The sequence below is a fragment of the Roseibium sp. M-1 genome (assembly GCF_054515675.1).
The window spans coordinates 2,928,991-2,986,661 of record NZ_CM137257.1; the positions used below are offsets into that span (position 1 = coordinate 2,928,991).

Below are 57,671 nucleotides of genomic sequence, written 5' to 3' on the forward strand. Positions count from 1 at the left end.
AGCGAGGGAACCTTGCGCGTTCACGGTAAAGGACGTCGCGAGGTCCGGCTTCCGCTGCCTCAGGATGCTGGCGACGCGATTATCGATTATCTGCGAGACACCCGTCCGCCTGCAGCCTGTGAGCAGATCTTCCTGCGGACTGTTGCACCGTTTCGGCCGTTGGTGAGCGCGAGTGTCTCGAGCATCGTCAGCCTTGCGCTCGCGAGGGCCGGCATCGACCACGCTCCCTCCCGAGGCGCCCATCTTCTGCGGCACTCGGCAGCTACAAGCATGCTGCGGGCCGGCGCCATGCTGGACATGATTGGAACCGTGCTGCGCCATCGGTCGGTCGACACCACCGCCCATTACGCGAAGGTTGACGTCGACATGTTGCTTCGGGTTACCCAGCCCTAGCCGGGGAGTGCGTCATGCTGAGCCAGGATCTCGCACGCTATGTGGAACTGCAGCATAGGCTGGGCTACAGGTTCCGCGTCCAGAACACGCTGTTGAAGAGCTTTGTTGCCTTCGCCGAGCGACACGACGACCGACATGTCCAAGCTGCCCGCGTGCTCGAATGGGCGAGCCTTGCGCCTTCGCCGGCGCAATGGTCGCGGCGGCATGTGCAATCCTGGTCCAGCTCTGGTTTCGCGCACAAGCCAAGCGCACCACCTTCCGGCGCCGGCAGGTCGCTTCGAAGGCCTCGACGCTGGCGGAGGCTGCGTCGTCCATAGCTTGCGCGGCAGGCACAGCCCTAGTCGTGGCGGGAAGCCCGTTGGCGCTCCTCACCGCTGTCCTGCTCTCGTGTGTGCTTGGAACCTCCTGGAGCATCCGTCCAAAACACGGTGCAAACGCCTGATGGATCAAAGATCCGCCCATGCCGTTGCCACCTGCCTGGTCGCTGCCTGCGATACCGGCAGGTGTGAAGGCTGTTGACCGGCGGTCGCATCGTCACCATCTGAGCCTCGTGCGGGACGACCCGTGCTTTCCATTCAAATCCCGGGACGGCCCGGGACGAAATTGGAAAGTCATACCGTGGCCTGGATCTATCTCGTTCTTGCCGGTGTCCTGGAAATCATTTGGGCGTTCTTCATGAAGAAGTCCGCAGGGTTCACGCTCATCGTGCCCAGCACGATCACCGTCGTTACAATGATCGCGAGTTTCGCCCTTCTCTCGATCTCAATGCGATCACTCCCACTTGGCACTGCCTATACGGTTTGGACCGGAATTGGTGCCATAGGCGCTTTTTCGATTGGCGTCCTGGTGCTGGGCGAAGCGTTAACGCCAATACGGCTGATTGCGGCGCTGCTGATCATGGCAGGCATCCTGCTCATGAAGTTGTCCGGTTCAGCTGCCCAGATGTTCAGTCCCGGCACCTGATGGCGTGCCGATGTGCCTTCACAGGCTGAAGGGATCGTTGGCCGACGGCTTCAGGCATACCCCATCGAAGACCGGGATCACCCCCCTGCGCCCGGCTTGCGGCCTGAAGCCGCCCGGGCGTTTTAATTGAAAATCGCCGATTTAGCCGGTGATCCGCAACTTGTCAGCTTATGGCTGCTGCCGCGGCAGCAGGAGGTGCCACCGGTTCAGACTGGCGGGTTTCCTTCGCTTCCCTGACAATCGGCTCATCGTGCTGACGGCCTTTTCGCTTCGGACCGCCATTTTGGCCGAGATCGTCCACTTGCGCGGGGCGCCCCAGTAGGAAACCCTGTCCTTCGTCGCACCCTTCCTGCTGCAGCGCCGACATCTGCTCGGGTGTTTCGATCCCTTCAGCAAGAACAGGTATATCGAGGCTTTTCCCCAGAGCCAGCACCGCCCGGACGATGGCCTTCGACTGGCGATCCTGTTCCATGCCCCCAACGAATGCACGGTCGAGCTTGATCTTGTCGAACGGGAAAGTCCGCAGCGTTTCGAGCGAGGAGTAACCGGTGCCGAAATCATCCAGCGCCAGGCCGACACCCAGGTCCTTTATCTGGCGCATGATGTGCAGGGAACGGACCTTGTCTTTGACAAGGGCGGTTTCGGTCAGTTCAAGCTCCAGCCGCCGCGGCGAAAGCCCGGTTTTTACCAGTGCTTCGTGAACGAGGCGGGGCAGGTTCGAATCCATGAACTGGACAGCGGATACGTTGACCGCAACCTTGTATTCCGGGTCCCATTTGGCTGCGTCCTCGCAAGCCTGATGAAGCACCCAGGCCCCAAGCGGTGCAATGAGGCCGTTTTCCTCGGCGACGGGGATGAACTCGGCAGGCGAGATTGGCCCGATCACGGGATGCGTCCAGCGCACCAATGCTTCATACCCCAGGATGTTTCGCTTGGGATCAAGCGACATCTGCACCTGGTAGTGGACTTCAAGCTCGCCCCGTTCAAGGGCCTGCCGCAGATCTTCCGCGAGTTGCCGCCGATTGCGCACCGATGCGCCGATCTTGGCATCGTAGAAGCAGATCGTCTCAAGAAAGGCGTGCTTCGCATGATACATGGCGAGATCGGCGTTGTTGACGAGTTCGTCCGCGCTCCTTGCATCGTCTGGCCAGACCGCCGCCCCAAGGCTCGCCCCGACGACATTCTCCATCGCTCCGACCTTCAGAGGGCGGCTGAAGATGCCTTCGATCCGCCCGGCGAAGTCAAAGATTTCACTTCTGTTCGCGAACGGCTTGATGGCTGCGAATTCATCTCCGCCCAGGCGGGCGATGAATTCATCGTCCCTCAGGCACTGCTCCATCCGCCGGGCAAGAATGCGCAGGACTTCGTCGCCGGCCGCATGTCCGAAGGTATCGTTGATTTCCTTGAACCGGTTGAGATCGATGCCGATCACGGCCAGCTTCCTGTCCGCGGCAAGCCCATCGGCAAGGAGCTGGGTCAGATGCGCCTGAAAACTGGAACGATTCGGCAGGCCGGTCAGGGCGTCGTGCGAGGCGACATGATGAAGTTGCCTTCTGGAAATCGCCCGCGCATTCGTGTCAATCAGGAAGCTCGTCAGTCCGGTTCCCACGACGATGAGCGCGACAACGGCGATGGCCAGCGCGAGCGCTATGATGGCTTGCGTATCCACCTGCGGAAAATTCTGCGACATCGGCGTAATCCGAAACGCCGTCATACCGGTGAAATGCAAACTCACGATACCTGTCACCATCAAGGCTACGGACACCCAGTAAAGCCTCGTCCCGAGGTAAGTGCGCCAGATGAGGGAAACGGCAACAGCGGTGAAAATCACCGCAATAATGACGGAAGCCAGAATGTATCCGAACTGCCATTCCACGAGGCCGACAACTCGATAGGCCAGCATTCCGCTATAATGCATGGCCGCAAACGAAAGGCCCGCAAACGCACCGCCCATTCCGGCAAAAACCTTGTTGCGGCCAATCCCGCTCAGCAGGAAACTGACAAAGAGCCCGCCCATTGCGATCACCAGCGACAGCAGGGTCAATACCGGATCGAAGGAGACGGCTGCATTGGGTTCGAACGCCAGCATTGCAACGAAATGGGTGGCCCAGACACCCCCACCGCCGGCAACCGCTGCCAGAAACTGCCAGCCGAGACGCTGCGTTCCACGCGCACGCACGCCTCGCCTCAACAATCGCAACGTGACGGCCGAACCGCACAAACAGACAATCGCGGCAAGAACCACAAGCGCAATATTATGCTGAAAAAGAATGCAACCAAGAACGGTGGTCATGTTCGGAGATATCCGTAAAAACCCTTACAACTTCCTTGCAGATAACATGTAGAAGTTACGAATAAATTGACCGCGTGAATGTTGTATAATGGAGGCAGCACAACCCCACCCGGGCGGCCACCCTCCTGCACCTCCAGAGCGCAGCTTTCCGAAGGAAGCAGTGTTCCCCGCGAACCGACCATCGGGCATTTGGTACCCTAAGGAGTGCCACAGAAACAAAAAAAGCTCCGGAAATCCGGAGCTTTTTTTGGTGTCTCGGATCGAACTGGATGATCCAAGATTATGTTTTGGTGCCCAGGAGAGGACTCGAACCTCCACGCCCTTTCGGGCACTAGCACCTGAAGCTAGCGCGTCTACCAGTTCCGCCACCTGGGCTGTGAGGGGGGCTTGTAAGGGTGGTTCCGGGGCTTGTCAATCGCTCTGTGACACTTTTTTTATCCGATTTTTGTTCCTGTGCACCGAGGCTTTCACAGGGGGCCCAAGAGGGGCCTTCACAGGCCCGCCGCAAAGGGCTAAGAAACAGCCAAGACCGGCCTCACAGAATTGCAGGGCCACACCCTTTTGGACCGACAGAAGGCCTTTTCGGATGTCCACAGAACTTAACGGCAAACTCGTCACGGTTTTCGGCGGCTCCGGTTTCCTCGGCCGCCATATCGTCCAGGCCCTCGCCCGGCGCGGCTACCGCGTGCGCGCGGCAGTGCGCCGGCCGGATCTTGCCTGGCACCTGCAGCCGCTCGGCGCCGTCGGCCAGATCATGCCGGTTCAGGCGAACCTGCGCTACCGCTGGTCGGTCGACCGGGCCGTGATCGGCGCGGACGCCGTCGTCAATGCGGTCGGCATCCTCGCTCCCTCCGGCAAGCAGAGCTTCGACGCCGTGCAGGCCTTCGGTCCGCGTGCCATTGCCGAAGCGGCGCGTGCAGCCGGCATCGACCGGATCACGCATATTTCCGCCATCGGCGCCAACGCGGAAAGCACGTCCGCCTATGCCCGCTCAAAGGCTGTCGGCGAAGCGGCCGTCCTGGAAACGCTGCCGGGCAGCGTCATCCTGCGCCCCTCCATCGTGTTCGGCCCGGAAGACGGCTTCTTCAACAAGTTCGCCGACATGGCCCGCTTCTCGCCGGTGCTGCCGCTGCTCGGCGGCGGCGACACCAAGTTCCAGCCGGTCTATGTCTGCGACGTCGCCGAGGCGGTTGCCCGTGCCGTAGACGGCCAGCTGAATGCGGGCGCAACCTATGAGCTCGGCGGACCGGAAGTCAAAAGCTTCAAGGAATGCCTGGACGAGACGCTTGCCGTCACCCGCCGCCAGCGCGTGCTGCTGCCGCTTCCCTTCCCGGTCGCCTCGGCCATGGGCAAGGTCCTGCAGCTCTTCCCCTATGCGCCTTTCACCGCCGACCAGGTCGAGCTTCTGAAGACCGACAACGTCGTCTCGGAGACTGCAAAGAAGGACGGCCGTACCCTGGAAGGCCTCGGCGTGAAGCCGGCGACCCTCGCCGCCGTGCTGCCGACCTATCTCGACCGCTATCGCGAACACGGACAGTACGACGCCCACCGGACGGCGTAAGCCGCATTTGCGAGACGGAATTCGGACGGGCCCTGCGGGGCCCGTTTTGTTTTGTCCTACCGGAATCAGCGGTGTTCTTAGGCCTGCGCCGTTACCCCCACCCCTAGCCCCTCCCCACAAGGGGGAGGGGAATCCGACTGCGGTTTTGGCAACTCTGAGCTCGCTAAATCCGGTCTGCAGCGTTCAGGGCAGAGGGCACTACCTCACAACAGGCAAGGCATAGTCCCCCTCCCCCTTGTGGGGAGGGGCTAGGGGCGGGGGTGAACGGCGCAAGCCGTAATGACGCGCGATCCCCCCACCACGCTGAGCAGACCGGGGAGATGGTGGACGGGTGTGAGGAGACATGGTGGACACTTGCCGGCAGCCTCGCCTCCCGACCAAGTGCCTTCCCCGCCACAGCTTTTCGTTGCTGCTATCGGATGCTTCGCCTAGGCTCGAACCGGGATGGGAGGCGCCGATGTCATTTCTTGCCAAGGTAACGCTGCTTTTCGTGGTCTTTGTCGATCTGCTCGGCCAGGGGCTGGTCTTTCCGATCATCAATTCCCTGGTGATGGAGCCGAGCGCCTCGATGCTGCCGGAGACGACCTCCGAGGCCATGCGCCATTTCGACTATGGCCTCATCATCGGTGTCTTCTTCCTCTGCTGGTTCTTCGGCGCGCCCTATATTTCCAAGCTGTCGGACGTGATCGGGCGCAAGAACGCCATTCTGATCTGCCTGTTCGGCGCCCTCGGCGGTTATGCGCTGACCATTGCAGCGCTCTATCTCAACAGCTTTGTCCTCTTGATCCTGGGCCGCGCGATCACCGGGCTGACGGCCGGAAACCAGCCGATTGCCCAGGCGGCGATGATCGACGGTTCGACCGACGACGAGGACCGCAACCGCAACATGGGCTATATCATCACCGGCGTCAGCTTCGGCCTCGTCGGCGGGCCGCTGCTCGGCGGGCTTCTCTCCGACCCGGTGATCCTCGGGAGCCTTGCCAGCATCAAGCTGCCCTTCTATGCCTGCTTCGTGCTGGTGGCGATTGCCATCGTGCTGGTGGTGTTCGCGTTCGAAGACCGCAAGGACGCCATCGCGGAACGGCAGCAATTCGTGTTCCGTCCCTCCGAGATCTTCGAGCTTTTGTGGCGGATCCGGAAATACCCGAAGGTGATGCGGCTGACGGCCGTTTTCTTCTTCTTCCACATCGCCAATTTGAGTTTCTACATCTTCGTCGACAATTACCTCACCAGCCGCTTCGGCTATGGCACGCTCGGCGGCTCCATGGTGATGCTGACCATCGGCGTCGCGCTCGCCTTTTCCAGCACCTTCCTGGTGGTGCCGGCGCAAAAGCGGTTCACGAAGGAAGCCATCCTGGGGATCACCTTCACGGTCTGGGCCCTGTCGGCGGCAGCCTTCATTGCCGCGCCCAACGCGCTTTTGACCTATATCCCGGTGTTCTGCTTCTATTTCGTCTTCGGCATCGCCTATCCGACCTTCCTCGGCCTTTATGCCGGGGCGGTCAGCGACAAGGAACAGGGCTGGGTGATGGGGGTGACGATCGCCGTCTTCACGCTGGTGGCCGGGGTGATCTCGCTCCTGGGCGGTGAGCTGATCGGCCTAAATCTGGACCTGCCGTTCTACGGCGTGATCCTGGCGTCGCTTGTGGCTCTGCTGGTCATGTTCCTGGCGTGGAACAAGCCGGAGATCAAGGCGCTGACGCGCCGGTCCGGCGGCTGACAGAGGGGAGGACTGCCAGCCGCCGAAGGGGGTCACGCATTGCGCGGCCCCAGCTTGATGCGGTCTTCGTGCATTTCGCGATAGCCGATTTCGGTGCGCTGCAGGCCGATATCCTTCAGCTCGCTCTCGCTCAGGCGAGAAAGAGCGCGATTGGTCTCCCTGCGGCGAAGATACTGCCGGAACTCACCGGCAAATACGCGAAGGGCAGTAAGCAGAAGGCCGCGGCTGTGTGCACGGCTGCGAAAAACGGTGTCGATCTCAAGGCTCATCTCTCTTCTCCGTGGGTTGGCAACCCGTTTGTCCCGGGCATGAGAAGAGAATGGCAATTCAATCCTGACAGCTGTGAGTCATGTTTGATCCCGTTCTGTTCACGGGGTATGATTTTTTTTCGACAGCCACCCGTCCCGGACCGATTCCCATGAACCCGATTGAACGTGCGCTCGGTATTCTCCTCCTGTTGACCGGCGGCAAGCTGGTGCCCGCGACCGTCCTGGCCGAACGCTTCCAGGTGTCGCTCAGGACCATCTACCGCGACATCGACCGGCTGATCGCGCTTGGCGTGCCGGTCGATGCGGAACGCGGCGCGGAAGGCGGCTATCGCCTCGCCAGCGGCTATATCCAGCCGCCGGTGGCGCTGACCCGCAACGAGACCGCCGCTCTGCTGGCGGCGATGGCGCTGGTGCGTTCCAGCCGCACCGTACCGCTGGCGGCAGATCTGAATTCGGCGGAAAAGAAGCTGCTCGCATCCCTGCCGAAAACCGTGCACGGGCTGTTGATGGAAGCCGACCGCATCGTCGGCATCGAACCGATCCCGCCGGACATCTTCCATGCCGGTACCAAGGCGGAGGCGACGGGCGACTGGCAGAAGGCGCTGGACGGTTTCATGGCCGGCATCCTCGACAGCAAGCGCGTGCGCTTCGACCACGTCAATCCGGTGCGCGACACCATTAAAGCACATGATGTCGAACCCTATGGCGTCATGTTCGACCGGGACCTGTGGTATCTCGCTGGGCGCTGCGTCGATACCGACACGCTGAAGGTCTACCGGGCGGATCGGGTGCGCGGGCTCGAGATCAGCGGGCTGTTCTTCCGCCCGGACAGGGAGTTTTCGATCAAGAGCCTTCTGGGAGGCGCCTGGCTCTCCAACGCCATGCGCCGCTGGGAGCAGGAAGAGGCGATTGCCGAAATCCTGATCACCCCGGCCCAGGCCAAGCGCCTCAGCGCCGACTGGTACTATCGTCACGCGATCTTTACGCCCGCGGGCGACGGCAAGGTGATGGTCAGCATTCCCTCCACGGACCGGGCCCGCATCCTGCCGCTGGTCCGCTGGCTTGGCCCCGGTGCGGAACTGGTGGGACCTGAGAACCTGCGCCGGGAACTGGCGACAGAGCTGGAGGCACTTGCCGGGCTTTATGGCGAACAGGCAAGACTGGACCGGTCGGCGTAAGGTGGAGGTCGGGGATGGCTCCTCCTCCCCTCTGGCATTCCGGCTTGCCAACAGCCCTCCTCCGCACCGTCATTCCGGACAAGCGCAGCAACGCTGCGCGCCGATCCGGAACCCAGCATTTCAGCGTGAGCGGAGCGAACACTACTTAAAGGGAATTGGACGCGCTTCCGCGCGAAATATATCTGGATCCCGGATCAGCGTTCGACTTGCGTCTCACTTGTCCGGGATGACGGAGATGGAGGTGAACGTGGTGTCGCCTACTCTAGCTCAGGCCCCTCACCCCAGGAAATAAAGCCCCGCGAATCCAGCGATGCCGACGCCGATGCGCCACCAGGCGAAGGGGGCGAAGCCGTGGCGGGAGACGAAGTCGAGCAGGCCACGAACCACGAAGACACCGGCAATGAAGGAGGCGACGAAACCGATGCCGATCAGCATGGCGTCATCGGCCGAAAGCACGTTGCGGTTCTTGTAGAGATCGTAGGCGAAGGCGCCGGCCATGGTGGGCATGGCGAGGAAGAAGGAAAACTCCGCCGCGGAGCGCTTGTCCGTGCCCATCAGCAAGGCACCGGCAATGGTGGCGCCGGAGCGCGACACGCCGGGCACCATGGCCAGGCACTGGCAGACGCCGATTTTCAGGCACAATGACAGCGGATAATCCATCACGTTGGTGTAGCGCGGCTTCAGCGGCAGGCGGTCGATCCACAAAAGAATGATGCCGCCGACGAGAAGCGTGGTGCAGATCAACGCCGGGGTCTCGAACAGCACTTCCTTGATGAAGCCGTGCAGCAGCACGCCGATAACGGCGGCGGGCAGGAAGGCGATGAGGATGCCTGCGACAAATCGCCGACTCGAGGAATCGCTCGGCAGGGAGATCGCGAGGGTCCAAAGACGGGAGAAATAGACCGACAGGATCGCCAGAATGGCACCGAGCTGGATCAGCACCTCGAAAGTCTTGCCGGTGCTGTCGAAGCCGAGAAAGTGGCCGAGCAACAGGATATGGCCGGTGGAAGAGACGGGAATGAATTCGGTCAGCCCTTCGACGATCCCCAAAATTAGAGCGTTTACAATCGTTTGGCCGTCCATTGTGTATCCCGTCTGCATTTGGCTTGAAGAATTCCAGCCAGACCAAGTATGTGTCGCGACTTGAAGGGCGACTCAGGGGCCACCCCGGACCGCCGCCTATTTGACGAAGCGGTGGGGTGGCGTCAAACCCTTGATAACCATATTCGGGGCAAACTCACCGCAATCGAGATCCGACACTCCGACGTTCCAACTTTCGTCATTGACCTAGTCTTGCCACAGTTCAGGCTCTTATCCGCTAAATGCTGACGCTTTATCACCATCCGTTCTCGCCATCGTCCAGGTTCATCCGTCTCATCCTGAGCGAATACGGTGCTGCCTTCGAGGAGCACATCGTGAACCCCTGGGAGCGGCCGCAGGCGCTCCTGATGCTGAACGCCGCCGGCACGGTGCCGGTGATGGTGGAAAACGAAGGTCCGGCCATCTGCGGTCCGGGTCCGATCATGGAGTATCTGGACGAGACCCGCGGCTATGCCGTCGCAGACCGGAGGTTGATGCCGGACCATCCGGACGCCCGCGCGGAAACGCGCCGCCTTGTCGAATGGAGCCTCGGCAAGTTCGACCAGGAGGTCATCGGCCATCTGGTGCGCGAGCGTATCTACAAGCAGATCATGCCGAAATCGACTGGAGGCGGGGAACCGGACTCGGCCGCGCTGCGCGTTGCCCGCGCCAATATCCACCATCATCTGAAATACTTCGGCTATCTGGTCGTCTCCCGCCGCTGGGTCGCCGGCGACCGTCTGACCTTCGCCGATTTTGCCCTTGCCGCCGCCCTCTCCTGCGCCGATTATCTGGGCGAAGTGCCGTGGAGCGCGGAAGAAGACATCCGGGGCTGGTATGCGCGCGTCAAATCGCGCCCGTCCATGCGTCCGCTCCTCGGTGAAAAGGTGCTGGGCATGCCGCCCGCACAGACCTATGCGGATCTGGATTTTTAACGGTACCTCTTGGAGCCCAAGACACAAAAGCTGCTGACTGCCTTTGAGGAAAAGGCGCGTGCGCTCGGTTTCGACGGTATCAAGATTGCCGCCGCCGGCAGCATTCCGTCCGCCGGCGGACGCTTGCAGGTCTTTCTGGACAAGGGTTACCACGGCACCATGGACTGGATGGCCGAGACGGTGGAAAGGCGTTCGTCGCCCGAAGGCCTGTGGCCCGAAGTCCGCTCGGTCATCATGCTGGCCATGAATTACGGGCCAGATGACGCGCCGGAGCATCATCCACTCGCCCATCTGAAGGACGGAACCCTTGGCGGCATCTCCGTCTATGCGCGTCACCGGGATTATCACGACATCATCAAGGGCCGGCTGAAGGAGCTGGCGAGTTTCCTGATCAAACGCGCGGGCGGCGATGTGAAGGTGTTCGTCGACACGGCCCCGGTGATGGAAAAACCGCTGGGAGAGGCCGCCGGTCTCGGCTGGCAGGGCAAGCACACCAATCTGGTCTCGCGCGAACTCGGGTCCTGGTTTTTCCTGGGGTCGATCTTCACGACACTGGAGTTGCCGCCAAGCGGCGCGGAACACGACCATTGCGGCTCCTGCCGCGCTTGTCTCGACGCCTGCCCGACCGATGCCTTTCCGGCGCCCTATCAACTGGATGCAAGGCGCTGCATTTCCTACCTGACGATCGAGCATCCCGGCCTCGTTCCGTCGGAGTTCCGCCAGGCGATCGGCAACCGCATCTATGGCTGCGACGATTGCCTGGCCGCCTGCCCCTGGAACAAGTTCGCGCAAGCCGCCAGCGAGGCAAAGCTTGTTGCGCGCAAAGACCTGATCAACCCGCCGCTTGCCGACCTCCTCACCCTGGACGATGCCGCCTTCCGGAAACTCTTTGCCGGGTCTCCCGTCAAGCGCATCGGACGGGGACGGTTCCTGCGCAACGTCCTGATCGCCGCCGGAAATTCCGGCGCGCCGGAGCTGCTGGACCGGGTAAAGACGTTGCTTTCCGATCCGGAGCCCGTCGTCCGCGGCACGGCCGTGTGGGCGTTTCGCCAGCTGTCCGGGCTGGAAGAGTTCCACTCCCGCAGGTCGCTTGCATTGGCGCAGGAGACCGACGGCAGCGTCCTGCAGGAGTGGCAGGCCTGACACGGCTCAGGATCTCATTTCCCGATTCGACGTTGTCATGAGTTTGGTTCATAGTCATGGACTGGCCACAGATGTCCACCTATATCGGGACCGACCCTATTTCAGCAGGTCGATACCGATGATCCGATTTGGAGCCAAGACATTGTTTTCGCAGCCTCACTCCCCGTCTTTCCCTACTCCAGCCAGGACACGTGCCAGGCTGTTTTTCCTCAGCACCGCCCTGGCGCTCGTTTCCGGCAGCGCCTTTGCACAGGACACCGGCGAAACCGCCTTTGAGGCCTATGTCGACGGACTGGAGGCTCTGGGGTTCCAGATCGAAACCGGCTCGGTCGATTATAACGAGGGCAATGACACGCTGACCGTCTCCGACATCGAGATGACCTTCAGCGGCACCATCGAGGATTTTCCCGCAGACGATCCGGGAGAAAGCGCTGCAAATGACGGATCGGGTGACGGATCCAGCGACGGGGCAACGCAGGCCGAGCCACCGAAACTGACGGATCTCGACTATGCGTTCACCTTCTCCAGCGGCACCATGACCGTCACCGGCCTTTCACATGAGGACGGGGATTTCGAAGCCGCCAGCTGGACCTATTCGGACGACGCGCAGATCGTGGTCACCGGCTCGGCTGAAGGCAAGGGCCGGATGAAAATCGACGGCCGCCTCAAGGGCATCCTTGCCGCGAATTACAGCTTCACCATGCCGGAAATCCCGGAGGAAGACCCGGCGCACCAGGTGAGCCGCTGGCTGCCCTTCGCCAGGGCGTTGGTCCTTACCTCCTATGACGAGGTCAAGGTCGACAATTTTGGCCTGACCTTCGAAGCCTATGCAGAGACGGACGGCAAGGAAGCGCTGGTTGTCTCCGGTACCTCGCAAATCGACGGTTACCGCATGGCGGATGTCGAAGACGGTCATGTGGGCGAATACACGATCGACAGCATGACGCAGAACATCAATTCCATCGATCCCGCATCGGGCCGGATGGTTGCGCAACGGACCAGCCAGGGCAAAACCGTCTATTCGGACATGGATATGGGGGCGATGCTCGATCTTTTCGATCCGGAGGTGCCGGAATCGAATGAGGCCATCGTGGCGCTCGGCTCGGCCTCCGCGATCGACTATTCGTCCACGCAGGACCTGGGCGACGGGGCCATGCTTGAGGTCACCGTCAACAAGGTCTCCATGGACGAGATGACGGTCCTCAAGCGAGACTTCGACTTTCTCGCACTGTTCGACGATGTTCTCGCCAAAAAGGAACCCACCCCCGAGGAGCTGATCACAGGCGTGTTCCAGCTCTACCGGTCCCTGGGTGTCGCCGATGCCCGGGTCAGCGGCATCAAGGTCGGCGTTCCCGCCATCGGTCCGCAGGAGCCGGTCGAAATCACCATAGATGAAATGGCGATGACCGGTATCAGCTCCGACGGCATCGGCGAGATGATGATTGTCGGCCTGGAAGCGCCGGACCTGCCGGAGGGTGCCTCCCTCAAACTCGACTGGGGCGCGATCGGCGATATCGAGTTCGCCGACTATACGCCCATGCGTGCCATGATCTCGACGCTGATGGCCGACCCCAGTTTTGGCGAGGACAATCCGCTCGACGTCGCCCGTGCCTTCATGCCGCTTTCCTTCGGCTATGAGATCGAAGGTCTCGACGTGACCATTCCGGAAAAGGGCCGCACCCAGATCGGCAAGGCGGAGATGACGGTTTCCACCACCGTCTCGCCCGTGCCGACCAGCTTCCACATGAAGAGCGAAGGCCTGCGGATGCCGGTGAGTGCCATCGAGGATCCGGAGATCGAAGCCCTGCTGGCGGCAATCGGCCTGGAAGAAATCGTGGTGTCGGACGAGACCCGGCTCTATTGGGACGAAGCCACTTTGGACCTGCGCCTGGAACGCATGATGGTGGATATCGAAGGCCTCGGCCGGGCGGAACTCACCGCACATCTGGCCAATGTTCCGAAGGGCCTCTTTGAGGACCCGGAGAACCAGGGCCAGATGGCGCTGGTTGTCGCCCAGTTCGTCGATGCCTCCCTGACCTTCAAGGACGCAGGCCTTGCCGCCAAGGGCCTCGCCCATGTCGCCGAAGCCCAGGGCATTCCGGAAAACGTCTTCCGGGAAGCACTGGTGGCGCAGGCCGTGCAGATGACCGCACCGATCCAGAACGAAGCCTTCACCAGCATGGTGAACGAGGCGGCTTCCAAGTTCCTGCAAAATCCGGGTGAACTGAAGATCACCCTGACCCCGCAAAAGCCGGTGCCGCTGGCGCAGATCCTCGGCTCGATGGCCGCCCCGCAGACCCTGCCGGACCTGCTGGCAGTGAAGGTTGTTGCGAACTGAGGCTCAGGGCTTCGAAGAAAAAAGGGGCGGTCAGTGGTTCAGCCCTAAATGTAAATGTGGGTGCATAGTTTAACTTCAACCCGAACCCCTTGGTCTCACAGGACTTTCGGGGTTCGGGCATCCTTTATTACAAACTGTAGCATGCAAAAAATGCTACTTCCCCTTTATCACCGTTTAGGATCGGAACCGTCCGTCGACAGATTTTTCTTCGGATCCTCATCGATCGCTTCACTCCCAGTCGATCCTCCTGACGCATAAAACCAAGACCAGTATTTGTTACCCTTTCGCCGGGAAGAACCCCGCACCTAAGCATGCAGAAACGCCTTCGCCCCATCCTCGCGACGCCGCGTTTCAATCTTCGCATTGATCATGGAAACAGCCGCATCATGCCCTTATGTCTTTTCGACACAGTAACTTTGTCGCCTTCGTCTGAATGCAACGATTAGCTAATGAACGCATCGTTCGCCGACTAAGGAACGTTCATGACAACTCCTCCCTTGTCGAGTACGGCCGCCGTATTGGGTTCATAGATCAAATAATCCATTAACCTGAGCGGGTCTGTCGAGGCGCCACCCAAGTCAGGCATCTTCACGAGATGTCCTTGGTGGTCTTGCGACCCGACGTTCGGTGTTAAATTTCCACGTCGTAGCTTTTCACGTTCATCATCCCGTTCGGGCTTATTTTGCCTTTCCTGATACCACTCTTCCTAAAATCGTCCCGTTCGGTACCTTTCTCTGCAACAGATATAGAAGTGTGATAAAATCATCCCGAAAGGGATGATTATGAGTATCGTCAAAGATCAAAATCAGCTCGGACAACTCATCCGCACCGAGCGAAAGCGCCAGAGGCTCACGCAAGAACAGCTTGCGGGACTATCCGGTGTTGGTGTGCGTTTTGTCCGGGAATTGGAGCACGGCAAGGAAGGCTGTCACATCGGGCTTGCTTTTACCGTGATGCAAACGCTTGGCTTGTCGGTCCGCGTGACAGGCCGAGGGAGTGATGCATGAGCCGAGCCCTGGATGTCTATTTGCGGGAAGAGAAAATCGGCCTCCTTGAACAGGACGAGAGCGGCCAACTTTCCTTTGCCTATGCCCCTGATTATCTCGCCGAAGGCAAGGTCGCCATTTCCGTTTCCATGCCGCTCCGCGAGGAAGCGTTTGCTGACGCAGTAGCGCGCCCATTCTTTTCAGGACTGCTGCCCGATGAGCGCGCACGCCAGCGCCTTACTTCCGCACTTGGTGTCTCCCGTGAAAATGCCTTCGGGCTTCTGGAGATCATCGGTGGGGAATGTGCGGGAGCACTCTCCCTTCTACCGCAAGGCCGGAGTTTGCCTGTATTCAATCCTTGCGAGATAGTACAGCTTGATGAAAAACAACTCGTCAAAGTTCTTGACCTCTTGCGGCTACGTCCGCTTCTGGGCGGTGAAGAAGGCGTGCGCATGTCCCTTGCAGGAGCGCAGGACAAGCTGGCTGTGTGTGTGCAGGAAGGTCAAATCTCGCTACAGAAAGACGGCGGGCCGACAACTCATATCCTAAAGCCCTTTATCGAGGGGTTGGACGGAACAGTCGAAAACGAGCTGTTCTGCATGATGCTGGCTGGGCGGATGGGATTGGATGCGCCATCCGTTTCGAAATCCTCGGCAGGGAAAACCGATTTTATCCTTGTGGAGCGCTATGACCGCCACGTTGAAAAGGACGGCTCGATCAGGAAGCTCCATCAGGAAGATTTCTGTCAGGCGCTCGGCGTGCCGCCTGAACTCAAATATGAAGAGGAAGGCGGACCGGGCGTTTCCCACTCTCAGGCGCTGATACAGGAATGCACGCAGCGTCCGGCAGCGGATCGGCTGACCTTCCAGAGAATGCTGATCTTCCATTACCTCGTCGGCAATGCCGATGCACATGCCAAAAACTACGCGCTTCTTTACCGGAATGGTACGCCCGATCTTGCGCCGGTCTATGATGTCGTCTGCACTGCCGCTTATCCGCGTCTTGCAAAGAAGATGGCCATGCAGATCGGCGGGCGTTCGCTGCCAGATACGATCCTTCTAGAACACTGGCTCACCCTTGTACCGACCACGAAAGCCGCACAACAACTACTGGTCAGAGAGCTTGCCCATATGGCCGGAGAAATCGGGAAAAAGGCAGATACCTTGCTGGAGGAACTGGAAGAAAGCGGCGTCTATCACCCTATCCTGAATACAGTGCGCCGGATAATCGGAACGCGCGCGAAGCTGGTTTTAAGTGCCGTGGAGATGGCATCATATTGAATAATACCTTCTGCGCAGCAGTAAATCAGCCGCTGCCCGGCGATTTCTGCCTCGGTGCAATCAAGCGACAGATCGCGTCATAATCGATGTAGAGTTGCAGGCGTTCTCGGATATCGCCGAATAAGCTCTCTTCGTAGGATCGTACATATAACCGCTTCGAATGCCGTCCCTCGCCTCATATGATTGAGCCGAGGGACATTGTATTTTCACCCACAACGAGGTTAGGGCTGTGGTCAGAGATCGCCCCAGTCATTTTCCGCTGCTCTACTCCGCCGCGTGCCGCTGTTCCGCGGAGCCGATCCTCGCCGCGCAGAACTTGAATTCGGGGATCTTGCCGAACGGGTCCAGTTGCGGGTTGGTGAGAAAATTGGCCGGGGCTTCCGAGAAGCAGAACGGGATGAAGAGCATGCCCTGCGAGACGTCGCGATCGGCCCGGAGCGTCAGTGTGATTGCTCCCCGCCGGGTTTCCACGCGCACCTGCTGGCCGACATCGAAGCCCGAGCGCTCGATGTCACGCGGGTTCATGGAGACGACCGCTTCCGGCTCGATGGCATCGAGCACCGCCGCCCGCCGCGTCATGGCGCCGGTGTGCCAGTGCTCCAGCATGCGGCCGGTCGTCAGCACCAGCGGGAAATCGTCGTCGGGCAATTCGTCCGGCGGCACGAGGTCCGTCGGCACGATGCGGCCGCGGCCATCGCTTGTCGGGAAGGACTGGCCGAACAGGATCTCGTTGCCCGGCTTGTCGGGAGCGTCTGCCGGATAGGTGACAGTGCCCTCACGCTCCAGCCGCTCCCAGGAGATGTTCTTGAGGGAGTTCATGTGCGAGCACATTTCCTCATAGATCGCCGGCACCCCGTCATAGGTCCAGTTCAGGCCCAGACGGTTAGCGAACTGGATGAGGATCTGCCAGTCGGCACGCGCTTCACCCGGCATCGGCACGCAAGGACGGCCGATCTGAACCTGGCGGTTGGTGTTGGTGTAGGTGCCGAGCTTTTCCGCATGGGCGGAAGCAGGCAGGATCACGTCCGCATGCCAGGCGGTTTCGGTCAGGAAGATGTCCTGAACGACAAGGTGCTTGAGGCTCGCCAGCGCCTTGCGGGCATGGTTCTGGTCCGGGTCGGACATGGCAGGGTTTTCGCCCTGGACGAACATCGCCTCGATGCCGCCGTCCAGAATATCGTCCATGATCTCGACGACCGTCAGGCCGCGCACCGGATCGAGCGTCCGGCCCCAGGCATCCTCGTATTCGGCGCGAATGTCCGGGTTCTCGACCGAGCGGTAGTCCGGAAACACCATCGGGATGAGACCGGCGTCGGACGCGCCCTGCACGTTGTTCTGCCCGCGAAGCGGATGCAGGCCCGTTCCCGGCCGGCCGATCTGACCGGTGGTGAGCGCCATGGCGATGAGGCAGCGGACATTGTCGGTACCGTGCACATGCTGCGACACGCCCATACCCCAGAAGATGATCGACTTCTGACTGGTGGCATAGAGCCTTGCCACTTCACGCAGGGTTTGCGCATCGATGCCGCAGACCGGCTCCATCGCTTCCGGCGTGAAGTCGACGATCTTTTGCTTCAGCGCCTCAAAGCCGTCGACATGGGCCGCAATATACTGGCTGTCGTAGAGCTCCTCGGTGATGATCACGTTGAGGATGGCGTTCAGCATGGCGACGTCGGTGCCCGGCTTGAACTTGAGGCCGTATTCGGCGTAGCGCATCAGGTCCTGGCCGCGCGGATCCATGACGATCAGCTTGGTGCCTTTCTTGGCCGCCTGCTTGATATAGGTCGCCGCGACCGGATGGTTCTGCGCCGGCCGGGCGCCGATGACGATCATGCAGTCGGCATCTTCCGCCGCATTGAAGGGCGCCGTCACCGCGCCGGAGCCGATGCCTTCCATGAGCGCCGCAACGGACGAAGCGTGGCAGAGCCGGGTGCAATGGTCGACATTGTTGGTCTGGAAGCCCTGGCGGATCAGCTTCTGGAAAAGATAGGCCTCTTCGTTGGAGCCCTTGGCGGAGCCGAAGCCGGCAATGCCGCGGCCGCCCTTGGCGTCATAGACGGCCTTCAGGCCGCCCGCCGCACGGTCGAGCGCTTCTTCCCAGGTGGCTTCGCGGAAATAGTCGAGATGGTTGCCAAGCGTCATGGCGATATCGCCGCGCTTGGGTGCATCGTCGCGGCGGATCAGCGGCTTTGTCAGGCGCTCAGGGCTGGAGACATAGTCGAAGCCGAAGCGCCCCTTGACGCAGAGCCGGTTCTCGTTGGCGGGTCCGTCGCGTCCCTCGACGGAAACGATCTTGCCGTCCTTCACCGAAACGGAGGTCAGGCAGCCGACGCCGCAGAAGGGGCAGACGCTGTCGACGGTTTCCTCGGCAAAGACCTCGCGCTTGCTGGCACTGGCATCCAGGAGGCTCTTTTCCATCAGCGCCCCGGTCGGGCAAGCGGAGACGCATTCACCGCAGGCAACGCAGGTGGAAAGGCCCATCGGGTCGGCAAGGTCGAAGACCGGCACCGTGTGAGAGCCGCGGTCGGCCATGCCGATGACGTCGTTCACCTGCACTTCGCGGCAGGCGCGTTCGCACAGGTTACAGGCGATGCAGGCGTCGAGGTTGACCGCAATCGCCGGATGGGAAATGTCCTGTGCAGGCTTGGCGCAGGGTGCAAAGCGGCTCGAGGAGACGCCGATCCGGTCAGACCATTTCCAGAAATCGCTCTCAGGGTCCGGATGGTGGTCGCGGGAAGGCTGGTCGGAGGCAAGCAGCTCGAACACCATCTCGCGGGCCTTGGAAGCGCGCTCCGTGGCGGTTTTCACCACCATGCCTTCGGACGGGGTACGGATACAGGAAGCGGCAAGCACGCGCTCACCTTCGATATCGACCATGCAGGCGCGGCAGTTGCCGTCGGAGCGGTAGCCCGGCGCATCCTTGTGGCAGAGATGCGGAATGGCGACGCCTTCGCGCTTGGCCACCTGCCAGATGGTTTCGTCCTTGCCGGCCGTGACCGTCTTGCCGTCGAGGGAAAAGGTGACCTGGCTCATTTGGAGAACTCCTCCGGGAAGAATTTCAGCACAGAGGCAACCGGGTTGCTGGCAGCCTGGCCGAGACCGCAGATGGAAGCGGAGCGCATCACCGCATCGAGATCGCCGATCTTGGTCGCGTCCCAGTCGCCTTCGGCGAGCAGATGCGCCATCTTTTCCGTGCCGGAGCGGCAGGGTGTGCACTGGCCGCAGCTCTCGTGTTCAAAAAAGCGCATCAGGTTCAGCGCCGCGTCGCGCATGTCATCCTGGTCCGAGAAAACGACGATGGCGTGGCTGCCGATGAAGCAGCCGTGTTTGTCGAGCGTGCCGAAGTCGAGCGGCTCGTCGGCAAGCGACGCCGGCAGAATGCCGCCAGAAGCCCCGCCCGGCAGATAGCCCTTGAAGACATGCCCGTCTTCCATGCCACCGCAGAATTCTTCAAGAAGCTCGTTCATGGTGATGCCGGCAGGTGCCAGTTTGACCCCCGGCTCCTTCACCCGGCCGGAGACCGAGAAGGAGCGGAAGCCCTTCTTGTCGCGCCGGCCCTGGGACGCGAACCATTCCGGGCCCTTCTCGACGATGTCGCGGATCCAGAACAGCGTCTCGACATTGTGGTTCAGCGTCGGACGGCCGAAGAGGCCGACCTGGGCAATGAAGGGCGGCCGGTGGCGCGGCAAGCCGCGCTTGCCCTCGATCGATTCGATCATCGCGCTCTCTTCGCCGCAGATGTAGGCGCCTGCGCCGCGGCGCAGCTCGATGTCGATTGTCGTGATGATGCCGGTGTTCCGCAGCGCGGCGATTTCCTTGCGCAGGATCTCAAGCACCGCCGGATATTCGTCGCGCATGTAAAGATAGATGCGGTCGGCGGAAATGGCATGGGCGGCGATCAGCGCGCCTTCCAGCAGCCGGTGCGGATCGCGCTCCAGGTGATAGCGGTCCTTGAAAGTGCCGGGTTCGCCCTCATCGCCGTTGATGGTGAGGTATTTCGGGCCCGGCAGGTCGTTGACGATCTTCCACTTGGTTCCGGTCGGAAACCCGGCGCCGCCAAGACCGCGCAGGCCTGCTTCAAGCGCCTTGTCGGCAATGGCCGCCGCGTCCAGTTCGCCGGCGCGCACGCGGTCCAGAAGCTTGTAACCGCCTTCAGCGCGGTAAGCCTCCAGTGCCGTATAGGCTGGCATGTCGGGGTCGGTTTTGCCTTCAAAGAGGGCCGCACGGACAGAGACTTCGCTGGCATTGTCGATGGCGCGCTTGCCGACCTGGACGGCCGGAGCCCCGGCACAGCGGCCGATACAGGGCACCTTCTGGATCCTGACCTTTGCCGGATCGACGCCGGTTTCGAGCACCGCCGCCAGCGCGTCGGCGCCTTTCAAGGAGCAGGCGATGCTGTCGCAGACGCGGACGGTCAATGCAGCAGGCCGTGCCTCGCTTTCGCGCACGATGTCGAAATGGTGATAGAAGCTGGCGACCTCATAGACTTCCGCCTGCGACAGCCGCATTTCATCCGCAAGCGCGCGCAAGTGCCGCGCCTCGAGGCAGCCATAGGCATCCTGGATCTTGTGCAGATGCTCGATGAGCAGGTCCCGGCGCCGTGGCTCCTCCCCCAGGAGGTCGCGAACTTCGCCCAGAGCCGTGTCTTCCACCTGGCGCCCTTTTGGCTGGGAAGGCTTGCGTGACAGCCCCTTGCCGAAAGACATTGGTTTTCCTCCCAATCTTTTGAGAGCGCTATGGATTTCGCGTCCGCGCTCTCTCGTCCTTTTGCATCTTTCCTTGCAGTCCAGCTTCGGCGAAGCAGTGCCGGAGATGCAGTCTGGGCCGGATGGTAGCCGCGCGTCTGCATCCTGTCTGTTTGAAAAACGACAAACGGAACGTCAATGGGGACGCTTTGAGGACGGTGGCACCGTCTCCGGTCAGGCGGTCAGATGCGAGAAGGCGGCGACGACACGCTCATAGACCGGGCGCTTGAAAGGCACGATCAGCTCCGGCAAGCGGGCGGCATCCTCCCAGCGCCAGGAGCTGAATTCGGCCGTGTGGCCGTCCGGCGGCGTCAGAATGTCGATCTCGTCTTCCGGACCGTCAAACCGGTAGGCGACCCAGCGCTGTGCCTGGCCGCGATACTTGCCCTTGCGCGACGCACGCACGATTTCTTCCGGATAGTCGTAGGCGAACCATTCCGGAGCTTCCTCCAGAAGCGTGACGGACCTGATGGAGGTTTCCTCGTAAAGCTCCCGCCGGGCGGCGCTTTCCGGCGTCTCGCCCTTGTCGATCCCGCCTTGCGGCATCTGCCACGAATACTCGTATTGGGAAGACTGAATGCCGTCGTCGCGGCTGCCGATCCAGACCTGGCCATCCTTGTTGATCAGCATGATACCGACGCACGGGCGATAGGGTAGTCCTGCCGAGGGCACCGGGAAACCCGGCCCGAGTTCAAGCTTCGTCACGACAACACCTTAACTCAATACTTGAAAATTACCGGTCGATCGTGGCGCTGATGGGCACCAGCTGCAGACCGCGCTCTTCCAGATCCTGTACCCATTTTTCAAGCTGGCGTACAGTCACCGGCAAGGCAGATCCTGCGGCCACGGCCACACCGCGGGCGCGGGCGACACTTTCCAGCTGCAGCAGCTTGGCATTGATATCGTCCTCACGCGGGATTTCGTCCAGCACCACATCGACGCCGCTGAAGGGAATGCGCTTGTCCGCTGCGACTTCGTGTGCGATCGAGCGCGAGGAAGTGCCGTTGTCGGCGAACATCAGGCCACGGGATTTCAGCTTCTCCAGCAAGAATTCCATGGAGGGCTTCGTGGAGGTGAACCTTGCCCCCATTTCCGGGATCACGCCGACATAGTTGGTGGCGCGCGTCAGGAGATAACCGATGCGGTCGACCATCTCGGCCGGCCTCAGGCTGACGAGGAGCGTGTGCGGGCCCGGATCGTTGTCGGGAAAGTCGAACGGCTCCAGCGGCATCTGCAGGAGCAGCTCATGCCCCTTCGTGCGCGCCTGCTGCATCCACAGATCCAGGCCTTCGCCATAGGGCGCCAGCGCAAACGTGACTTCCGGCGGCAGACTGCTGATCGCGTTCTGGGTTCCGGTCTCGCTGAGACCGAGACCGTTTACGATCACGGCGATCTTCGGGATCGAGGTGAACTGGCTGACGATCGGCCGGGAATAGGCGTCGAGCGGCCGCACCCCTGCATCGCTGATCTTGGGCAGGAAGCCGTAATCCGAGCGTTCGCTGACACGGCTGTCCGGATTGATGGAAAGGCTGGTAACGGGAGCTTCGGGACCCAGGCCGTCGGGACGCATCACCGTCTCGTAACGTGGCCCGAGCAGATCGCGGCTGCTTTCCGGGCGCAGGTTCGGTCCGAGATCGCCATTGATGCCGGGACGGATCTCCACGACTTCGATGTCCTGCGAGGTCACGCCTTCGACGATGGCGTCGAGCGGCAACACGGCGACAGGCTCCCCGCCGAGCGGATCGTCCACCACCATGATCCAGACCAGTGCGGTCGTTAGGATGACGCAGAGAATGCCGACCCCGATAAGACCGAACGGCAGCTTGATCAGCCGCCGTTTTCCCATACCTAGAGGGGCTGTGAGATCTTCGCTCGACATACCGTCCTGAGCCTTTGAACCGGCAGCTGCCGGTGGGAGTGTTTTTAATATACGCAGAACGAATACGGAGAGAAGCGCGCCGGGTTCCGGCGCGCTTCGAATGCTTAGTTCTTGACCGCCGCGCTGTCGGAGACCGGCGGGAAGGCGCTGTTGACCTGGGTGCCGCGCAGAAGGTCGAGCGCCAGGTTCAGCTGGGTGTCTTCCTTCGGATCAGCCGGCACATAGGCCTGGCTGCCGCTTTCCTCTTCGCCTTCACCGTTTTCCAGGTGGCCGCGCAGACCGGCTTCGCCCTTGGTATCGACCCGGCCAACCAGCTCTTCCGGCAGGTTCTGCAGGGATTCGATATCCGGCACGATGCCCTTGGCCTGGATGGAGGTGCCGGACGGCGTGTAGTAGCGGGCCGTCGTCAGACGGATCGCGCCGTTGGCTCCAAGCGGAATGATGGTCTGGACCGACCCCTTGCCGAAGGACCGCGTGCCGAGAATGGTCGCGCGGCGATGATCCTGCAGCGCGCCGGCCACGATTTCGGATGCGGAGGCAGAGCCGCCGTTGACCAGCACGATGACCGGCTTGCCGTTGGTCAGGTCGCCGGCACGGGCGTTGTAACGCTGGGTTTCATCGGCTTCACGTCCGCGGGTCGAGACGATTTCGCCGCGATCGAGGAAGGCGTCGGAAACGGCAATCGCCTGATCCAGCAGACCGCCCGGGTTGTTGCGCAGGTCGACGATGAAGCCCTTGAGCTTGTCGGCGCCGATTTCAGCGGACATTTCCTCGATGCCATCCTTCAGGCCGTCGAAGGTCTGTTCATTGAACTGGGTGACGCGGATATAGCCGACATCGTCTTCCTCACGCCAGCGCACCGAACGGATACGGATGATGTCGCGTGTGATGGTGATGTCGAACGGCTCGACGCGACCCTTGCGGCGGACCGTCACGACAATGTCGGTGTTGACCGGGCCGCGCATCTTTTCAACGGCTTCGTTGAGGGTCAGTCCCTGGACCTGCTCGCCATCGATATAGGTGATGTAGTCGCCCGCCATGACGCCGGCCTTGGCGGCCGGGGTGTCGTCGATCGGGGAGACAACCTTGACGAGGCCTTCTTCCATGGTGACCTCGATGCCGAGGCCGCCGAATTCGCCACGGGTCTGCACCTGCATGTCACGGAAGCTTTTCGGAGACATGTAGCTGGAATGCGGATCCAGCGACGTCAGCATGCCGTTGATGGCGCTTTCGATCAGCTGGGCATCGTCCGGCACTTCAACATAGTCCGACCGAACGCGCTCGAACACGTCACCGAAGAGGTTGAGTTGCCGGTATGTATCCGTTGCCGCGGCATTGGCTGCCACGGAAACGTTGATCGGCATCTGGGACAGAGTCGTGATCGCTGCTGCACCCATGAGCGCGCCCACCAGCAGCAAGGAAGCTTTCCGTATCATCCGCGAGCCTTTTCTTCTTCTGTGCGTGCCCACCAGGGAGTGGGGTCGACCGCACGGCCGTCTTTCCGAAATTCAACATAAAGGATCGGCTGGGTCGAGCCCAAACCGAACGTCGACGCACTTGCCCACTGGGTTGCGCCCATCACACCGACCGGTTCCCCGGTCAAAACAAACTGTCCCAACTCTGCATCGATCCTGTCCATTCCGGCCAGCAGCACATGGTAGCCGTCGCCGGTATTGAGGATCAAGAGCTGTCCGAACGAGCGGAACGGCCCTGAATACACCACCCAGCCGTCCGCGGGCGAGGTGACATTAGAGCCCGGCCTTGTGGCGATAGATTGTCCTTCCGTCACAGAGCCGAATTCGTCGTCCTGGCCAAAGTCCTTCAACAACGTACCGGCGACCGGTTGCGGCAGCTGGCCCTTGGCTTCCTCGAAGGTTATGGCCGGCGCCAGACGCCCGGGATCAGAGAACGGATCAAACTTGCGCGAAGGGTTCTTCCTGGCGTCAAGAGATGCCTGGCGCGACTTTTCGGCCGCGTCCCGGGCGCTGTCGATTTCCGCTTCCAGCGTCGCGATCAGTTCCTGCAGCGAGCCGGCCTTCGACGCCAGCTCCTCGGCCCGGTCCTTCTCGTCCTGAAGGTCTTTGACCGATTTCTGATGTTCCTGCCTTTTTGCGCTGAGAAGAAGCTCCAGCCGCGACTTTTCCTCAGCCAATCGCATCGCATCGCCTCGAAGGCGGTTTTTTTCCTCCGCGATCACCGTCTTCAGCCGCTGCAATTCCTCAAGGTCGGCGGCGAGAGCCTCGGTTTCCACCTTCAGCTCGGGCATCACCGCGTTCAGGAGAATCGCACTGCGTACCGCCGACAGGGCATCGCTGGGGCGTACGGCAAGGGCCGGCGGCGGACGGCGGCCGATTCGCTGCAGGGCTCCCAGCACCTCGGAGAGAATGTCCCGGCGCGAGATCAGCGACAGACGCACGGCATCCTCGTTCTCGCCAAGCGCGCGCAGGCGGCGCTCGGTATCGCTCAGCTGCGTTTCCAGCCCCTTGATCGTGTCCGAGGTGCTGATGATCTTGGCATTCAGCGTTTCACGGTCCCGGTCGAGGGCGCGGATCTCGCGGGCGATTGCGGCCTGGCGGTCGGTCGATACCTCGATATCTCGCGAGAGCGACGCCAGTTCCTGTTCGCGCTCCTTCTTGCGTTCGATCGCGGCGCTGACTTCCGGCGACAGTTCAGGCTTTGCCTGAACCGTCTCGTCGACGCTCTCGGTGGCATAGGTCTGCAGCGGGAGGAGAAGAGCGGTCGCAGCCAGTCCGCTCAAGAGCGGGCGCAACAGTTTCCGCCTCTCAAGTCCAGAATACGCTGTCCTGACGCGACCCGGGTTCAACCTGCCTAAGCTCCCAAAAGGTTATCTTTTCAGCGATACACAGTCAGCGTTAACGAACCGTTTACCATAAAGCGTCCGGAGGACGTTCCCCCGGAAGAGTTGCTTTATCGTCTTCAAAACGATCGACTTTTCGGAAAATCAACCGGAACCGGTTGCCCCCCTGCCGATCATCCGCACCGGTGCGTCGACGCCTGCTCCCACCGTCTATCGCGTAACCTTTGATCCGGTAATCGTCGACCCCTACGCGCCGAATGCGGCGAGATACAGGCAGGTACGCCTTTTTCCGCCGATCCAAACGTTAATTTTTGGTTAGGGTGTCCGCGGCGCCACACTATCAAGGAGCACTGCGGTGCCTTCCTCACCCGAAATGCCGGTAGACAAGATCGCTGGAGGCATTGCGCGGGGCATCCGGGTCAAGTCTTGCACCCAATCGTTCAGCGACGCTGATCGAGCGGTGATTGTCCGGATCGATATAGCTCACGAGCGTCGGCAGGCGGCGCACATCCCGTCCCCAGTCCCGTAGCGCCTTCGCTGCCTCGAACGCATATCCCCTGCCCTCGGCTTCCTCGTAGACGAACCAGCCGATCTCGTATTCGGGAAAGAGCGGTCCGTGGTTGATGCCGACCTGGCCGACACAGGCGCCGTTCACCCGGTCCTCGATCATCAACGCCCCGTGGCCGCCAAGATGCCAAAGAGCAATGTCGTGGCAGAAAATGCCCCAGGCGGCGAATTGCGCATGCGGCCCGTCCATAAAGCGGGCCCGCTCGGACGCCATCAGCCTTTCATAGGCAGGCCAGTCGTCCATGGTCATCGGGCGCAGCACGAGCCGTTCGGTTTCGAGGGTCGGAATCACCTGTTTCTCCCAATATCATTTTCTTATTTGAAGAAACCTCGCGCCGGGACCGGCGGAAGGGTCGAAATCTCATAGGCTCAAAACAATGGCATTCTACCGAAGGGCTTTCGGTGGAACGCATGAGGATGGGTTCGGTCACACCCTGTGATAGGGATGTCCGGACTGGATGGTCATGGCCCGGTAGATCTGTTCCGCCAGCAGGATGCGGGCGATCTGATGTGGCCAGGTCATGGCGCCGAGCGCAAGCTTCAGGTCGGCACGCGCCAGCGCCTCGGGTCCGTGCCCGTCGGGACCACCGATGGCAAAGACAACCTCCGGCACGCCCTTGTCCTTCCAGCGCTCAAGCTGACCGGAAAAGGCGGGACTGGTCAGGTGACGGCCGTTCTCGTCGAGCACGACCAGGCGGGCACCGCCGGCCAGTGCCTGGAGCAGCGTCCGGGCTTCCTCGGCCTTGCGGTCGTCCGGCCGCGGAGCGCGGCTTTCCGGCATTTCGTGAAGATTGACCCCGGTAATACCAAGGCCCTTGCCCGTCTTGCGGGCCCGGTCGAGGTAGCGGTCGAAAAGATCCTTGTCCGCACCGGCCTTCATCTTGCCAATGCAGGAAAGCGTAAAGCGCATAAAACCCCGCCGGATCCTTATCCGGTGAAATATCTGCCGATACCTGCCGTCCGGCGGCCGAGGCCCGTTGTCTGAGGCCTCAATGCCGGTTCAGCCGATATAATGCGGTGCAGGTTCCTCTTCGGGCGCCCACATCTTTTCCAGATTGTAGAAGCCGCGAACTTCCGGACGGAAGATGTGAACAATCACATCGCCCGCGTCGATGAGCACCCAATCGCAGACGCTGAGGCCTTCGACCGTTGCCGATCCGGCACCGGCTGTCTTCAGGTCCCTCAGCAAATGGTCCGCAATCGCACCCACATGACGATGGGAGCGCCCGGACACGATTACCATGTAATCGGCCAGCGAACTCTTGCCTGAGATTTCGAGAGTAACCACGTCCTCAGCTTTGGAATCGTCAAGACTGGTGAGGACCGCATCGAGGAGGTCTGCCGTGAGGTCTGCGCCTCCGGTAGCCTGCATAGGAGAGGACAGGTTCGTCCGCTCACTTTCAAAGGTCATGGTCAGGTGTTGTGCCTTTCGCCGTGTATGCCGTCCTGTGCCCAACGTCGTCACGAACTGAACCGTTCGATTTCGCACGTCACCCGTTTTGGATACAGAACCGGTTGACCGTACCTCGGCCGCGCTCGTCGCGACCGTCTTAATAATACCGCTTCCCGTTTGGCATTTTCAAGACAAGCCGGGTTTCTTGGGAAATCCTGTCTTTACCCTGTTGTTAATTCGCCGCAGGTCAGTGGACGATGTCCGGTCCAGCGGCGTGTGCAAAAACGTCCAAACGGGCGCTTCGATATCGGGCAAAAGCGCCGCGTCTTCTTCCGGAAGCCTATATTTTTCAAACGCTTTCGCCATGGGTGCCGACAGCGTCGAGAGCGAGGCTCCGGGCCGGTCGACAATGGCGACCGGGACCGAGCCGACAATGGCGCGCCAATCCTGCCAGCGGTGGAAGCCGGCTAAATTGTCAGCCCCCATGACCCAAACGAATCGCACTGACGGGCGCATCGCCTTCAGCGCGACCAGCGTCCTGGCCGTATAGGGCGTGCCCAGAACCTGTTCGAACGCCGTCACCTTCATGCGCGGATGATCCGCCAGGGCGGCGGTCATGTGCAGGCGCATTTCCAGCGGCGCCAGATCCGAATGGCTCTTGAGCGGATTTCCGGGCGTCACCAGCCACCAGACCTGATCGAGCCCGAGCCGCTTCAGGACCGTCGCTGCCACCAGCCGATGCCCCGAATGGGGCGGGTTGAAGGAGCCGCCGAAGATGCCGATCCGGTTGCCGGCTTCAGAGTGGGGCAGCTTCAGCCAGTCCCGGTCCAGCCCGGCGCCAAGACTCAATGGGCTCATGCCGTCAATCTCATGCGATCATGCTCTTCGGACAGGCTCAGGGACGCGTCTGGCCGGTGCCGTGCACCTTGTACTTGAAGCTGGTCAGCTGCTCGACGCCCACCGGTCCGCGCGCATGCATGCGGCCGGTGGCAATGCCGATCTCCGCCCCCATGCCGAACTCGCCGCCATCGGCGAACTGGGTCGAGGCATTGTGCAGGACGATCGCAGAATCCACTTCGCTCTGGAACCGGTCCGCAACCGCCTGGTCTTCCGTCAGGATGCAGTCCGTATGGTTAGAGCCGTAAGTGGCGATATGGTCCATCGCCGCGTCCAGATCCTTCACCACCTTCACCGACAGGATCTTGTCGAGATATTCGGTCGACCAGTCGTCCTCGCTTGCCGGAACGATGTTCTCGCAGATTTCGCGCACGACGGCGTCGCCGCGGATCTCGCAGCCCTTGTCCTGCAGCGCCTTGACGATGACCGGCATGTGCGAATGGACGACGGCTTCATGCACCAGCAGCGTTTCCAGCGCACCGCAAATGCCGGTGCGGCGCAGCTTGGAATTGACGACGATTTCGATAGATTTTTCCAGGTCTGCCGCCTTGTCGACGAAGATATGCACGAGGCCTTCCAGATGAGCGAAGACCGGTACACGGGCTTCGGTCTGCACCCGCTCGACCAGGCTGCGGCCGCCGCGCGGCACGATGACATCGAGATTGCCGCCAAGTCCGCGCAGCATCTCGCCGACGGCGGTACGGTCGGTCACCGGCACGATCTGGATTGCGTCCTCCGGCAAGCCGGCTGCGATGAGCCCGGTCTGCAAGGCGGCATGAATAGCGCGGTTGGAATGAATGGTGTCGGAACCACCGCGCAGGACCACCGCATTGCCGGCCTTCAGGCACAGCGCGCCGGCATCCGCCGTCACATTGGGCCGGCTTTCATAGATGACGCCGATGATACCGAGCGGCGTGCGAACGCGCTCGATCTTCAGGCCGTTCGGCCGGTCCCAGGCGGCCATCACGCTGCCGACGGGATCATCGAGGGCGACGATATCCTCAAGCGCCCGGGCAATCGCCTCGATGCGTTCGTCGGTGAGCGTGCCGCGGTCGAGAAAGGCGGCGGTCTGGCCGTTCGCCTTCATCGCCTCAACGTCCCTGGCATTGCCCGCCAGGATTTCCGGCGTTGCCGCGCGCACGGCCTTGGCCATCTCGGTAAGGGCCCGGTTCTTCTGCTCTGCTGGGGCGATGGCGAGGATCCGGCCGGCGGCACGGGCGCGCTGCCCGATCTCAGCCATCAGGTCCACGGTCGTCTTTGCCTCGACAACGTCCAGCATAGTCAGCAACTCCTCACTTGCGGCCTTAAACCGCGCTTTACTTCAGCTTTTTAGCCCGTTCCGTCCAAAAAGACACCCTCAAGATCGACGCCGTCAGTCGAGCGCGGACAGTTCCAGCACCAGGTCGTCCCGGTGGATCATTTCCGCCCGGCCCTGATACCCGACAATCGCCTCGATCTCGCGGCTGTTGCGCCCGGCAATCAGCTGCGCCTCGTCGGCGTCATAGGCGATCAGACCCCGGCCGATGATGCGGCCTTCCGGGCCGACCAGCATGACCGCGTCGCCGCGCATGAAGGATCCGCTGACCGACGTGACACCTGCCGGCAGCAGGCTCTTGCCTGACTTCATCGCCCTGACGGCGCCCTCGTCCAGCCGGATCTCGCCGCGCGGTTCCAGATGGCCGCCGATCCAGGCCTTGCGGGCGCTGGCCGGTGTCGCCAAGGCCGGGAACCAGGTGCCGCGCGCGCCCTCATCGAGACGCCGCAGCGGGTTGAGCTCTTTGCCGGAGGTGATCACCATCGAGGTTCCGGCAGCCGTCGCGATCTTGCCGGCATCGATCTTGGTCTTCATGCCCCCGCGCGACAGTTCAGACCCGGCGCTGCCGGCCATGGATTCGATTTCCGGCGTGATCCGGGGCACTTCCGGCAGGAACACCGCATCCGGGTTCTGTTGCGGCGGCGCCGTATAAAGGCCGTCGATATCGGAGAGCAGCACAAGGCAGTCGGCGCTGGCCATCGTCGCGACCCGCGCCGCCAGGCGATCATTGTCGCCATAGCGGATTTCGGAGGTGGCGACGGAATCGTTCTCATTGATGATCGGCACCGCCCCCATCTTCAACAGCGTTCCGATGGTGGCGCGCGCATTGAGATAGCGCCGGCGCTCTTCTGTATCGCCTAAGGTCAAAAGGATCTGCCCCGCCTTTCTCCCGTGTGCGCCGAGCGCGTCGGCATAGGCCTGGGCGAGCGAGATCTGGCCGGCGGCGGCCGCCGCCTGGCTTTCCTCAAGCTTCAGCGGTCCCTTTGGCAGTCCCAGGATGCCCCGGCCGAGCGCGATCGAGCCAGAGGAAACGATCAGCATTTCCGCACCGGCCTCCGCGAGCGAGACGACGTCGGAGACGAGCGCATCCAGCCACGCGCGTTTCAGGACGCCCTGCTCGACCAGGAGCGCCGAACCGATCTTGACGACGATGCGGCTGTAGGACTTCAAGGAGCGTGACATCAGGGATGCCAGCCTTCCTGTTCGGGGGACGGCACCTGGTTGGCGGCTTCTTCCTTGTCGCGGTCGATGGCACGGATGATCATGCGCAGCGCCCGGTCGACATTGAGACCGCTGGCGGAGGAGAAGATCAGGGGTTTCTGGCCGCAGGCCGCTTCCAGGCTTGCCGCCTTTTCCTCGATCAGCTCTTCGGTGAGTGCATCGCACTTGGAAAGCGCCACGATTTCCGGCTTGTCGGTGAGTCCGCCACCATAGGCTTCCAGCTCGCCGCGCACCACCCTGTAGGCCTCGCCCGGGTCTTCCTGGCCGGAGCCATCGACCAGATGCAGGAGCACGCGCGTGCGCTCCACATGGCCGAGGAAGCGGTCGCCGAGACCGGTGCCTTCATGCGCGCCTTCGATCAGCCCCGGAATGTCAGCCATCGCGAAGCTGCGGCCATCGATCTGGACGATGCCGAGATTGGGATGGAGCGTGGTGAAGGGATAGTCGGCGATCTTGGGCTTTGCCGCCGAAACCGTCGCCAGGAACGTCGACTTGCCGGCATTCGGCAGGCCGACGAGACCGGCATCGGCGATCAGCTTCAGCCGCAGCCAGATCCATTTTTCCTGGCCTTCCAGACCGGGATTGGCCCGACGCGGCGCCTGGTTGACCGAGGACTTGAAGTGCGCATTGCCGAAGCCGCCATTGCCGCCTTTTAAAAGCAGCACCTTCTGGCCGAGCTCCGTCAGGTCGGCGATCAGCGTCTCGTTGTCTTCCTCGAAGATCTGCGTACCGACCGGCACCTTCAGCACCACATCGCCGCCATGGGCACCGGTCCGGTTGCGGCCCATGCCGTGAATGCCGGTCTCGGCCTTGAAATGCTGCTTGTAGCGGTAGTCGATCAGCGTGTTGAGACCGTCGACGCATTCGATGATGACATCGCCGCCCTTGCCGCCGTCACCGCCGTCCGGGCCGCCATATTCGATGAATTTCTCGCGCCGGAACGACACGCTGCCAGCGCCGCCATTGCCGGAGCGTACATAGATCTTGGCCTGATCCAGGAATTTCATTTTCTTGTTCTCTTTCGTTCCGTCTCAGGCCCGATCCCCTGATCAATGGCCGTTCAGAAACTCTGTTCGTGTCAATTCCGTGCGGATGGCGGGCACGGTGCCGCCGCGCGACAGGCTCGCGCAGCCCACTTCCCCAACCTCGCGGAACCCGATCTTCTTCGCAACGCTCAGCGATGCCGGATTTTCCGTCATGGCTTCGCAGGCGATCAATTGGTGATCCGTATTGCCGAAGAGCCAGGCGACCGCCGCCTGCGCTGCTTCGCTCATATATCCCTTGCCCCAATAGGGCCGCCCCAGCCAATAGCCGATCTCGGGGGTCTGCCGCAACTTTTTGAAGCCGAAGCCGCCGATCAACCGGCCTTCAAGGTCGATCTGGAAGGCCAGGTCGTCCGTCTGCCGCCAGTCGGTCCAGCGCGCAATCGAGTTCTGCAGCTTTTTCCGGCCTTCATCCAGGTCGTAGGGGTGAGGCACCCGCGACAGCATCTTGGCAACTTCGTAGTCGCCCAGTAGCTCCGCGCAACGGTCCAGATCCTCCAGGCGCGGGGCCCGGAGAACCAGCCGGCCCGTTTCGATGACGGGCGTAGTCATGCCGCTTCCTTCCGCGCCTCGAAGTCGGCCCGCTCCAGACGGACGATCACGTTGGAAACCCGCCGGTCGAGCGTCTTGGAGAACCGCTCGGTCATTGCATAGGGCTTGAAACCCATCTTGCGTAAGAGGCCGCGGGAGCGGAAATTGTCCTCGAAGGCCCGCGCAGCGATGGCATTGGTGCCGAAAGCCTCGAAAGCCCAGTCGAGCGCCGCTTCCACTGCCTCGCTGGCATAGCCGTGCCCTTGGAAGGCGCGGCCGAGCCAGTAGCCGATAGTTGGCAGATCGGCCAGGTCATCCAGATCGCCAGGCGGCTGGATGGCCACGACACCAATGAACACTCCGCCGAGTGTGATGGCAAAAAGCGCTTCCGTTTCGAACGGGTCCTTGCCGACAACCGTCTTCAGGAAGGTCTCCGCCGTCCCCTCCTCATAGGGCCAGGCGAAGGAGGTCAGCCAGCGGGCTACCTCGAAATCGCGGCCTGCCAGCTGCACCATGGCATCGGCATCCGTCATGGCGATCGGCCGCAGAACCAGGCGCCGCGTCTTCAATTCAGGTAACGTGTTCATCGTCCTTGCCCCCACCCTTTGAGCGACTTCCAGACAGCGCGTTCCAGCGTGTAGCGTTCAATCGGCACGGAGCCGCCCGCCGCAAGCGAGCGGATCATGCTCTGATCGCGATACTGGAACCCGGATTTGACCAGCACCCGGCGCGAGGCCGGATTGGTGACGCGGCACGAGCCCTGCAGCTCGGCGATGTCGTTATAGGTAAAGGCGTGGTCGACCAGCGCATGCACGGCTTCGGTCGCAAGGCCCTGGCCCCAGAAGGGCTGGCCCAGCCAGTAGCCGACATGGATCGGGCCGCCCGGCTCCACGTTGGCATAACGCGCGATCCCGATCAGCCGACCGGTGCTCTTCAGGCGGATGGCGAAACAGGCCGTGCTCGGCAGAATGAGCGAAGCCTTTGTGACCAGCGCCTTGCCGTCGTCGAGGGAGAAGGGATGAGGCATGGTGGCAAGGTTCGCCGCCACGGATTTGTTGTTGGCCAGAAACACCAGGTCGGCCAAATCGTCCAGCCGCGGCTTGTCGAGCCGCACACGGACCGCTTCCTGCGGCAACGGGGCCGCAACCAGACTGCTCTCGTCTAATAAACCGTCACTTTCAACAACCATCTTTTCCTCCAGCCAAAACAAATCAAGGGAGAGATGGCGCCCCATCTCCCCCTTCAATTTTGACCGGTCGGATTGCTGACCTGTCTCGAATTGCCGGGGTCTTACGGGACGCCGGCGTTTCGAAACTTCACGTCGGCTTTACTCCGCTGCTTCCGCTACCGGGAGCACGTTAATGTAGGTTCGCTTGTTGGCTTTCGCCTGGAACTCTACCTTGCCTTCCACGGTCGCGAAGATGGTATGGTCCTTGCCCATACCAACGCCGGTACCCGGATGCCAGGTGGTGCCACGCTGACGTGCGATGATGTTGCCGGGAATCACAGCTTCCCCGCCGAATTTCTTGATGCCGAGACGGCGGCCGGCTGAGTCGCGGCCGTTGCGGGACGAGCCGCCTGCCTTTTTATGTGCCATCGTGAGAACTCCTCGTTCTTCGAATACTTCTTAACGGTTCGGGAGCGGCGGCTTAGTTGCCAGCCAGTTCCTTTGCCTGTTCAACCCAGTTGCCGCGTTCGAACTTGCCCTTCAGGCCGGTTTCTTCTTCAACGCGTGCGACGTCTTCAGCAGTCATGGCTGCGACCTGAGCGAAGGTGGTGATGCCCGCCTCGTTCAGCTTCTTCACAGCGGCCGGACCGGCGCCGTCAAGCTTCTTCAGGTCGTCGCCTTCTGCTGCAGCAGCTGGTGCGGCTTCAGCAGTTTCCTCGGCCTTCGGCGCTGCCTTCTTCGGCGCTGCCTTCTTGGCCGGCTTTGCACCACCGGTCAGGATATCGGTCACCTTGACGAGGGTGAAAGACTGACGGTGGCCGTTGCGGCGGCGGGAATTCTGACGCCGGCGCTTCTTGAAAATGATGACCTTGCGGTTGCGGCCCTGTTCGACCACTTCCGCAACCACGGTTGCGCCTTCCACAAGCGGAGCGCCGACGGTGGTGTCGGTGCCGTTGCCGACCATCAGAACCTCTTCAAAGGTGATGGTGCTGCCGGCTTCGGCTTCGAGTTTTTCGACCTTCAGGAGGTCGTCGGCGGCAACAGTGTACTGCTTGCCACCGGTCTTGATCACTGCGAACATGTCTCGCACGTCCTTCTTTTCGTTTTTGACACGCCGAAAGCGGGTGTTAAACCTGCCCTCTGGCTGTTTTCGGGTCGAACCGAGGCGCCTGTCCCTCCAGGCCTTTGAAGCCTGATTGACAAGTCTTTGTGTCGGGTTGCGCGTGAAGCTTTAAAGCCCGGCAGGCCTTGAACGACAATCAAATCCCGAAAAAGCGAACCTTTTCGAGCCCGCGCAATATAGTCGGACAAAGCCCGTTGTCAAACGGAAATCCCGATAGAAAGAGGGAAAAGTGCCGGTTTTTTTGAATCTGTTGGCGGAAGGCCCACCGGTCTCGTGCCGGCTCTCGCATCGGTCTCTGGCCAGTCCCGTGTCGGTCTCTCGGTCGTCTTAGGTTCTTTTCCGACCGTTCTCAAGACAGCTCTCTCATCCGGAACGCCGTGTTGCCCGACGCTCACTGGCGCGGTCCTAGCGGTCAAACGGACTGTCTCCGGGCCTGCAGGGACTCGGCCGACCGCCCCGTTGCCCGGTCTCGTTCCGACGACCGTTTGCGGTTACCCACAAGGACCTCCTGTCACCCGGGCCGACTTCGCGCACCCCTTGCAGGGACACCTGCCGTCACGCCTGACGGACCGCGGACCGCCATCCCGAATGTACCAGTCATGAGGAAAATCCGGCTGAAACTCTAATGTTTTCCTGCGGAACTCCTGTCTGAAACAGCCTAATCCACAACCTGAAAATTTCCTGCAAATCCGGGCTTGCAGCCAGCGAAGACTGTGTCTATGTTCCGCGCCACTTGAGACCCGTTATCGCAAGTACCGCGGAGAGGTGCCGGAGTGGTTGAACGGGGCGGTCTCGAAAACCGTTGAGCGCGCAAGCGTTCCGGGGGTTCGAATCCCCCTCTCTCCGCCATTCGCTCAATAGGGGCATATATCTTCTCCTAACAACTTGAACGGCAATGTGGTTTTCGGGTTTTGAACCCCCGATTCCGGGCACCATGCCAGATGGACCGCAAAGGTCAGCCTCAGGACCAGTTTTCACAACTCGGATTGCCTAATTGCCAAATCTTTGAGGGGTTTGCGAGAACGTCGAAGGCTGGTTCGAATATTTCCTCGAAGGTCACCTTCTTGTCTCCCGCATTTTGGCGCTTTTCAGCGAGCAGAAGTTTGTCGCGTTCCGAAGACGCGATGCTCTTCTCATAGGCCAGGGACAGGCCCTTCTTCCTTGTCGATAAAACGATTGAGTAAATCGGGTATTATCGGGTAAGGAATCGGATATTCAGTCTCCCCCCGTCATGAGGGAGCCCAACTTTCATGATTTAACAAGGTTGAACTCCTTGTTGTCACAGGTCCAACTTCATTCGAATTCGCCGACGCGCTCTCGACAAATTGCGAGCATCCGCTCGGCCTTACCTGCTATGTCATCGTCTATGCCCGCGACATCTGGGATGCTGACTGTGTCAAGGCCCGCACGCAGTCCTGAAAGCAACTCTTCGATCGCCTCGGTGGCTGCCGTGGCAGTCAGGCCAGCCGTCGCTGCCATTTTAAGGAAGTCAGCGCGGCGCAGGCGATTATCCTTGCCGTTTATCTTCAGGGCCATTCGGTCATGTTCAAGGCCAGGAAAGACGACCGTGGTGACGGCATCATAGAGCAGCGCGAGCCCCACGGTCTCAAAGCTACCTGCGCCCGGCTGCGCGATCTTGAGCAGCGCGAGATTTTTGAGGTGCATGTCTCCATCCGCAATGAGCCAGGCGAACAATGCGCGCTTAAGCACCAGCACCAGATCGGCTTCGGGATTGGTCGAGAGCGGTCTGACGGCGCGGGCGATACGCTCAATGGTGCCGTCATATTTGGCTTCGGGGGGAAGATCGAGAACCGAGCACAAATCTTCGAGCGCGAGACGCCGCGTGTCATCTTTTGAAGTGCGAATATCGAAGCGCTCGACAATCAACGCCGGCGGCATGCCGTCCGGCATAGCGGTCAACGCCGTTGGCGGCGCGTCGAGACTGGCATGGCGGCCAAGCGTCATAGCGAGAAACTCGATCACCGGCAGCCCCTGAAAGCCGCTAGTTCCGGCAGGCTTGAGTATGTGCGTAAAAGGCAGGCCGGTACTCGGAATAAGTTTACCGTCTTCTTTGAGGAACATCGGCGCCTTGATCTGCACACCGGACAGCCGCGGTGTGTCGGCGCAGGCGTAAAGGCGCGCGAGCTTTTCTTCGAAGCTCTGCTCGATGTCACCGCGGCTTGGTCCGGCATAGGTACCGGTGAAGACGCCGCCGGTTTTGAAGTCGTTTAGACGACTGACCAGAACATCTGCGGGCAAGGCGTCAAGTTCGGCAGCCTTTGTGCTGATCGTGATATTTGACATGTAGCGTTTGCCCGAGCGCAGAACGCCGCGCTCGTCACTCTCCTTAAGGACACGCTCCAGCCACCCTTCGGGCAAAAGAGATAGAATGAAGGGCGGCAGCTTGCCGGGAACGCGCTGTTGGATCAACGGCAGGTCGAACCCCTTGTCTGGCTTCCAGCGCCATTCAAAGCCGTCATACGAGAGATGCCCGATGTGGGTCCCATGCCAGGCGACGGTGAATTTGAGTGCCGCCTCATTGCGAACCGCAATCTCAGCTGGTGTATGGAGCAGATAGCGTTCGGCCAGTTCCCCTTCGCGATACCATTTGTTTTCACGAGCGAGCGCCCAGAGTGCATCAGCGGCTGCTTTAGGATCACTATACTCGGCTACCAGCCGCTGCGCGATGTCGGCGCGCATTGCTTCATCGATTGAGGCAGCGTGTTCGCTGCGTAGCCGGAAGGCTTCGAGAAAGCGCTGACGAATGGACGAGACGTTGGTTCGAAACTCTCCTAGCCCATCAGCGATGGTGGCGCTGGCAACAGCCGGGTGGTCGGGTGCAACATTTTGGATTATTTCCAGGGTCCTGATCCGGGTGCGCTGGTTTCGCGGCCCGCTGATAAAGAGCCGGCCATCACGCGTCGGCGCGAGCAGGATGGCGCTGGCGGCAGAGAGATAGGCACGCGGATAGAGATAGCGGGCGATCCGGATCGCATGCCTGAGCACATCGGTGTCGGCATCGGTGTCGGCATCGACATAGATACCGCGCATGAGCTGCACGATCTTGCCGGTTTCGGCCTGATAGTGGGCACGGGTTTTGTCAAGGTTTTCGCCGACGAGATAGAGCAATTTTCTAACTTTCGCGTGTCTCACCTGCGGGAAAGTTATAATTCTTCACTTCAAATGTCGAGAGCTTCTAACTTTCGCGTATTTCACCTACGCAAAAGTTGGAATATCAACATCGTCCGTCCCCTCTGGTCTGGACCAAGGCACGGTGCAGCAGTACCGGGGCTAGCGTCCCACCACGCTTATAAGCCGAAGGGCTCTGCCCTGAAGTGGAAAGGGATCGGGTCGAAGGTCAGCGAATTCTCTATCCGCCACTCTTCTCAAAAATCACTGTAGTCCTGCATAGGCCCGCCCCTGCATAGTGGTGCCCCCAATTTCTTTTCAGCGCGCTCATATGTGCAGACCGGCCAATTTCATGGCCGGTCGTAGAGCATTAGATCTTCCGATAGTCAGCCTTGGCCGATGGTGGCGTTGAAAGGCATCGCCTGCTGATTCCTGGGCTTTCCGAGGTGCCTGGAGGCTGCGAAGACCAGCCCCACTAATCCCATCATCGCCGCCAGCCAGAAGGACGACGAACCCGGATGCTGCAGGAAGGTGCCGGCCTGGAAGGCGATTGTGGCACCCGCATAGGCGACGAGGGTCGTCCAGCCGGCGGCGAAGGCGGCCCACCAGGTGCCGATTTCGCGGGCGATGGCCGAGAGCGTCGCAACACAGGGAATATAGAGGAGCACCGCCAGCATATAGGCGAATGCGGCCGTACCGTTGCCGAAGTTGCGGCTCATTTCGGCAAAGACAGAGGCAGAAACATCTTGTTCGGCTGCGGCGACCTCGAAGGTTGAAATGTCGCCGATATCAAGCCCAAGCGGATCCAGTGCGGCCGCCGCGAGCCCTGCCAGTGAACCGCCAAGTGCCAGCAACGCATCCGTGGCCGTCTCGAGAGGACGCGGTGCGCCGTCGGCCGCATCTTCACCCGAGGCATAAAGCGACTGCAGCGTACCGACCACGGTTTCCTTGGCGAACATGCCGGTGACTAGCCCGACGGCGGCGGGCCAGTTGTCCTGACTGACGCCCATCGGTTCGAGAACCGGTGTCACCTGCCGCGCAGTGAGCGCAAGAACGGAGGTTCCGCCGGTTTCGTTGCCGAAGCTGCCGTCCGGCCCGACGGAATTCAGGAAAGACAGCAGTGCCACGACGATGACGATGGTCTTGCCGGCCTCGGAAACGAACTGGCGGATGCGGGCCCAGCAGAGGCGCAGGACGCGGGAGAGCGGCGGCATCTGGTAGACCGGCAACTCGATCGCCAGTGGGCGCGGCTGCTTCAGCGTCAGCCTCGGCGCCAGCATCCAGCCGGTGAAGAGGGCTGCGGCAATGCCGATGAGATAAAGCGCGAAGACGACGTTCTGGCCACCCACCGGGAAAAAGGCGGCTGCAAAGAGCGCGTAGACCGGCAGGCGGGCGCCGCAGGACATGAAGGGCGCCATCATGGACGTCAGGATCCGCTCGGCGCGCGTGTCGAGGGTGCGGGTCGCCAGAACCGCCGGGATGGTGCAGCCGAAACCCAGTACCAGTGGCAGGAAGGCGCGGCCGGAAAGACCGAGACGGCGCATCAGCCGGTCGGCGACGACCGCGGCTCGCGTCATGTAGCCGCTCTCCTCCAGAAAGATCTGGCACAGGAACAGGAAGCCGACCACGGGAACGAAGGTACCGACCGTCTGGATGCCGGTGCCCGTCGCCCCGACGGTGACATCCGCGACACTGCCGGATAGGCCAAGCCAATGAAACAGAAGCGCGGGCGTCTCGACAAAGGCCGCCTGACCGAGACCGTCGAAGAGGTCGATGAAGACGCCGGAGAAGTTGATCGTCAGGAAGAAGAGGAGATACATCACGCCCAGGAACAGCGCCGGACCGAACCAGGGCGACAAGGCGATACGGTCGAAGCGGTCGGAGAGAAACCTGCGTCCAACCGGCGGCGGCATGTCGATCTGGCGAACCAGAGCGGTTGCCTGTGCCAAAGGCGCGTCCGCCAGATACTGATCGACCGGAACGCCGTCAACCAGACCGGCCTTCTCGATAAGCCTGTCCCGGATCTCGAGCAGATCCTTGCCGGCGCGCCGTTCCGTCAGCCAGTCCCGTTCCATCAGACGGCGGGAAGCGGCGACGGTGTTGGCGTCTTCATAGGCCGGCCGTCCCTCCAGCGCCTGGCGCATCTTCTCCAGAGCGCTGGCCGCATTGGCGGGAAGCGCCGTTTTAACCGCCGATGACCCGCCGTCTGCCCTAAGCTGCAAGGCGGCCGCGAGCTGCGCATGCAACTGATCGAGACCGGCAAGGGTGCGGCCGGAAACCGGAACCACGGGAACGCCAGTTTCTTCGGTGAGGATGCGCGCGGCGGCATCGACCGCAAGCGCGGTCCAGCAGTCGGCCTTGGTCAGAACAGCGACCACCGGCACGCCGTTGCCCTTCGCCTGCAGCAGCATGGAAAGGCCCCGATGGGGGGCGGAAAGGTCGACGGCGACGACCAGCGCGTCATGCGGCATGTTGATCAGGGCGTCACGGGCGACCCGTTCGTCGATCCGTTCGGCCTGCGGTGCCGACAGGCTGGAAACACCGGGAAGGTCGACGAACTCGACCGCCAGCCCTCTTATATCCGCCGTGCCGCTCTTGCGATCGACGGTGACGCCCGGCCAGTTGCCGATCAATTGCCTTGCGCCGGTCAGCATGTTGAAGAGGGTCGATTTGCCGGAATTTGCCGGACCGAGCAGGAACACCCGGTAGCGGGCGGGCGCGCAGGGCAGAAGATCCCGTTTGGCACAGCCGGGCGCGGCGCAACTGGAGCATCCCATCAGTTTGCCTCCACCGGACGTGGACATCCGCAATTCGTGCCGCAGGGCTGCAGGCAGACATCGCAGGCAAGGTCCGCGCCTATTGCAGCTCGGTTCTCGCCATAGGCTACGATGCGCGGGCGTTGCCCAGCCCCCCGCAGAAGCTGAAGTACCGTGTCAGGCGCAAGACCTGTCGAGAGGAGTTCCAGTTGAGACTGTCTTGAAGTGCCGAGCGAGGTGACATGATAGGCCCGGCCGGGCACGGCCGCCGCAAGGGTGAGCGCCGCCGCTTCCGGCTTGGGCCTTGTCTCAGCAAACCCTTGCGCATTCGTGGAGGCGTGCAAAACACTGTCTGACATCTCAGACCTCTCTTTGGGCAGATGAAGAACGGACGGTGCAAACCCGGGCAAGCCGGACGTCGCCGGTTGCCTCGGTCGGCATTTGCCGCACCTGGATGGATCGGACGGCGCCCGGTCGGCGCAAAAGGAAAACCGTCGCGCCAGTCATGCAGACTAGTTGCACCCCCAGCACGGCAACGGGAACGGACAGGGCGACGCTGAGCCAAAGGACGCCGGTCATCATCGCGATCGCCAGCAGCTTGAAGCGCAGGGCGATAGCGCCATTGGCACGCCAGTCCTTGATGGCCTTGCCGAACATCCGGCTGTCTTCCAGCCGCTTTTGCAGGCCGGGAGAGCTCTTGCCGAAGGCAAAGGCAGCCAGAAGAACGAACGGCGTCGTCGGCAGAACCGGCAGCACCGCGCCAAGGCCGCCAAGGCCGAGAGCCAGGAACCCCAGCATTCGCCAAGCGGTGCGTTTGACCGACGGGGCAATGATTTTCAAAGCTGGTTTCAAGGGGGAAGCCTCTTAAACTGGAGCAACATGCTCATGTTTATCGAGAGGCCGGCTGCCCTGTTTTGACTTTCGTCAAGCAGCAGCAGTTTTTGCGAATGAATTTCAATTGCAAGGCGGAGCCAAGGCAGTCTGCGACCACGGAACACCGGTTTCGGTTTGAGGCTCAGGGTTCTGCCAGGCCCTGCCACTGGTGCAGATTGTCCCCGGTATCGAAGCCTGCCGTTGCCAGCGCGCGGGCGGCGATCTGGCGTGTCATGTCCTCAAGGTTCGAGAAGCCGGTATAAAAGGGCGGCACGGGCGGCGAGACGACGGCCCCCATCCTTGTCACCTTGAGCATGGCTTCCAGATGGCCCTCGTGAAGGGGCGTTTCCCGTGCCAGCAGGACGAGGCAGCGGCGTTCCTTGAGCGCAACATCTGCCGCGCGGACCAACAGCCCCTCGCCGGTCCCGTAGGCAATGGAGGCAAGGCAGCGCATGGAACAGGGGGCGACGATCATCGCGTCCACGGGAAAGGTGCCGCTGGCAATCGGCGCCGCAATATCCCCGACTGCATATTCCGCGGTCACCAGGTCCTGGATCTCGCTGCGCGCACCCTCCCAAAGCTCATGGCGGATGGTCAGTTCCGCCCCCTTGGTCACCGTCACGAAGGTCTCGATGCCAAGGGGCTTTGCGAGGCGTAGCAGGTCCAGCGCTATTGCCGCGCCGGAGGCTCCCGAAATGCCGAGGACGAGACGCTGCGGCCGGGTCATGCCAGGGGCTCCAGCATCCCGGCCGGTTGCAGCTGTGCCCAAAGTCTGCCGGCCCTTTCCTCCACGCCGGAGGGCATGGTCAGTTTCTCAGCGAAGGTGCGTGCCGTTTCCGCACCGATCTTGATCGTCGCATCAATGCCGAGCTTGCCGCCGAGACCTTCGCGCGGGCTGGCAAAATCGAGCTGGTCGACCGGTGTATTGTTCAAGATCAGGAGATCGCGCTCCGGATCGGACCGGGTGGCGACCGCCCACATGACGTCGTCCCAGCTGCGGATATCGATATCGGCGTCGACGGCAATCACATACTTGGTCATGGAGAATTGCGGCAGCAGCGACCAGAAGCCCATCATTGCGCGGCGCGCCTGCCCGGGATAGGACTTGTCGATCTTCAGCACCGCCACCCGGTAGGAGCAGGTCGCAGGCGGCAGATGGACATCAAGGATTTCCGGGATGGCCTGGCGCAGCAGCGGACGGAAAAGATCCTGCATGGCCTCGCCGATCACCGACGGCTCGTCGGGAGCCCGGCCGGTGAAGGTGGAGAGGTAAACCGCGTCCCGGCGCATCTTCATGCCCGTCAGCTGGAAGACCGGATAGGAAGCGGCCTCGTTATAGTAGCCCGTATGATCGCCGAAGGGGCCTTCCAGCGCGGTTTCACCCGGCCGTACTTCGCCTTCCAGGACGATTTCGGCACTCGCCGGAACGTGCAGGTCGATGCTGTCGCAGGGTTGAAGCCTTACCGGAGCGCCGTTGAAGATGCCCGCCAGGGCAAGTTCGCTGACATTTCCCGGCGCCGGAATGACGGAGGCGAGCAGGGTTGCCGGATCGCAGCCGATGACGACGGCAACCGGCATCTTTCCACCCGCCCTGATCCATTGCCGGTGATGCTGGGCGCCGCCGCGAAACGGCAGCCAGCGCAGGATTGCCCGGTCGCGGCCCTGCACCTGGATGCGGTAGATGCCGAGATTGTAGCTCTTCGGGTCGTCCGTGCCCGGTGCGCGGGTGACCACCATGCCCCAGGTGATCAACGGCCCCGCATCGCCGGGCCAGCAGGTCTGGACAGGCAATTGCGTCAGATCCGGATCGACGCGGCAAAGCTCCCTTGAAGGGCCTGCGGTCTTCGGCCGGGCATTGAGGCCAGCCCTTGCCACCGGAAACAGTTTGCGGGCGTCCCGCCAGGACGCTGGCGGCTGCGGGCTGCGCAGCGATGCCAGAAAAATTCCGAGATCCGGCAGGCTTTCGGGATGGAGCCCCAATCCGTTGGCGACGCGCTTCGCCGTTCCGAAAAGATTGACGAGGAGAGGTGCGGCAAAACCGCCCCTGCCCGCCCGGACGGGATTGGTGAGGAGCACAGCCGGACCGGCCTTGCCGATCACCTTGCGATGCAGGGCTGTTGCCTCAAGGTGCAGATCGACCGGTGACTGCAGGGCCTGCAGTTCGCCCTCTTTCTCCAGAAAATCAAGAAACCTGCACAGGTCGGGGAAAGGCGGAAGATCGCGGCCGGTCATGGACTTCTCATTTGCTTCGAGAGGTCAACGCGCCTTGCAACGCGCTTCAGGATGTCCGGGATATCGTCAGAACGGCTGCCAGCCGCCTTGACCTTTGTCAAGTTGGTGGCAGGGGCATCCGGACTAGGGTCCGGCCACAGAAAGTGAGACCCGGATGCAACCACAGCCCTCTTCCGACACCCTGCCGCCCCTCGTTTCCACGCTCATTGCGCCGCTGCCGAAACCACCGATGGAAGCACTGCTGTCGACACTGACAAGGCGGCTTGTCGCGCGTCGGCCGGATCTTATCCGCCGGCTCGGGGACGTCGTCCGGGTGCCGATCGCCATCGTGCCGGACGACATGCCGCATGCGTTCCTGCTCTCCCTCGACCCGGCGAAGTCGCGCGTGCGGATCTGCGACAAGAACCGGATCGACAACGCTGCTGCGGTGGTGCGGGCGCCGTTCCTCGTTCTCCTGGGTCTTCTGGACGGCACCTACGATGGCGACGCCCTGTTCTTCAGCCGGGATCTTCGCATCGAAGGACGGACGGAACATGTGCTGGCCCTGCGCAACACACTGGAAGAAGCCGATCTGACACCGGGCGAATTCTTCGGCCTCAGCGGAAAGTCGGCCGGCTGGGTGAATGCGCTGAGCGACCGGTTTCTGGGGCAGGTGCGGGCCTATGCGCAGAAATCCGCCTCCTCTGCCAACACCAACCGGCACCTGTCATGACCGGGCCGCGACCGATGGAACTGGTTTGCCCTGCTGGAACGCCTGCCGCATTGCGTGCAGCAGCGGACGCCGGTGCCGACGCCATTTATTGCGGGTTTGCCAACGAGACCAACGCGCGGAATTTTCCGGGTCTGAACTTTACCCCCGAGGAGCTCGCCGAGGCCATCTCCCATGCCCATCGCAAGGGATCGAAGGTTCTTGTCGCCATCAACACCTTCGCCCGGGCAGGCGACGTCACCCTGTGGACCGCGGCCGCCGATACGGCAGCCCGCTGCGGTGCCGATGCCATCATCGCCGCCGACCTTGCCGTCCTCGATCATGCCGCAAACAGGCATCCGGACCTCAGGCTTCATCTTTCCGTCCAGGCGGCCGCCAACACGCCCGAGGCAATCCGGTTTTACGCCGAGACCTTCGGCGTCAAACGGGTGGTCCTGCCACGTGTGCTGTCGGTGCCCGAGATCGCGGCGCTGAACCGGGAGATCGATGTGGAGACGGAGGTCTTCGTCTTCGGCGGGCTCTGCGTGATGACGGAGGGGCGCTGTTCGCTCTCCTCCTATGCCACAGGCAAGTCACCGAACCTCACCGGCGTCTGCTCGCCGCCCGACCATGTCGACTACCACCAGGACGCCTCGGGCAAGCTGCTTGCCCGGCTCGGCGGTTTCACCATCGACACTTTCGAGGCCGGACAGGCCGCCGGGTATCCAACGCTCTGCAAGGGGCAGTTCTCTGCAGAAGGCAAGACCGGGTACCTGTTCGAAGATCCCGTCAGCCTCAACGCGTTCGAACTGCTTGGCGATCTTTCCAGGGCGGGGGTAACCGCCTTGAAGATCGAAGGCCGCCAGCGCGGCAAGGCCTATATCGCGGGTGTCGTCAGCGCCTTCCGCAAGGCCGTCGACAGTCTTTCCGGCGGCGGTGACCCGACACCGGCCATCGCGGCGCTGAAAGCCTTTTCCGAAGGCGGCAAAGAGACCGCCGGTTCCTACAAAAAGACCTGGCGGTGACCATGACGGACGTGCCCCGGATTGACCTTTCCCTCGGCCCCTGCCTCTTCAACTGGCCGGCGGAGAGGCTGCTCGACTTCTACACCCGCATCGCGGACGAGGCGGATATCGACGTCGCCTATCTCGGTGAGGTCGTGTGCGGCAAGCGCATGCCCTTCACCGATCCGGTCTGGCCGGAGGTTTTCGACCGGCTGACGGCTGCGGGAAAGAAAGTGGTGCTGTCGACGCTTGCCCAACCGGTCAACAAGCGCGAGCGGGAGATCCTACGCCAGCAGGTGGGTTATGACCTGCCAATAGAAATCAACGACATGTCGATGCTGCCTGCCCGCGCCGGCCGGGCCTTCACGGCCGGGCCGTTCCTGAATATCTACAACGAGGCGAGCCTTGCCCTGCTGGCTGCTCGCGGGGCTGACGCCTGGTGCCCGCCGGTTGAGCTGCCGCTTGCCTCGATCCAGAAAATTGCAGCGCTGGTGCCGGAGGTGGAGATCGAACTCTTTGCCTTTGGCCGGCTGCCGCTGGCGCTCTCCTCGCGCTGCTATCACGCCCGGGCACACGGGCTGCGCAAGGACTCGTGCCAGTTCGTCTGTGACCAGGATCCAGATGGCATGCTGGTGGAAACGCTGGACGGACGCCGCTTCCTGGCCGCCAACGGCATCCAGACGCTGTCCGACACCTGTCACGTGGCGGGACTGACCGGCGGACACCTGGCGGCTTCGGGTATCCGCCGGCTTCGCCTCTCACCCCACACGACGGACATGGTCACAGTCGCCCGGCTGTTCCGAAGCTTTCTCGACGGCGGCATGGACAGCCACGAATTCGAGGCGAAGCTGGAGGCCCTGGATCTGCCCGGGCCGCTCAGCAACGCTTATCTTGCAGGAGATGCGGGATGGAAGAAGACAGCGCTGCCGATCTGACAGACACCGGACGTCCCACGGTACTCGAGGGCGATCACCTGCTGGAACAGATCCACCGGGAACTGGCCGGCCTCGACATGCCCTGCGGCTGCAAGAGCGAGCTCGACAGGACGATCCGGGCAATCGAGGCCTGGCACCGGCTGAAGACCCATGCCGACCTGTCGCGCGAAATCTCGGCCGATTACCAGCGACTTGCCTCGGGCATCTCTTTCCTGACGGATCTTGTGCAGATCGCCACCAGCCCGCTTTCCGCCCAGGAGCTGCGCGATCACGCGGAAAGCCTTCTCTTCCTTTCAAGTCTGGCGTCGAGATGCTCAGGACATCTTGTCGCGCTGGCGAAAGTTACCGAAGAGGGCCGGTAGAACTCCAGCCTTCCCAAACGCCACTTTCGTCATCCCGGCCAAGCGCAGCGCGAGCCGGGACCGGGGAGCCCAAAAGGAAATCAGGGGCCCTCCGGTCCCGGATCTCCGCTTCGCTGCGTCCGGGATGACGTGGCGGTGAGACGCAGATCTCCAAAAGCTATGCAGGTCTTCACCTCTCAGCTGCGCAGCAACTTGACGATAGTCAAGACATCCGGATTTCAACCCTGTGACCATGCCCCTATACCGGCCCGGGATATTCCTGGCCGTCACGCATATCCCGTTTCCTGCAGGGGGCATCACCATGACAGCAAGCATTCCCTCAAAGGACCAGGGAACACCGTTCCGGGTGCCGACGGTCTTCACCGCCGGGTTCCGGTTCTTCTTTCTCTCCGCCGGGCTTTTCTCGGTGCTGGCGATGTCCGTCTGGACGGCGTGGCTTGCTGCTCAGGCTGCAGGTAGAGGTTTGACAACGATTCCTATCGCCATGGCGCCACAGCTCTGGCACGCGCATGAAATGCTGTTCGGCTATGCGGTCGCCGTGATGGCAGGTTTCTTCGTGACGGCGGTACCGAGCTGGACCGGAACGAAGGATACGGGTGCTGCCTTTGTCACCTTCAGCGGCCTGATCTGGCTGGCCGGACGGCTGGCGGTCTGGTTTTCCGCCGCTCTAGATCCTCTCCTCGTCGCGGCGGTCGATCTCGCCTTCGTACCGGTTCTCTCTACAGCCGTTCTGGGGCGTCTGGCGCAGAAGTCGCAGGCGCGAAACATGGTCTTTCTGGCGCTTCTGACAGCGCTCTTTGCCGGAAACCTGATGATGCATCTCGACTGGATCGGCTGGACGGGCGGCAACGCCGAGGCCGGTGTCCGGCTCGGCATATTCACCAGCGCCGCGATGATTGCCGTCATCGGCGGGCGTGTCGTTCCCGCCTTCACTCGCAACGCGCTGCTCCGGAAGGGGATCGAAGATGCCCTGCCCCGTTCGCGCCCCTGGCTGGACAGGTCCGGCATCCTTCTAACTCTTCTGGCCGCGCTCGGATGCCTGCCCTATGTGCCCGAAGCCGTGCTCGGCTGGATTTGCCTGGCGGCCGGCATTGTCACGCTCTTGCGTCTTGCCGGCTGGCGGGGCTTTGCAACCCGCAACGATCCGATCCTCTGGATCCTGCATGTGGCGTTCCTGCTGCTCGGAACCGCTTACCTGCTCTACGGCCTGACCTTGCTGACTGGCTTCTGGCAGGAGACTGCGGCACTGCATCTGCTGGCAGCGGGTGCCATCGGCAGCATGACACTTGCGATGATGACACGGGCATCGCTCGGCCATGCGGGGCGACCGCTTATCGTTTCCAGGCCGATCGTGGCGGCCTATGCCGCCCTGATCGCCGCGGCGCTGGTGCGTGCCTTCGCCATCCCGGTCTGCGGCTATTTCGAAACCATGCTGCTGTCGGGCGGTCTCTGGATCCTGGCCTTCGGGCTCTATTCCTGGGTTTATTATCCGATCCTTACCCAGCCCAGACAGCGGAAATAGATCGCCTCGCCCTATAAAGTGGCGGACCAGATGATCGATGAATCAACCTCACCGCAGTCATTCCGGCCAAGCGCAGCGCGAGCTGGGTAGCACAGGACCTGCTATGTGCTTGCTTTCAGTTGCTGGGCCCCGGCTCTCCGGTCCCGGATCTTCGCTTCGCTGCGTCCGGGAAGACGACCTGATGAGTGTGGTCAAATCGTGCTGCTCCCACCTCCGGCGCGACCGCTAGGCCCGGAACGCAAAACACTTCCGCTTGCTTGACTATCGTCAAAGCGTCCGGTGCCCAGTTGCCCCACAACTGCTCCCCAAGAGAAACAACACGATTTTCTGGAGCGTTGCCTGTGGGTCGTCCCCGTCACATTTTCCGGTTCAGCCTTTTGAGCCTTTTGATGCTTGCGGTGCTGGCAGCGATGCCGCGTGTGCAAGCGGCGGAAGCTCTGGTCGGCGGTTTTCTGGAAAAGGTGCAGCCGGCGGATCTGGTCCCCGGCGCCGACATATTCGGCCCGCTGAATGGCGATGTGCCGGTCGTGCCCGCGCTGAAGGACGGCGAAACCCTGGGCTGGGTCTATCTCACCTCCGATTTCGTCTCCACCACCGGCTATTCCGGCAAGCCGATCCACACACTGGTCGGCGTCGACAAGAACGCGGTCATCACCGGTGTCCGGCTGGTCAAGCACTCCGAACCCATTGTCCTGATCGGCATTCCGGATGCGAAGATCCGCGCCGTGACCGAAGGTTATGCGGGGCTCGATCTGAAGGCGGAAGCCGCCAGCGGCGGTTCGGCTCACGACCTCGACATCATCTCCGGCGCCACCGTGACCATCATGGTGATCGACGATTCCATCATCCGCTCCGGCCTCAAGGTTGCGCGCGCCCTTGGGCTGGGTGGCCTTGCCCCAGACATCGCCGACCAGGGCCCTCAAAAGGAGATTGATCCTGAGAAGAGGGAAATCAGCGACTGGTCAACCCTGACCGGTGATGGTTCGGTGCGGCGCCTTTCCCTTGATGTCGCACAAATCAACGAAGCCTTCCGGCGGCAGGGCGATCCAAGGGCACTGAAACGCCCGGAAGCAGGGCCGGAAACCGATACGTTCATCGACCTTTATCTCGCCCTCGCGGACGTGCCTTCCATCGGCCTGTCGCTCCTGGGCGACGCGGAATATGCCAACCTGACGAAGCGGCTCAAGGACGGCGAACATGCTCTTCTTGTGACGGGCCGCGGCCGCTACTCCTTCAAGGGCTCGGGCTATGTGCGCGGCGGCATCTTCGACCGGATCCAGCTGATCCAGGACGACATCTCGGTGCGTTTCCACGACCGCCAGCAGACGCGTGTCGGAACGATCGCGGCGGCCGGTGCCCCGGCCTTTACGGAGATGGACCTCTTCATCATACCGGCCGATTCAGGCTTCGATCCGGCAAAGGATTTCCGCCTGCAGCTTCTGGTGCAGCGGCCTGTCGGCCCCATCGACAAGGTCTTCCTGACCTTCGACCTCGGTTACCGTCTGCCAGACGCCTACCTTAAGACAACTGCACCGACTGTGCCTGTTGTTGCCTCGGGCTCGAGCGACACTGTTTCGGCCGGCAAGGATGAAGGTGTCCAGGCGCTCTGGCGGCGGATCTGGAACGACCGCAAGGTGGACGTCATCATTCTTGGCATGGCGGTCGCGGTGCTGACGCTGGTGTTCTTCTTCCAAATGCAGGTGACCAAAAACGAGCGCTTCACCTTCTGGTTCCGCATCGGCTTCCTCACCTTCACTCTGGTGTGGCTCGGCTGGATGGAAAATGCGCAGCTCTCTGTCGTCAACGTGCTGGCCTTCTTCTCGGCCCTGACCAGCGATTTCAGCTGGGACGCCTTCCTGATGGACCCGCTGGTGTTCCTGCTGTGGTTCTCGGTTGCCGCTGCCCTGCTCTTCTGGGGACGCGGTGCCTATTGCGGCTGGCTCTGCCCCTTCGGAGCACTGCAGGAGCTGACCAACCGGATCGCCAAACTCTGCCGCATTCCGCAGATCGAAGTGCCCTGGGGTCTCCATGAACGCCTCTGGCCGGTGAAATACATCATCTTCCTGGGTCTCTTCGGCCTGTCCCTCTATTCGCTCGACATTGCCGAACACTATGCCGAAGTCGAACCGTTCAAGACCGCGATCATCCTGAAGTTCCAGCGCGCCTGGCCCTTCGTTCTCTTCGCTGTGGCACTTCTGGCAGCAGGGCTCTTCATCGAGCGCTTCTACTGCCGGTATCTGTGCCCGCTCGGCGCCGCGCTTGCCATCCCGGCACGGCTCAGGATGTTCGACTGGCTGAAGCGCTACCGGGAATGCGGCAATCCCTGCAACCGCTGCGCCAAGGAATGCATGGTCCAGGCCATCCATCCGGAAGGTCACATCAATCCCAACGAGTGCCTGAACTGCCTGCATTGCCAGGTTCTTTATCAGCACGATCAGAAATGTCCCGTTTGCATCAAGAAGCTCGCGAAAAGACGGCGGTTCGAGGTGCAGACCGGGCTCGCGAAGCCGGAAACCAAAGCCACTGCGGAAACGCCGGCACCGGCCAAGTAACCTTCAATAGGCAACCTAAGGAGATCCGCCATGAAGGAATTTGAAGAGAAACGGGGTGTATCACGCCGGGACCTGTTGGGCGGGTCCGCAAAGACCGCCATCGTTGCCGGCATGGGCGCCGTGGCGCTAAGCAACGCCGACGCTGCCTTTGCCCAGGAAGGCGGGCAGAAGTTTGAACTCGCCCCCGGTGAACTCGACGAATATTACGGTTTCTGGTCGTCCGGCCAGTCCGGAGAATTGCGCATCCTCGGCTTCCCTTCCATGCGTGAACTGATGCGGGTACCGGTATTCAACCGCTGCTCGGCGACCGGATGGGGCCAGACCAACGAGTCGCTGAAGATCCTGACCGAAGGCCTTCTTCCGGAAACCAAGGCGTTTCTCGCTGCCCAGGGCAAGGTCACCTATGACAATGGCGACCTGCACCACCCGCACATGTCCTTCACGGACGGGACCTATGACGGGCGCTACATCTTCGCCAACGACAAGGCCAACACCCGCGTAGCCCGCATCGACTGCACGACGATGAAATGCGACAAGATCATCGAGATCCCGAACGCGCACGACATCCACGGCATGCGGCCGCAGAAATACCCGCGCACGGGATATATCTTCGCGAATGGCGAACATGAGGCCCCGCTCGTCAACGACGGCAAGATCCTTGACGACCCGTCACAATATTCCTGCATCTTCACCGCAATCGACGGCGACGAGATGAAGGTTGCCTGGCAGGTGATCGTCTCGGGCAACCTCGACAACACCGACGCCGACTACCAGGGCAAATACGCCTTCTCAACGAGCTACAACTCGGAAATGGGCATGACACTTGCCGAAATGACCGAGAGCGAACTGGACCACTGCGTCGTCTTCAACATCAAGGCGATCGAGGAAGCGGTTGCTGCCGGCAACTACCAGGAGCTCAACGGTGTGCCCGTCGTTGACGGCCGCAAGGAAGCCAACTCCCAGTTCACCCGCTACATCCCGATCCCGAACAGCCCGCACGGCTGCAACACTGCGCCGGACGGAAAGCACGTCGTCATCAACGGCAAACTGTCGCCGACCGTCTCGATCATCGATGTCACCAAGCTGGATGCGCTGTTCAACGAGAATGCCGATCCGCGTTCCGCCGTCGTCGGAGAACCGCAGCTCGGCCTCGGCCCCCTTCACACCGCCTACGACGGCAAGGGCAATGCCTTCACGACCCTGTTCCTGGACAGCCAGGTTGTGAAGTGGAACATCGACAAGGCAATTCGCGCCTATGCAGGCGAGGACGTCGACCCCATCATCTCCAAGGTCGACGTGCATTACCAGCCGGGCCACAACTCTACCTCCATGGGCGAAACCAACGAGGCCGACGGCAAGTGGCTCGTGTCGATGAACAAGTTTTCCAAGGACCGGTTCCTGAATGTCGGGCCGCTGAAACCGGAAAACGAACAACTCATCGACATCTCCACGGACAACATGAAGGTGGTTCATGACGGCCCGACCTTCGCCGAGCCCCACGACAGCATCATCGTGCACGCGTCGAAGGTGAACCCGGCGACCGTCTGGGATCGCAACCACCCGTCTTTCGACGACGCCAAGAAGCAAGCCGAGGCCGACGGTGTTGACCTGGAATATGCCGAGGATGTCATCCGCGACGGCAACAAGGTGCGTGTCTACATGCACTCCGTCGCGCCGACCTTCAGCCTGGAAAAGTTCACGGTGAAACAGGGCGACGAGGTGACGATCTACGTCACCAATATCGACGACATCGACGATCTGACCCACGGCTTCTGCCTGTCGAACTACGGCATTGCGATGGAGGTCGGGCCGCAGGCGACCGCGTCGGTGACCTTCATTGCCGAGCGTCCGGGTGTGCACTGGTTCTATTGCCAGTGGTTCTGCCACGCACTCCACATGGAAATGCGCGGCCGGATGTTCGTGGAACCGAGGAACGCCTGAACCATGCACCGCGCCCTTTTCAACCTGTCCGGTCTTTCCACCGCGATTCTTGTCAGCCTTGCGGTCTCAGGACCGCTGGCCGCCAAGGAATGGCAGGTGCCGGCCGAAAAGGGCGCGCTTGCCGAAATCCTTGCAAGAACGCAGGCCGGGGATGTCCTCCGGCTTGCGCCCGGCGACCATGAAGGCCCCGTCGTCCTGGACAAGCCGCTGACGCTGGATGGCGCAGGCAAGGCTCGCATCACCGGCGGCGGCAGCGGCAGCGTCATCACGGTGGAAGCAACCGACGCGGTGATCGAGGGCCTTGAATTGACCGGCTCCGGCCTCTCACAGGAAACCCTCGACGCGGGCGTCAAGCTGACCAAGAAGGCGCATCGGGCAATCGTTCGCAACAACCGCATTCTCGACAACCTGACCGGCGTCGATGTGCACGGTGCCAGGAACGCAATTGTCTCCAACAACCTGATCGAGGGCCGCCAGGACCTGCGTATGAATGAACGCGGCAACGGCATCTATGTCTGGAACGCACCGGATCTTCTGGCCGAACACAACACCATCCGCTTCGGCCGCGACGGCATCTTCGTCAACGCCAGCCACAAGGACACGTTCCGCGCCAATCACTTCGAGAACCTGCGCTTCGCGGTCCACTACATGCACGGCAACAACGGGGTCATCGAAGGGAACGTCTCGGTCGGCAACGACATCGGCTACGCGCTGATGTTCTCCAACCGGCTGAAGGTGCGCGGCAATGTCTCCATCGGCGACCGCAATCACGGCCTGATGCTGAACTATGCCAACCAGGCCGAGATCAGCGGCAACCAGGTGGAAGGCGGCGGCGAGAAGTGCCTTTTCATGTACAACGCCAACAAGAACAACGTGAGCGGCAACCGGTTCGAGGGCTGCCCCATCGGCATCCATTTCACGGCCGGGTCCGCGAACAACGCCTTTGAGGGCAATGCCTTTATCGGCAACAGGACACAGGTCAAATATGTCGGCAGCCGCCAGCTCGACTGGAGCACCGGCGGACGCGGCAATTACTGGAGCGACCATCCGGCTTTCGACATGAACGGCGACGGCATCGCCGATACGTCCTACCGGCCCAACGACATGATCGACCAGGTTCTCTGGACCCAGCCTTCCGCCAAGCTACTGGTCGGGTCTCCGGCCGTGCAGCTGCTGCGCTGGACCCAGTCGCAATTTCCGGCGCTGCTGCCCGGCGGCATTGTCGACACCGCCCCGCTGATGCATCCGCCGGCACGGGCGTTTCCTAATTCGGGGGTTCAAGGATGACCGAAGCTAATTTCAATTCGCCGACCCTCGCCCTCAAAGCCATCAGCAAGACCTTTTCGGGCCTCAAGGCTGTCGACGATGTCTCCTTTTCGCTCAATCCGGGCGAACGGGTCGCCCTGCTCGGCCACAATGGCGCTGGCAAGACGACGCTGTTCAAGATCGTGCTGGGATTTCTGAAACGCGACCGCGGCGACGTCTCGGTGCTGGGAGCTGCTCCCGGCAGCCACGCTGCCCGCGCCGGCACGGCTTACCTGCCGGAATCCGTTGCTTTCCCGGCTTCGCTCACCGGCAAGGAGGTGCTGACTTTCTATGCAAGGCTGAAGGGAGAAAGACCCGCCAGTGCGTTGCCATTGCTCGACCGGGTCGGCCTTGCCGATGCGGCCAAACGGCGGGTCGGCACCTATTCCAAGGGCATGCGCCAGCGTCTGGGTCTCGCCCAGGCCTTGATCGGGAGGCCAAGGCTGATCCTGCTGGATGAACCGACGACCGGGCTCGATCCCATCTCAAGGCAGAACGTCTACGATCTGATCGGCGAGATTGCCGGTCAGGGCACGACAGTACTGCAGTCTTCCCATGCCCTAATGGAACTTGAGGCCCGGACGGACCGGATCCTGATCCTCTCCAAGGGCAAACTCGTTGCCGACGACATCCTGAGCCGGCTAAGGGCTCAGGCAGGCCTGCCGATCAGGCTGAAAGTCTGGACGCGGCCGGAGGACCTTGCACAGGTCTGCGAAAGCCTCGGTGGCGGGCGCATGAACGGGCGCTCCGTGGAGTTCGACTGCAGCGCCGCTGACAAGGTCCGGCGACTGTCGGCCATCAGCGCCCTCGGCAGCCTGGTGGAGGATGTCGATGTCCATGCACCAAGCCTCGACGACGTCTACCGGCACTTTTCCAACACCGCGAACAGGGAGGCTTGAGCAATGTTTTCCAGAATTCTCACCATCGCGGGCCAGGAAATCCGCATCGGCATCCGCAATCGCTGGATCCTGCTCGCGGCAATCATCCTGGCGGTGTTCTCGCTCGCTCTCGCCCTGCTTGGCTCGGCTCCCGCCGGCACGCTCGGTGTCGACCGGCTGACCATCACCGTCGCTTCACTGGCGAGCCTGTCGGTCTATCTTGTTCCCTTGATCGCGCTGCTGCTCGCCTTCGATGCCATCTGCGGCGAGGTGGAACGGGGCACGCTGCTGATGACCCTTTCCTGCCCGATCTCCCGTTTCGAATTCCTCATCGGCAAGGCGATCGGTCACACGCTGGTGCTGTCCTTCGCGCTCGTTGCCGGCTACGGCCTGACGGCTGGACTTCTGGTCGCGACCGGGTCCGGATCGCTGACTGGCCTTACGGATTTCGTCCGCCTGATCGCGACATCGATCCTGCTCGGGATCTGCTTCCTGGCAACCGGTTACATGCTGAGCGCACGGACACGCCAGTCCCGCACAGCCGCGGCCGCCGCGATTGCTGCCTGGCTGTTCCTGGTGGTGCTCTATGACCTCGCGCTGCTTGGAGCGCTCGTCGCCAATCCAAGCGGTGTCTTTGCCGCCGAGGTCTTTCCCTACGCGATCCTGCTCAACCCCGCCGACGCCTTCCGCCTGTTCAACCTGGCAGCCCTCGGCGCCAGCGATCTGGTCGGTGGAATGGCCGGTGTCGCGGAAACGCTTCCCTTCGATCCGATGCTCGCCCTTGGCTCCCTCATCGCCTTTGCCGGCCTGGCAATGGCGGGCTCGGCCCTGCTTGTCAGAAGGATTGCGCCATGAAAAACGCGCTCATTGCCCTCTTCGCCGTCACGCTTCTGGCAGCCTGCCAGGGCGAGCCCCAGGTTACCAAACCGGCTGCAATTGCCATGACGCCAGAAGCTGCGGGATACTATTGCCAGATGACCGTGCTGGAGCATGACGGCCCCAAGGCGCAGATCCACCTGACCGGTTTTGCCAATCCGCTCTGGTTCACCCAGGTCCGCGACGCGGTCGCGTTCACGCTTTCCCCGGAAGAAACGAAGGACATCGCCGCGATCTATGTCAACGACATGGGGAAGGCGGAAAGCTGGAATCAGCCGGGCATCGACAACTGGATCGATGCGGATGCGGCCTGGTTCGTGACCGGCAGCCGGCAGGCGGGCGGCATGGGCGCACCGGAGGCCATCCCCTTCGGCAGCGAAGCCGGGGCAAGGGGCTTTGTGTCGGAAAACGGCGGCAAGGTTGTGCGTTTCAAGGACATTCCTGCGGATTATGTTCTCAACTCCGTCGATGTTTCCGCCGCCACGCAGGAGGTGCCGCAATGAAGCTCTCCAGCAATACCTCAAAGCCGGTCAGCCGCCGGCGTTTCCTGCGGATCTGCGCAGCCGGAGCAGCAGGATTGGCAGTGCCTCCCGGCAGAGCTCTGGCGCAGGGCCAGGCTAGCCTGCACCGCTGGCGTGGCATTGCGCTCGGCGCAAGGGCGGAGATCAATCTGCTGCACGAGGATGCCGGCAAAGCGCAGAAGCTCTTCGGCCGGATCGAAGCGGAAATCCGCCGGCTGGAAGCGATCTTCAGTCTTTACATCCCGGAGAGCGAACTGGTCCGGCTGAATGCGGACGGACGGCTTGATGCGCCGTCGCTGGAACTGGTCGACCTTCTTGGCCTGTGTGCAAGGATCCATGCGGCGACGGAAGGCGCTTTCGATCCGACGGTGCAGCCGCTCTGGGCGCACTATGCCCGCCTGGCGACGGGTGACACCGGCACAGACTTCGAGGCCGCGCGCAGTTCCACCGGCTTCGGGCATGTCTCGATCGAGCCGGCGGAAATCCGTTTTCGCCGGCCCGGCATGGCGATGACCTTCAACGGCATCGCGCAAGGCTTTGTCACCGACCGGATCACGGCTTTTCTCGCTGCAAACGGCTGCACGGACATGGTGGTCGATCTTGGCGAAATCGCTGCTCGTGGCAGTCCCCAAGATGAATTTTCCACCGGTTCGGGCTGGCCGGTGACGCTAAGACCGGATCCCGGCCGGCCGGAGGCGGCCGTGAAGATCAGATTGAACGATGCCGCGGTGGCAAGTTCCGCCCGGCTCGGCACGACCTTCGACCCAGCAGGCCGCCGGTCGCATATTCTCGATCCCAGAACCGGCCTGCCGGTGGAAGGTTGTCTCCTGGGCGCCAGCGTCATTGCCCCGACTGCGGCGCTGGCCGACGGGCTTTCCACCGCTGCGCTTGTGTGCGGCGAGGACGGGCTTGCGAAAGCGCTTTCCGGTTTCGCCCAGACGCGCGCTTTCCTGGTTCGCATGGATGGAACGACAGGCTGGCTGGGATAGGCTGGGCTGGTCTCCGCAAACCCCTCCTCCTACGATCTTATCCACCTCCTCGACCTCATCCTGAGGAGCCTGGCACGCCAGGCGTCTCGAAGGATCGGCCGCTTGTTCTGGAATACGCCGCCTATCCTTCGAGACGGTCCTTTCGGACCTCCTCAGGATGAGGGCTTCACAAGCTTCTGGTACGGACCATTCAGGTGCGGCGTTCAATCAAAGCTTTGCCCGCAATTTTCCGCCGCTCAAAGATTTCCGTCGGCCTCGTCCATCAGGCG

The 57,671-nt window shown here is 61.8% G+C and carries 51 protein-coding genes, 2 tRNA genes and 1 pseudogene (2 of these 54 only partly in view); 24 read left to right on the top strand and 30 right to left on the bottom strand.

Translation table 11 applies throughout. From position 1 onward, the window contains the following. The 3 genes from ACX3M4_RS13155 to ACX3M4_RS13165 all read left to right on the top strand — a co-directional run. A protein-coding gene (locus ACX3M4_RS13155) for a tyrosine-type recombinase/integrase (RefSeq protein ID WP_459359004.1) crosses the window boundary here: on the top strand, positions 1-393 show its end. Its footprint begins 831 nt before the window's first position; only the last 393 of its 1,224 coding nucleotides appear in the window; its start codon lies off the left edge, out of view; its stop codon occupies positions 391-393. Between the two features lie 160 nt (positions 394-553). Further along, positions 554-835 carry a hypothetical protein gene (locus ACX3M4_RS13160; RefSeq protein ID WP_459359005.1) on the top strand — a complete coding sequence of 94 codons (282 nt, stop codon included), beginning with the start codon at positions 554-556 and terminating at the stop codon, positions 833-835. A gap of 176 nt (positions 836-1,011) precedes the next feature. Then, positions 1,012-1,356: a DMT family transporter gene (locus ACX3M4_RS13165; protein WP_459359006.1), complete on the top strand. Its 345-nt coding sequence runs from the start codon at positions 1,012-1,014 to the stop codon at positions 1,354-1,356. A 163-nt stretch (positions 1,357-1,519) separates the two neighbouring features. On the opposite strand, the gene ACX3M4_RS13170 is transcribed toward ACX3M4_RS13165, so the two are convergent. Both ACX3M4_RS13170 and ACX3M4_RS13175 read right to left on the bottom strand, forming a co-directional pair. Then, positions 1,520-3,535, bottom strand: a complete 2,016-nt coding sequence (locus ACX3M4_RS13170) for a putative bifunctional diguanylate cyclase/phosphodiesterase (RefSeq protein WP_459359007.1) — start codon at positions 3,533-3,535, stop codon at positions 1,520-1,522. A 402-nt stretch (positions 3,536-3,937) separates the two neighbouring features. Next, positions 3,938-4,024: transfer RNA gene (locus ACX3M4_RS13175), tRNA-Leu, on the bottom strand. A gap of 211 nt (positions 4,025-4,235) precedes the next feature. On the opposite strand from ACX3M4_RS13175, the gene ACX3M4_RS13180 reads away from it, so the two are divergent. Continuing rightward, the gene (locus ACX3M4_RS13180; protein WP_459359008.1) at positions 4,236-5,210 is read left to right on the top strand and encodes a complex I NDUFA9 subunit family protein; all 975 of its coding nucleotides are present in this window, start codon (positions 4,236-4,238) and stop codon (positions 5,208-5,210) included. A gap of 457 nt (positions 5,211-5,667) precedes the next feature. After that, positions 5,668-6,930 carry an MFS transporter gene (locus ACX3M4_RS13185; RefSeq protein ID WP_459359009.1) on the top strand — a complete coding sequence of 421 codons (1,263 nt, stop codon included), beginning with the start codon at positions 5,668-5,670 and terminating at the stop codon, positions 6,928-6,930. 32 nt (positions 6,931-6,962) lie between these two features. On the opposite strand, the gene ACX3M4_RS13190 is transcribed toward ACX3M4_RS13185, so the two are convergent. Then, positions 6,963-7,199, bottom strand: a complete 237-nt coding sequence (locus tag ACX3M4_RS13190; RefSeq protein ID WP_459359010.1) for a DUF1127 domain-containing protein — start codon at positions 7,197-7,199, stop codon at positions 6,963-6,965. A 149-nt stretch (positions 7,200-7,348) separates the two neighbouring features. Here ACX3M4_RS13190 and ACX3M4_RS13195 point away from each other — a divergent pair, with 149 nt between their 5' ends. Beyond that, complete coding sequence (locus ACX3M4_RS13195) at positions 7,349-8,377, top strand: helix-turn-helix transcriptional regulator (RefSeq protein WP_459359011.1); 1,029 nt, start codon at positions 7,349-7,351, stop codon at positions 8,375-8,377. Between the two features lie 276 nt (positions 8,378-8,653). On the opposite strand, the gene ACX3M4_RS13200 is transcribed toward ACX3M4_RS13195, so the two are convergent. Then, the gene (locus ACX3M4_RS13200; RefSeq protein ID WP_459359012.1) at positions 8,654-9,460 is read right to left on the bottom strand and encodes an undecaprenyl-diphosphate phosphatase; all 807 of its coding nucleotides are present in this window, start codon (positions 9,458-9,460) and stop codon (positions 8,654-8,656) included. A 239-nt stretch (positions 9,461-9,699) separates the two neighbouring features. Between ACX3M4_RS13200 and ACX3M4_RS13205 the strand changes: the two genes are divergently transcribed. The 3 genes from ACX3M4_RS13205 (at position 9,700) to ACX3M4_RS13215 (ending at position 13,873) form a co-directional block, all read left to right on the top strand. After that, the gene (locus ACX3M4_RS13205) at positions 9,700-10,392 is read left to right on the top strand and encodes a glutathione S-transferase family protein (RefSeq protein WP_459359013.1); all 693 of its coding nucleotides are present in this window, start codon (positions 9,700-9,702) and stop codon (positions 10,390-10,392) included. Positions 10,393-10,401: 9 nt separating this feature from the next. After that, complete coding sequence (queG, locus tag ACX3M4_RS13210) at positions 10,402-11,535, top strand: tRNA epoxyqueuosine(34) reductase QueG (RefSeq protein ID WP_459359014.1); 1,134 nt, start codon at positions 10,402-10,404, stop codon at positions 11,533-11,535. A gap of 142 nt (positions 11,536-11,677) precedes the next feature. After that, positions 11,678-13,873, top strand: a complete 2,196-nt coding sequence (locus ACX3M4_RS13215) for a hypothetical protein (RefSeq protein ID WP_459359015.1) — start codon at positions 11,678-11,680, stop codon at positions 13,871-13,873. A 469-nt stretch (positions 13,874-14,342) separates the two neighbouring features. Here the strand turns inward: ACX3M4_RS13215 and ACX3M4_RS13220 are convergent. After that, positions 14,343-14,495, bottom strand: a pseudogene (locus ACX3M4_RS13220) (GSU2403 family nucleotidyltransferase fold protein); the annotation flags it as partial. Positions 14,496-14,655: 160 nt separating this feature from the next. Between ACX3M4_RS13220 and ACX3M4_RS13225 the strand changes: the two are divergent. Together ACX3M4_RS13225 and ACX3M4_RS13230 are read left to right on the top strand one after the other, a co-directional pair. Beyond that, positions 14,656-14,880: a helix-turn-helix domain-containing protein gene (locus ACX3M4_RS13225; RefSeq protein ID WP_459359016.1), complete on the top strand. Its 225-nt coding sequence runs from the start codon at positions 14,656-14,658 to the stop codon at positions 14,878-14,880. Continuing rightward, the gene (locus ACX3M4_RS13230) at positions 14,877-16,139 is read left to right on the top strand and encodes a HipA domain-containing protein (RefSeq protein WP_459359017.1); all 1,263 of its coding nucleotides are present in this window, start codon (positions 14,877-14,879) and stop codon (positions 16,137-16,139) included. The genes ACX3M4_RS13225 and ACX3M4_RS13230 overlap by 4 nt, the downstream gene beginning before the upstream one ends. Before the next feature lie 264 nt (positions 16,140-16,403). Here the strand turns inward: ACX3M4_RS13230 and fdhF are convergent, their stop codons facing one another. The 18 genes from fdhF to ACX3M4_RS13320 form a co-directional block, all read right to left on the bottom strand. After that, positions 16,404-19,172 (bottom strand): formate dehydrogenase subunit alpha, encoded by a 2,769-nt coding sequence (fdhF, locus tag ACX3M4_RS13235; protein WP_459359018.1) that lies wholly within the window; start codon positions 19,170-19,172, stop codon positions 16,404-16,406. Beyond that, positions 19,169-20,845, bottom strand: a complete 1,677-nt coding sequence (locus ACX3M4_RS13240) for an NAD(P)H-dependent oxidoreductase subunit E (protein ID WP_459359019.1) — start codon at positions 20,843-20,845, stop codon at positions 19,169-19,171. Before ACX3M4_RS13240 ends, fdhF begins: the two co-directional genes overlap by 4 nt. Positions 20,846-21,058: 213 nt before the next feature. Then, positions 21,059-21,589, bottom strand: coding sequence for an RNA pyrophosphohydrolase (locus tag ACX3M4_RS13245; RefSeq protein WP_459359020.1), 531 nt, complete (start codon positions 21,587-21,589; stop codon positions 21,059-21,061). Between the two features lie 28 nt (positions 21,590-21,617). Beyond that, on the bottom strand, positions 21,618-22,763 hold the full coding sequence (locus ACX3M4_RS13250) for a divergent polysaccharide deacetylase family protein (RefSeq protein WP_459359021.1): 1,146 nt from the start codon (positions 22,761-22,763) through the stop codon (positions 21,618-21,620). Between the two features lie 104 nt (positions 22,764-22,867). Next, complete coding sequence (locus ACX3M4_RS13255) at positions 22,868-24,199, bottom strand: S41 family peptidase (RefSeq protein WP_459359022.1); 1,332 nt, start codon at positions 24,197-24,199, stop codon at positions 22,868-22,870. Next, entirely contained in the window at positions 24,196-25,533 is a 1,338-nt protein-coding gene (locus ACX3M4_RS13260) for a murein hydrolase activator EnvC family protein (protein ID WP_459359023.1), read from the bottom strand. Before ACX3M4_RS13260 ends, ACX3M4_RS13255 begins: the two co-directional genes overlap by 4 nt. A 412-nt stretch (positions 25,534-25,945) precedes the next feature. Next, positions 25,946-26,440 carry a GNAT family N-acetyltransferase gene (locus ACX3M4_RS13265; RefSeq protein WP_459359024.1) on the bottom strand — a complete coding sequence of 165 codons (495 nt, stop codon included), beginning with the start codon at positions 26,438-26,440 and terminating at the stop codon, positions 25,946-25,948. A 135-nt stretch (positions 26,441-26,575) separates the two neighbouring features. Continuing rightward, a complete protein-coding gene (gene rlmH / locus ACX3M4_RS13270; RefSeq protein ID WP_459359025.1) occupies positions 26,576-27,058 on the bottom strand; it encodes a 23S rRNA (pseudouridine(1915)-N(3))-methyltransferase RlmH in 483 nt (160 codons plus the stop codon). Between the two features lie 90 nt (positions 27,059-27,148). Continuing rightward, positions 27,149-27,559, bottom strand: coding sequence for a ribosome silencing factor (rsfS, locus tag ACX3M4_RS13275; protein ID WP_459359026.1), 411 nt, complete (start codon positions 27,557-27,559; stop codon positions 27,149-27,151). 168 nt (positions 27,560-27,727) lie between these two features. After that, complete coding sequence (locus ACX3M4_RS13280; protein ID WP_459359027.1) at positions 27,728-28,399, bottom strand: nicotinate-nucleotide adenylyltransferase; 672 nt, start codon at positions 28,397-28,399, stop codon at positions 27,728-27,730. A gap of 37 nt (positions 28,400-28,436) precedes the next feature. Next, entirely contained in the window at positions 28,437-29,717 is a 1,281-nt protein-coding gene (locus tag ACX3M4_RS13285) for a glutamate-5-semialdehyde dehydrogenase (protein WP_459359028.1), read from the bottom strand. Positions 29,718-29,810: 93 nt separating this feature from the next. After that, a complete protein-coding gene (gene proB, locus ACX3M4_RS13290; protein WP_459359029.1) occupies positions 29,811-30,935 on the bottom strand; it encodes a glutamate 5-kinase in 1,125 nt (374 codons plus the stop codon). Further along, positions 30,935-31,981, bottom strand: coding sequence for a GTPase ObgE (gene obgE, locus ACX3M4_RS13295; protein WP_459359030.1), 1,047 nt, complete (start codon positions 31,979-31,981; stop codon positions 30,935-30,937). Before obgE ends, proB begins: the two co-directional genes overlap by 1 nt. Positions 31,982-32,023: 42 nt before the next feature. After that, a complete protein-coding gene (locus tag ACX3M4_RS13300; RefSeq protein ID WP_459359031.1) occupies positions 32,024-32,569 on the bottom strand; it encodes a GNAT family N-acetyltransferase in 546 nt (181 codons plus the stop codon). After that, entirely contained in the window at positions 32,566-33,135 is a 570-nt protein-coding gene (locus tag ACX3M4_RS13305; RefSeq protein WP_459359032.1) for a GNAT family N-acetyltransferase, read from the bottom strand. Before ACX3M4_RS13305 ends, ACX3M4_RS13300 begins: the two co-directional genes overlap by 4 nt. Next, positions 33,132-33,737 carry a GNAT family N-acetyltransferase gene (locus tag ACX3M4_RS13310; RefSeq protein WP_459359033.1) on the bottom strand — a complete coding sequence of 202 codons (606 nt, stop codon included), beginning with the start codon at positions 33,735-33,737 and terminating at the stop codon, positions 33,132-33,134. Before ACX3M4_RS13310 ends, ACX3M4_RS13305 begins: the two co-directional genes overlap by 4 nt. A gap of 138 nt (positions 33,738-33,875) precedes the next feature. Continuing rightward, positions 33,876-34,145: a 50S ribosomal protein L27 gene (gene rpmA / locus ACX3M4_RS13315; RefSeq protein WP_006933726.1), complete on the bottom strand. Its 270-nt coding sequence runs from the start codon at positions 34,143-34,145 to the stop codon at positions 33,876-33,878. A gap of 52 nt (positions 34,146-34,197) precedes the next feature. Next, entirely contained in the window at positions 34,198-34,797 is a 600-nt protein-coding gene (locus ACX3M4_RS13320; protein ID WP_459359034.1) for a 50S ribosomal protein L21, read from the bottom strand. A gap of 801 nt (positions 34,798-35,598) precedes the next feature. On the opposite strand from ACX3M4_RS13320, the gene ACX3M4_RS13325 reads away from it, so the two are divergent. Continuing rightward, positions 35,599-35,688, top strand: a tRNA-Ser gene (locus ACX3M4_RS13325). Between the two features lie 444 nt (positions 35,689-36,132). Here ACX3M4_RS13325 and ACX3M4_RS13330 read toward each other — a convergent pair. The 6 genes from ACX3M4_RS13330 to ACX3M4_RS13355 form a co-directional block, all read right to left on the bottom strand. Continuing rightward, positions 36,133-37,968, bottom strand: coding sequence for a type II toxin-antitoxin system HipA family toxin (locus ACX3M4_RS13330; protein WP_459359035.1), 1,836 nt, complete (start codon positions 37,966-37,968; stop codon positions 36,133-36,135). Positions 37,969-38,354: 386 nt separating this feature from the next. After that, positions 38,355-40,745 carry a ferrous iron transport protein B gene (gene feoB / locus ACX3M4_RS13335; protein ID WP_459359036.1) on the bottom strand — a complete coding sequence of 797 codons (2,391 nt, stop codon included), beginning with the start codon at positions 40,743-40,745 and terminating at the stop codon, positions 38,355-38,357. Further along, on the bottom strand, positions 40,745-41,083 hold the full coding sequence (locus ACX3M4_RS13340) for a FeoA domain-containing protein (RefSeq protein WP_459359037.1): 339 nt from the start codon (positions 41,081-41,083) through the stop codon (positions 40,745-40,747). The genes feoB and ACX3M4_RS13340 overlap by 1 nt, the downstream gene beginning before the upstream one ends. Before the next feature lies 1 nt (position 41,084). Further along, positions 41,085-41,576 (bottom strand): YbaN family protein, encoded by a 492-nt coding sequence (locus ACX3M4_RS13345; RefSeq protein ID WP_459359038.1) that lies wholly within the window; start codon positions 41,574-41,576, stop codon positions 41,085-41,087. A 163-nt stretch (positions 41,577-41,739) separates the two neighbouring features. Beyond that, complete coding sequence (locus ACX3M4_RS13350) at positions 41,740-42,324, bottom strand: UbiX family flavin prenyltransferase (protein WP_459359039.1); 585 nt, start codon at positions 42,322-42,324, stop codon at positions 41,740-41,742. Further along, complete coding sequence (locus ACX3M4_RS13355; protein WP_459359040.1) at positions 42,321-43,829, bottom strand: UbiD family decarboxylase; 1,509 nt, start codon at positions 43,827-43,829, stop codon at positions 42,321-42,323. The genes ACX3M4_RS13350 and ACX3M4_RS13355 overlap by 4 nt, the downstream gene beginning before the upstream one ends. 154 nt (positions 43,830-43,983) lie before the next feature. Between ACX3M4_RS13355 and ubiT the strand changes: the two genes are divergently transcribed. The 12 genes from ubiT to ACX3M4_RS13415 all read left to right on the top strand — a co-directional run bounded on the left by ubiT (position 43,984) and on the right by ACX3M4_RS13415 (position 57,402). Continuing rightward, positions 43,984-44,541 (top strand): ubiquinone anaerobic biosynthesis accessory factor UbiT, encoded by a 558-nt coding sequence (gene ubiT / locus ACX3M4_RS13360; protein WP_459359041.1) that lies wholly within the window; start codon positions 43,984-43,986, stop codon positions 44,539-44,541. 14 nt (positions 44,542-44,555) lie between these two features. Then, positions 44,556-45,542, top strand: coding sequence for a ubiquinone anaerobic biosynthesis protein UbiU (gene ubiU / locus ACX3M4_RS13365; protein ID WP_459359427.1), 987 nt, complete (start codon positions 44,556-44,558; stop codon positions 45,540-45,542). 2 nt (positions 45,543-45,544) lie between these two features. Next, entirely contained in the window at positions 45,545-46,456 is a 912-nt protein-coding gene (gene ubiV, locus ACX3M4_RS13370) for a ubiquinone anaerobic biosynthesis protein UbiV (protein WP_459359042.1), read from the top strand. Beyond that, positions 46,429-46,818 carry a hypothetical protein gene (locus tag ACX3M4_RS13375; protein ID WP_459359043.1) on the top strand — a complete coding sequence of 130 codons (390 nt, stop codon included), beginning with the start codon at positions 46,429-46,431 and terminating at the stop codon, positions 46,816-46,818. Before ubiV ends, ACX3M4_RS13375 begins: the two co-directional genes overlap by 28 nt. A gap of 301 nt (positions 46,819-47,119) precedes the next feature. Then, entirely contained in the window at positions 47,120-48,340 is a 1,221-nt protein-coding gene (locus ACX3M4_RS13380; RefSeq protein ID WP_459359044.1) for an NnrS family protein, read from the top strand. A 389-nt stretch (positions 48,341-48,729) separates the two neighbouring features. Further along, positions 48,730-50,892: a 4Fe-4S binding protein gene (locus ACX3M4_RS13385; protein WP_459359045.1), complete on the top strand. Its 2,163-nt coding sequence runs from the start codon at positions 48,730-48,732 to the stop codon at positions 50,890-50,892. 30 nt (positions 50,893-50,922) lie between these two features. Beyond that, positions 50,923-52,833: a TAT-dependent nitrous-oxide reductase gene (gene nosZ, locus ACX3M4_RS13390; protein ID WP_459359046.1), complete on the top strand. Its 1,911-nt coding sequence runs from the start codon at positions 50,923-50,925 to the stop codon at positions 52,831-52,833. Between the two features lie 3 nt (positions 52,834-52,836). Then, on the top strand, positions 52,837-54,120 hold the full coding sequence (locus ACX3M4_RS13395) for a nitrous oxide reductase family maturation protein NosD (RefSeq protein WP_459359047.1): 1,284 nt from the start codon (positions 52,837-52,839) through the stop codon (positions 54,118-54,120). Next, a complete protein-coding gene (locus ACX3M4_RS13400) occupies positions 54,117-55,037 on the top strand; it encodes an ABC transporter ATP-binding protein (RefSeq protein ID WP_459359048.1) in 921 nt (306 codons plus the stop codon). The genes ACX3M4_RS13395 and ACX3M4_RS13400 overlap by 4 nt, the downstream gene beginning before the upstream one ends. 3 nt (positions 55,038-55,040) lie before the next feature. Next, positions 55,041-55,871 (top strand): ABC transporter permease, encoded by an 831-nt coding sequence (locus tag ACX3M4_RS13405; RefSeq protein WP_459359049.1) that lies wholly within the window; start codon positions 55,041-55,043, stop codon positions 55,869-55,871. Continuing rightward, entirely contained in the window at positions 55,868-56,395 is a 528-nt protein-coding gene (locus ACX3M4_RS13410) for a nitrous oxide reductase accessory protein NosL (protein ID WP_459359050.1), read from the top strand. The genes ACX3M4_RS13405 and ACX3M4_RS13410 overlap by 4 nt, the downstream gene beginning before the upstream one ends. After that, positions 56,392-57,402: an FAD:protein FMN transferase gene (locus ACX3M4_RS13415; protein WP_459359051.1), complete on the top strand. Its 1,011-nt coding sequence runs from the start codon at positions 56,392-56,394 to the stop codon at positions 57,400-57,402. Before ACX3M4_RS13410 ends, ACX3M4_RS13415 begins: the two co-directional genes overlap by 4 nt. Before the next feature lie 236 nt (positions 57,403-57,638). Here ACX3M4_RS13415 and ACX3M4_RS13420 read toward each other — a convergent pair whose 3' ends face one another. Then, a protein-coding gene (locus ACX3M4_RS13420; RefSeq protein ID WP_459359052.1) for a hypothetical protein crosses the window boundary here: on the bottom strand, positions 57,639-57,671 show its 3' end. Its footprint extends 207 nt past the window's final position; only the last 33 of its 240 coding nucleotides appear in the window; the start codon falls outside the window, past its right edge; it ends in the stop codon at positions 57,639-57,641.

Coding starts and splice junctions, on each gene's coding strand:
- ACX3M4_RS13410 (WP_459359050.1), top strand. CDS start 55,868: ATGAAAAACGCGCTCATTGCCCTCTTCGCCGTCACGCTTCTGGCAGCC.
- ACX3M4_RS13230 (WP_459359017.1), top strand. CDS start 14,877: ATGAGCCGAGCCCTGGATGTCTATTTGCGGGAAGAGAAAATCGGCCTC.
- ACX3M4_RS13400 (WP_459359048.1), top strand. CDS start 54,117: ATGACCGAAGCTAATTTCAATTCGCCGACCCTCGCCCTCAAAGCCATC.
- ACX3M4_RS13380 (WP_459359044.1), top strand. CDS start 47,120: ATGACAGCAAGCATTCCCTCAAAGGACCAGGGAACACCGTTCCGGGTG.
- ACX3M4_RS13195 (WP_459359011.1), top strand. CDS start 7,349: ATGAACCCGATTGAACGTGCGCTCGGTATTCTCCTCCTGTTGACCGGC.
- ACX3M4_RS13185 (WP_459359009.1), top strand. CDS start 5,668: ATGTCATTTCTTGCCAAGGTAACGCTGCTTTTCGTGGTCTTTGTCGAT.
- ubiU (WP_459359427.1), top strand. CDS start 44,556: ATGGAACTGGTTTGCCCTGCTGGAACGCCTGCCGCATTGCGTGCAGCA.
- ACX3M4_RS13305 (WP_459359032.1), bottom strand. CDS start 33,135: ATGAACACGTTACCTGAATTGAAGACGCGGCGCCTGGTTCTGCGGCCG.
- ACX3M4_RS13240 (WP_459359019.1), bottom strand. CDS start 20,845: ATGTCTTTCGGCAAGGGGCTGTCACGCAAGCCTTCCCAGCCAAAAGGG.
- rpmA (WP_006933726.1), bottom strand. CDS start 34,145: ATGGCACATAAAAAGGCAGGCGGCTCGTCCCGCAACGGCCGCGACTCA.
- ACX3M4_RS13280 (WP_459359027.1), bottom strand. CDS start 28,399: ATGAGCCCATTGAGTCTTGGCGCCGGGCTGGACCGGGACTGGCTGAAG.
- ACX3M4_RS13190 (WP_459359010.1), bottom strand. CDS start 7,199: ATGAGCCTTGAGATCGACACCGTTTTTCGCAGCCGTGCACACAGCCGC.
- fdhF (WP_459359018.1), bottom strand. CDS start 19,172: ATGAGCCAGGTCACCTTTTCCCTCGACGGCAAGACGGTCACGGCCGGC.
- ACX3M4_RS13250 (WP_459359021.1), bottom strand. CDS start 22,763: ATGTCGAGCGAAGATCTCACAGCCCCTCTAGGTATGGGAAAACGGCGG.
- ACX3M4_RS13320 (WP_459359034.1), bottom strand. CDS start 34,797: ATGTTCGCAGTGATCAAGACCGGTGGCAAGCAGTACACTGTTGCCGCC.
- feoB (WP_459359036.1), bottom strand. CDS start 40,745: ATGGGATGCTCCAGTTGCGCCGCGCCCGGCTGTGCCAAACGGGATCTT.
- ACX3M4_RS13225 (WP_459359016.1), top strand. CDS start 14,656: ATGAGTATCGTCAAAGATCAAAATCAGCTCGGACAACTCATCCGCACC.
- ACX3M4_RS13385 (WP_459359045.1), top strand. CDS start 48,730: ATGCTTGCGGTGCTGGCAGCGATGCCGCGTGTGCAAGCGGCGGAAGCT.
- ACX3M4_RS13405 (WP_459359049.1), top strand. CDS start 55,041: ATGTTTTCCAGAATTCTCACCATCGCGGGCCAGGAAATCCGCATCGGC.
- ACX3M4_RS13285 (WP_459359028.1), bottom strand. CDS start 29,717: ATGCTGGACGTTGTCGAGGCAAAGACGACCGTGGACCTGATGGCTGAG.
- ACX3M4_RS13350 (WP_459359039.1), bottom strand. CDS start 42,324: ATGACCCGGCCGCAGCGTCTCGTCCTCGGCATTTCGGGAGCCTCCGGC.
- ACX3M4_RS13160 (WP_459359005.1), top strand. CDS start 554: ATGGGCGAGCCTTGCGCCTTCGCCGGCGCAATGGTCGCGGCGGCATGT.
- rsfS (WP_459359026.1), bottom strand. CDS start 27,559: ATGACCTTTGAAAGTGAGCGGACGAACCTGTCCTCTCCTATGCAGGCT.
- proB (WP_459359029.1), bottom strand. CDS start 30,935: ATGTCACGCTCCTTGAAGTCCTACAGCCGCATCGTCGTCAAGATCGGT.
- obgE (WP_459359030.1), bottom strand. CDS start 31,981: ATGAAATTCCTGGATCAGGCCAAGATCTATGTACGCTCCGGCAATGGC.
- ACX3M4_RS13200 (WP_459359012.1), bottom strand. CDS start 9,460: ATGGACGGCCAAACGATTGTAAACGCTCTAATTTTGGGGATCGTCGAA.
- ACX3M4_RS13180 (WP_459359008.1), top strand. CDS start 4,236: ATGTCCACAGAACTTAACGGCAAACTCGTCACGGTTTTCGGCGGCTCC.
- ACX3M4_RS13375 (WP_459359043.1), top strand. CDS start 46,429: ATGGAAGAAGACAGCGCTGCCGATCTGACAGACACCGGACGTCCCACG.
- nosZ (WP_459359046.1), top strand. CDS start 50,923: ATGAAGGAATTTGAAGAGAAACGGGGTGTATCACGCCGGGACCTGTTG.
- ACX3M4_RS13310 (WP_459359033.1), bottom strand. CDS start 33,737: ATGGTTGTTGAAAGTGACGGTTTATTAGACGAGAGCAGTCTGGTTGCG.
- ACX3M4_RS13355 (WP_459359040.1), bottom strand. CDS start 43,829: ATGACCGGCCGCGATCTTCCGCCTTTCCCCGACCTGTGCAGGTTTCTT.
- ACX3M4_RS13255 (WP_459359022.1), bottom strand. CDS start 24,199: ATGATACGGAAAGCTTCCTTGCTGCTGGTGGGCGCGCTCATGGGTGCA.
- ACX3M4_RS13205 (WP_459359013.1), top strand. CDS start 9,700: ATGCTGACGCTTTATCACCATCCGTTCTCGCCATCGTCCAGGTTCATC.
- ACX3M4_RS13300 (WP_459359031.1), bottom strand. CDS start 32,569: ATGACTACGCCCGTCATCGAAACGGGCCGGCTGGTTCTCCGGGCCCCG.
- ubiV (WP_459359042.1), top strand. CDS start 45,545: ATGACGGACGTGCCCCGGATTGACCTTTCCCTCGGCCCCTGCCTCTTC.
- ubiT (WP_459359041.1), top strand. CDS start 43,984: ATGCAACCACAGCCCTCTTCCGACACCCTGCCGCCCCTCGTTTCCACG.
- ACX3M4_RS13415 (WP_459359051.1), top strand. CDS start 56,392: ATGAAGCTCTCCAGCAATACCTCAAAGCCGGTCAGCCGCCGGCGTTTC.
- ACX3M4_RS13395 (WP_459359047.1), top strand. CDS start 52,837: ATGCACCGCGCCCTTTTCAACCTGTCCGGTCTTTCCACCGCGATTCTT.
- ACX3M4_RS13340 (WP_459359037.1), bottom strand. CDS start 41,083: ATGTCAGACAGTGTTTTGCACGCCTCCACGAATGCGCAAGGGTTTGCT.
- rlmH (WP_459359025.1), bottom strand. CDS start 27,058: ATGCGCTTTACGCTTTCCTGCATTGGCAAGATGAAGGCCGGTGCGGAC.